Genomic DNA, 57,671 nt, shown 5'->3' with positions numbered 1-57,671 from the left:
TGTTTCCTGTAGGTACTTTGCCCATTTAATGTTCATTGGTGTTGTCCACCTTCTCTCCATTTATTTCTAAATCTGTTATTTTAAAAGTGATATCTGGACCTTTATTTTCCATTAATAAATCTGCTGATTTTAAAGGAGCATCTCCAGAGATAGCTAATGTAAAAAAACTTTTAGGTGGTAGTTCAACCAAATCATCACCCTCAAAATTAGATTTTATAGGTTCTACTTCTCCAATATTTTTGAATGAAGGAGTAAGGGTAAAACTTAATTTTTTGATAGTCGTATTTGTCGTATTTATTAGAAATGTTCCTAAGGTGTAGCGTTCTTCTTCAGGAGAATAATGCAATCCGTATAAGATAATATTTATTTTTTTAGATAAATCTATATTATCTTGTATTTTTAGGAAATTTACTTCAAAAAAGTTGTTATCAATGAAAGTTTGTTTCTCATTTTTTTTCTGATTTTTTGTTAATAGGAGTTTATAATCTCCTATTTGATAGCCGTTGTTTAGATAATCTTCTTGCTCCTTAGTAATTATTTCTTCGCTTGCGCTATTTGAAATAACGTTATTATTAGTATTTTTACAACCAACAAAAAATACACAAGTGATAATTAATATAAGTATATAACCTATTCTTTTTTTTAAAAAATGCATGACACCATTCTTCCCTTCAAATTAAAGATCAGTATCTAAATCTATTAGGTCAACTTTTTTCCCAGAAACACCGATACCAATTAGACCAGGAGTACCTATCTCTATTCCATCTGAAGCTAAATTGGCTTTAATTTTGGCAGATATTATAGAGATGTCAAGTTTACCCACATATCTAGACTGATCATCTTCCCAAAAAGTAACTTGCATACCTATCTCTGCCATATTTCCGCCGAGAGATACTTCAGCGCCATCTTTATTGACTGAGCCTTTAAGTTCGGCATTTCCTATTGACCAGTCAACTTCATCTAAGGTTCCGCTAACAGCACTTGCTTTCATAGACCCACTTGCCCCAAGTCCTGATTTTACTGAATTTTTACTTTCTCCATTCAAATCAACATTTGAATTCAATCCCGGTTTCAATAAAGAGCCTTTCATAGAGCCTTTGACATTAAAGAAATCTAAAGTAGCGTTGTTTACGTACTTAATTATATACTGTCCATTCTCATATAATAATACAGCATCTCTTCCCATTGTCGACGGTGGTCGGTTTATTAGAGGCCATGATTTCATATTTTTAAAGGTATAGTATTCACGCAAAACTTTAATTTGTTCATCTGATAAATTGCGATATAATTCTCTGATTTTTTCTTCTATTTGTTCTGGAGATAATAATTTATTCATTTTGACTTCGTGTTCTAATCGTTTGTGACGTCCTTCATTGACACCAGGAATTTTATCAATGTTCCCAGCCTTACCTATTGCTTTTAAGCTAGAATTAAGACCTGGTGAAGTAAGAGAAGAAGCACTTTGGATTTGGCTTTTATATTGGCTTATTATATTCTTAAGCTGTTTCACTTCGTCGGAGCGAGTAGAGATATTTTCTTTCAATTTTTGATCGTTAGTTTTTGATTTTTCCTCTGCTTCTGTTAAAGCAACTTTTATTTTTCTAATGTTATGATCTAGTTGTTTAGTCAAATCTGCAGATGGAGAACTTGTATAGTTTTCAGACAATGTGTTTGGAAGGGAAAGGTCACAACTACTGATAATTTCATCTATTCGAGTAGCAAGCTTTTCTGCAGACGTATAGTGAGTATCTATATCATTAGAAAGACTAGTTATGTCCGTGTTATACTTTTCAATTGCTTCACTAGTAATCTTTTTTTTCGCCATTCTGTTACCTCCAATTGGCTATATTTGCACCAGAACTGATGACGTTATTAATATAGCTATCCAATTCTTCAAATACTTCTGCATCATTAATAATTTTCTTAGATAATGCTTCAAAAAAGCTTGATACTTCATTCATATAAGCAAGAAAATTCTCTAGATATTCTTTGTAGCTTTCATCGGAATCAGAATCCCATACATCTTTTGTTAAAGAATTTTTTTTATTTTCAATTACTTTGATTCCTTCTTTAAGCTGTGTTACACCCAACATAATATTAACACAAATTTCAGATTCAATTTTACTTTTATCAATTAATAACTCTGCACCTCTTGTATAAGAGGCTTGTGTAGGTTTTGATTTAGTCTGTGCTTGAATCCCATTAGCATAAGCAGGTGTAGGTTGCGAGATAGACGAGTATGAAGGGGTATAAACCTTACTAATTCCATCTCCAGTTCCTTGGCCATATGGACTCCATTTGGGTGTATTGTTGTTTCCAGTATTAACACCTTTTATGTTAATTTCATGTGTTTTATTTTTCAAGTTAATTCCCCCTTTTACAAATCATTAAAAATTTGGAATGCTGCGTTTAAGTCAGAAATGACTAAATCATTATATTTATCGGTAGGGGCAATGACATCTGATTTAATAATATTCATTAATTCCTCAATACTTTTACCAGCTTCTCCTTTATAACCCTTACTTTCAACTCCATCAAGTGCCTTTTCAATGTTAATTAAGCCGTTGTGGATACTTGAAAACCCTGTTTTTAGTCCAATTCTTTGCTCCTCTAATGTTTCTGTTTCTACTTTTAGTTTATACCCCATAGATGTTACACTTCCTTTTTAATTTATATTATTGAATTTAAAGCAATTTGAAATTGAATTTGGGCATCTGATATTTCTCTAATTAGGTTTGTTAAATCAGATTGAAGAGTCTCAATTTTTTTATTCAATTTTTCTTGAGCAGCAGTGGCAACCATTCCCGCGTGGTTCATTTTAGTTAAGCAAGTATCACCATGGGCTGTGATTGAATCTGTCTCAGATCTTACATGCTTCATATATTTTCCTTCCAAATCGTCGTAATTTGAATATTTTGATGAAGCAAAATCTACTACTTTCTTTAATTCTAAATATTGACTATCCATTGTTTGAATATTACTATCCAAAAATATTTTTTGCATTTTTAAGTGTTCGATTTCAGAAACAAGACTATCCCGTTGACTTTTCATTGCTCTTATATTCGGCTCGTACACATTCTTGAGATTTTGACGTTCTACATTTTTTTCAGCTTCTGTTTTTTTTGCCATATTTTTCTCCCTTTAAAATATTGTTGGTAATTTAAGAATAGTCGCGTAATCGTCTTCTACAAAGTAAGCTTCTTGATTCGTTAATGCAGGTGATTTGTAGTTCAAGTTAGCAGCTGTTAATAGACTTTGGTCTGAATATTTCATAAATAGTAAACCATGTTTATTTTGTTTTAATAACTTAGAAAAATCGTCATAGTTCGCACCATAATCATTTGCTGAGCCGAATGTAATGAATTTAATTGAATCATATTCTTCATAAAGTTCAATATTTATCTTGGCTAAGGTATCTCTTGTTTTGGCGCTAAAATCATTAATGTTTGCAATTAGAATATAGTGATTCATTTCAACATCGGTTCTATTTTGTTCTTTTAGAGCGACTTGTTCATTTCTAATACCAGTCAATAGTTGTTCCATGCTTTCTAGCTCTGAAACGTAACTTACTACAGAACCACTTAAATGTTGATACGCCTGTCTACTAGTATCAATTACATGTAAATAATTAACTGGATTGACTTGATTCATACGGTTAATTTGTGTAATAAAGAGTTTCATTAAGCCTTCGGTATCTTGTTGACTAGCTCCTACAACTGCTAGATGTTCTTCTTTAGTTGTCAACCAAGGAACTACTTCAACTGTGTCTAAATCTAATCCTAAAGGTATATATTCGTTTGAAGCAGGATGTTTTCTGTCTAAAATATCTTCAAAATGTTCATATGTTAATTCTTCTGGCACCATAGGAATCGGTTCAGGTCTAGCCCCAGTCCAATGTTCATCCATTTGGCTAACTTCTTCTTGAATTGCTTCAATAATTTGTAACGTATCTTCACCATCAGCTGGTAATGCTGCTTGGAACAACTCAGGTTCTTCCAACTTGATCAACCCACGACCAGGCAAGTCATCAATCGTTAAAGTTGTACGTCCAACAATCGCTCTAGGCTCACTGTCATCGATCATCTTCAAGACAATCTGTGTCTTGATATTACTTGAAAGGATGGCTTTCAATGAGTTTTGTCTACCTGCAGAAAGAAGTAAATGAACCCCGATCCCAGCACCTTCACGGGCAACTTGGGTAATCACTTTCTCAAGGATTTCATTGAATTTCGCATCTTTCAATCCTTCAAAACCATCTAACAAGATAAGGATGATTGGTTCTTCTTTCCCACTAGCACGCTCATACATATCCAAACTCGCCACAGAAAACTCACTCAACAGCTTCTTACGACGTTTCAACTCATCGTTGATCCGTCTCGCAAACTTCTCAATTTTCTCTTCTTCATCAATACTCATCGTATCTGCCACATGTGGTAATTTCTTCAACGGCAGAAGTCCATTTGTCCCAAAATCAAGCAAGTACACATTTAGCCTTTCAGGACTATGCACTCTCGCCAAATCCATCACAACCGTCTGCATAAATGTACTTTTCCCATACCCAGGACTACTAAACACGGTCATATGACCTTCTTGCGTCATATTCAAACGCAACGTATTCTGTGCCTGCATACTCGGCACATACACTACACCCAAAACAGGTTCAAGCGGCTGTTTCTCTGTCAACCATTCTTCTCTAAAGTCCACAGGATGAAGGGTAGAAGAAGCAATCCGTTCTTCCAACGGCGGTAGCCAAGGACGAGGAAGGGGTGTGATATTCTCACGTTCCGCCACTTCATGAATCCCATCAATAATGGCATCGAGTTCAGTCGGAATCTGTTTCACATCATCCGCATTCTCCAAGCCACTTAAATCTTCACTTAGAATCTCATACTGACCAAGGTCGTTAACTAAATAAATCGTATGATCCTCAATCTGTTGGTCATCTTTCTCAGGCTGATAATCCGCACCACTCCAAGCACTTTGGAACAGTTCATAAATCTCATTATTCCCCACTTGCAAGTACGCACGACCAGCTTGAGTAATTTCCGCTGCATCAGGTGTTTTCAACATTTCCATCGAATCGGCTTTATCCGCCACTTTCAACGCTAATTTAAATTTCGAGTTACTCCAGATTTGATCGTTTACTACACCACTTGGTTTTTGCGTCGCAAGAATCAAGTGAATCCCTAACGAACGCCCAATACGAGCAGTGGAAACAAGTTCCTTCATAAACTCAGGCTGTTCTGATTTTAACTCCGCAAACTCATCCGAAATTAAGAAAAGGTGAGGCATTGGTTCAGAAACATCGCCATTTTTATATAATTTTTGATACTGATTGATATGATTCACGTTATTCTCCGAGAAAAGGCGCTGACGGCGTTTTAGCTCGGCATTGATCGAGATTAATGCACGCATGCTTTGAGCGCCATCTAGGTTGGTAATACTCCCTAATAAGTGGGGTAGGATACGGAACAAGTTCGCCATTCCTCCACCTTTGTAGTCAATCAGGAGGAAAGCGACATCGTAAGGATGGAAATTTACCGCTAAACTCAAAATATAACTCTGTACGATCTCAGATTTACCAGAACCCGTCGTCCCAGCGACTAAGCCATGCGGTCCGTGGGCTTTTCATGTAAGTTCAAGTAAACAATATCGTCTTTCCCATGTAAACCAAGCGGCACAGCTAAGGTTTTATTAGCTATATTCTGTCTAATACTAACAAAATAGGGAATAATATTAGGCAGATAAAAGAAAAAAGTAAAAAACTACTAAAAATAGTAATTTTTTACTTTGAAGGCGACTCAATATTCAAATTTTTTCTTTTTGTCTCAACTCTGTAATTTGTTGTTCCATTTTCGTCAAGGTTTGCGTAAAGTCATTATGAAAAATAGAGAAGATTTGTGAACAAGCGTAATAGTTACTTGCGATTTTTTTCTTGTTTACTGGTCGTTGCTTGTCACTAAAAAAATCATTTAGTAAATTCAGGGCATTTTGCCAGGAATTGAGTTGTTCTAAAAGATCATGTAATGAGTAGATATCTTGGTAGCTAATACTTTTAATTGGTTGATTTCTGTCGTTTTTAATAGTTAATGGTTGTATTTTATTCATTATGTTTCTCCTTTAAATTTTTTTGGAGAATTTCTTAAATGTATGATATACTCAACTTGTCTATGGTGGAGTTTTAATTTAAGAAATTCATTTCTTATTTTTAGAGCTCTGCTTTTTGTTTTAATAGTTCATGAATTCAAAATAAATAAACTTGTTTACTTAGGTTCATGTTAGATCGCCTCCTTTAAATAGAGCCTTCTGTATTTTTAGACGTATAGGATATAAAATATTAATTATTCCTATACAAAAGACTGTTTCTATTAACTTTATATTTTCATTATACATATTTCTGTTTACTTTTTCAATGGTTAAAGTAAACATTTGAATACTTTTTTGAAAAATATTGTAAAACCTAGTATAGTAATACATGAAAGAAGGTGCTATTTTGGAGCAGTTAGGAATTAATATTAGGAAATTACGTAAAGTCAGAGGTATGACACAGGAAGAACTGGCAGAAAATGCTAAAACAACTAAGCAAAGTATTTTAAAGATCGAAAAAGGAGAAACAATTCCTCTGAGTACGACTCTTTACGCGATTGCATCTTCATTAGGCACAACTGTTGAGACTCTTTTTAGTGAGAATATTGAGCTTAGTCAGACTTCTGAAAATATAGTTTTGGATGTTTTGAGGAAACAAGCCTCATTTAATGAACTACATAGAAATATTTTGGAAGAAAGTGAAAAGGATGGATTTAATAAAGTAAAGTTAGAGAAAGAGAGGAAACTTCTTCTTTCAGAATTAGATATAGACAATCTAAGTAACAAAAAATTGTATGAACTTATTGTATTAAAACAGAAATCTGAATTAGAAATTGCTAGGGAGAAGTATTTAGAAACTAAATTTGTTTCAGATAGAGCTTAAAAAGAACAGAATTGACTTGAAATAGTGTCAGTTCTGTTCTTTTGTCATTTTCTAGATGTTCCACTTTTATTTTTACTAGTAGGCTAGTTATTCTTTTTCTAAAATCCCCATGTAAATGTCCGAGGAACTCACAAAATAGCTATCACTTTGTCTAGTTCCTCGAGCTTTTTTTAGCGTAACATGCCTACCATTTGCTTTAACATTAGAATTTGTTCTTCTAAATTCTTATTTCTTCACCCTCATAATCTAGCAAAATAGCAATCTAAAAATCTATCTTATCCATTTTACATACAATAAAAAGCGATATTCATGTTGTTACTCACGAATATCGTTTTCAATAACTTTAATACTTAATTTATATTACCTTGATGAGGGAGTTACATATTATTAGTCAAGGTTTTACTATCCGACACTAATCAGATAGTAAAATGCTTTTTTATTTACTGTAGTCATTTTTAATTTCCTCTAGCCCCCTCATCAGGGCATCTTGTATCACATCAACGGTAGTATGATACTTAGAGTCTTTAGACTTAATAACATTTACAAATTCTTTGAGCACACCATCTATCATAATTGTAATACCTTCTACTTTTTCCCCAGTTTGTTCATTTTCAAATTCTTCTGTCATTATTGAAATAGTTTTTTTCATTCTCAAACATTCTCCTCTACTATTAAACACTAAATAAATTATCTTCAGAATGGCTCATCCAATATTTTTTTGAATTTGGAATATCATCTTCAAAATCTTTATATTCAGAATACCAGAATTCAGGAACATAGTCTTCATATGAAGAAGGCTCTGAATAATTTGAATAGAATATTTTTTTATCAAAATCTACATACAAGCTAGGTCTATAATCATATTTCCAACTATCATCTACATTGTTTTTACTGTTTAATAAAAATTTTCTTAGTTCCTCAACAGTTGCTTTATTTTCTTTTATTAAATTAAGAAAGTTTGAAGCATTAGGAGTATCTAGAACTAAATTATTTTTTCGACTTTTATCAATGTAATTAATATCAATACTGTATCCTTTATTTTCAAATGCTGTAACACGTTTTTGATAATCTAAAAACCAAATTTCTTTATCAGAAACGTACCATGAAAAATTTCCTTCTAAAATAACTGCTACAATTATATTTTCTGTATAGTCTGGTATTAAATTCATTATTTCCCACCTTTTATGATTTTGGAACTGATAGCAACTTCTTCAATCCATTCAGCCCAAGGAGGAGGAAACTCAACACTTACTCCTGGAGTAGTTGGATCAGTTAGTTTAGGTACAGTTCCTCCCTGATTTGCCGGGTTGGTTTTAGAACCAGCCTGTGGAATCATGTTTTCTTTTACAAAATCATCAAACCATTTTGGTACCTCAATTTCTATTAAATCTGCACCAGGTCTGTTATTTTCAATAAAGTGTCTCGCATGTTCCCCATCATCAATACTTATATTAAGATCTCTGTCTTTTTTATTGATAAAGATATTTCCATCATTATCTACAACGATTCTATCTTGACTAGATTTATTTCCTTGCCCTCCTTGAACTCGACGGTAAGTAACTGTTTCTTCCGCAACATCAAGTTCGCTGGCTTTCTTAGAAGGAATTTTAACTTTCCCCTTAAAGAAACTATTATAAGCGGTAAGTCCAGCAAAAGCTAGGTTCATTGCACCAAATAATCCAGATAATACCTTTTCTTCACCTGACAACTTTCTTCCAGTTAAAAGACTGTTACCAGTTGCAGCGCCCCAAAATCCTTCTAATGCACCTACACCCGACATACCTAGTGAAATAATCGGTCCAATAACAGGGATACTTGTTACAGCTACAGTCAATGCAAAAGCGGCAGTTCCTTTAGCTAATGCTTCTAAAAAGGAATCATAATCGTAACTAGCAAGATTCATCGCCATCATTTGGTATTCTTCATAGGTGAAATCATCACCAATCTGTTTTTTGAACTCAATATATTCTCTCTTTAACTGTTTTCCTAACGGAGTTGCAGGTTCTAGTAAATCTTTTAGTGTCACAATACCCGATTGACCAGTAGAGAAATTACCTGATTTTGCTAAAGACCCAGTAGCTGCTGTACTATACCCTTTGATATCAACGTTACTCATTGCGCCTAAAAAGTCATCTAATTTCATATTGAAAGGGAGATCGATATCGTTTTGAATAGATATAGGAGCATTTTTTGAATATTTGTGAAGTGTTTCAGTTAAAGTAGGAAAAGAAGCTAATTGATATTTTCCTACAGAATCCGTATCAAAAACAGAATTGATTTCTCCATCATTATCATATCTGCTGATAGTGTCTTCTGCATCTGTGATGATATCAAAACTATCTTTGATTAAAGTTGCGATAGAATCGGCTGCGCCACCACCAGCATTTAACCCAGCAATGGCACTAACATCCTGTTGCCAATCTGCTTGAATACAATTTACTTTACTCATTAATAAATCGTCCCACCTTTCACTTTCGCACTATTTTGGGCATTTTCAGCAACTTTACTTGCGATATAATTATCTGTGTCTTTAAATTCGTTGGTTGTAAACTCTACTAGTGAAGCCATTCGTTCATAATGCTGAACTAAATCACTAATTTTTACAAATGCCATAGGATATATCGCAAATTTGTCTAATGCCATTCCTGATTCATAGAATCCAGTTTGTTGAAGTTCTGTGGCCGCTGTTACGGCTTCATTTAATATAGAACTTGTAGAACGAAGTAACGATACTAAATCAGACATCTCGTCTGCACTAACTTGTGTTTTAGTCAAACCAACCTCTTCCTTTCTCATACTCGATACCTAATGTATCAACTACTCGTTTATTTAATAATTCTTGACTTGTATGATAAATTTTCTTGGTTGCTACATCTATTTCAATCAATCTTTCTTCTTTCATGAAAAACAACCATTCTTTTACGGTACTGATTTTATCGTCAAGCACTTTTATTTCACCGACTGAAAAGAGTTGTGAGTCAACGGCTTCTAAAAGTGTTTCTATTTCTTTATTATTAATTATTTCGTTATGAACAACTGCATTTTTTCCTGATTCGCCTCTTAAAAGTTCATTTGTCAGATAGACTTCTTCTAAAAATTGTTGTCTTGTAAATTGAGTGAAGAGATAGCCGTCTTCTCCTTTGATAATCCCTATCCCTTTAGTATCATAAAATGTCATAAAACAATTATTAACGAAAATGAACTTTTGATTTTTGCTGTATAGTTCTAAAAAACGGATGACATCAGCGCCATGTTTAGTCAAATTATTTTTTGAGTCAACAATTTCTTTCTTTTTGAGTGATTGTTCTGCTTTTTTACTGGATTCAGTAGGGGATAAAGAGCAGTCTTGAATTTCAGGACATCCAACCAAGAGTCTTTTATCTATAGATTGGAGTAAAATAAATAGTTCTTCGGGGGTAAAACTCTCTTTTATTGTCATAGTTATCAAAGTCCTTTAACTGCTTGAACTTCTCCAGAAGCTTCAAATTTTTTGATATTTTTTTTCAAGTCTTTTAATGCTTTTTCATGTTTTTTAAGTCCTTTTTCAATATCTTTATGATATTGAACAACAATGTCTAAATAGGCAGCACAAGAATCTTTTGCTTCACCTGACCAAACCGCACCGCCGTGTAATTTGTTATTTACAAGTTGTGCCTTTTGTAAAGCTTCACCTACTTTTTCTTGAATCAATGTTGCTTTTGTAATTGCATCAGCTAATTTTGCATCATCTATTTTTACGTCGCTCACGTTCTTCATCCTCTTTTCGTTTCTTTTCAGCTCTTACAGCGTCGTTGTGATCTTTCTCTCTCTGTTTTTCAGCTTCGTATTTTTTTGCATACTCTTGGGCTACTTCGCTTGCTTTTTGCTGAGCCTGTGTTAAACTTTCTTGATTTTGTTTCACTTTATTAATATATGATTGTAAGTTTGTAGTGACTGACTTTGCTGAGGTTACGTAATGTTTAGATGGTAAATCACTCGCAGACATTTCAGGTGCTTGGGATTTATAGGTCGTTAATATAGTTGAAGCACTTGTTTCCTTTTTTTGATGATCAGATAAAAGTGTTTGTAACTCTGCTGCTAATTTTTTATAGTTATCTCGTTGTTCTTTATAGAATCCAGTTTGAAAGGCCATAGTAAAACTCCTTATCTTTATTTTAATAGGAACCAAAATAAGCAATTCTGGTTCCTATTTTCTTATTTATATCATCGACAACATTTCATTTTGTAGTAAACGTTATTGGTATAGAAATAAGCTTCATCTACTTCAAGCAAAGGTTCATTCGCTTGATATGGTTTTTCAAATATTGTTTGATCGGCTTTTCTTAATCCTAAAATTGCTTGTTTGGTATTTGTTTTGATATATTTTGGAATGGCTTCGTAACCACTTAAGAAATTCAAGTAAGAGTACATTACTAAGTGAATGCCAACTTTTGGTGCACGTTCATAAATAGCAATAAATTCATCGTCTTTAATCCCAGACTCTTTAACGAAATTCGCCATATTATCAATTAAGACGACCCATGCATCCGTATTGCCACTTTCTTGTCTGCGTTCGATTTCAGCAAGTAACATTTCTGAGAATTGTCCAACTTGTTCCCCAGAAACATAAGTTGAAATACGTTCTTGATATTGATTTAACACACCTTCTGTATCAATGGCTAATAATTTTACATTGTCCATTTGACTAACTGTAGAGATCATTTGTTTTTGCAATAACGTTAGAGCTTCTTCGCGATCGCTGAATGCTGCAAGGTGTTTCATTTTAGCTAAGTCAATGGGTACAGCTTCAACCTCTTCGTAATCAACACCTAATGGTATTAGCTGGTTGTTCATTGCATATTGAACTGATTTTTTCCGCTTGAAACTTTCAAAATCAAGGATATCAGGCACCATCGGAATCGGTTCAGGTCTAGCCCCAGTCCAATGTTCATCCATCTGGCTAACTTCTTCTTGAATTGCTTCAATGATTTGTAACGTATCTTCACCATCAGCTGGTAATGCTGCTTGGAACAGTTCAGGTTCTTCTAACTTGATCAAGCCACGACCTGGTAAGTCATCAATAGTAAGTGTAGTTCTTCCAACAATCGCTCTAGGCTCACTGTCATCGATCATCTTCAAGACAATCTGTGTTTTGATATTACTTGAAAGGATGGCTTTCAATGAGTTTTGTCTACCTGCAGAAAGAAGTAAATGAACCCCGATCCCAGCACCTTCACGGGCAACTTGGGTAATCACTTTCTCAAGGATTTCATTGAACTTCGCATCTTTCAATCCTTCAAATCCATCTAAAAGAATCAGGATAATCGGTTCTTCTTTGCCACTAGCTCGCTCATACATATCCAAGCTAGCCACAGAAAACTCACTAAGAAGCTTCTTACGTCGTTTCAATTCATCATTGATCCGTCTCGCAAACTTCTCAATTTTCTCTTCTTCATCAATACTCATCGTATCCGCCACATGCGGTAATTTTTTAAGAGGTAACAATCCATTCGTCCCAAAATCAAGCAAGTAAACATTCAATCGCTCAGGACTATGCACTCTCGCCAAATCCATCACAACCGTCTGCATAAATGTACTTTTCCCATACCCAGGACTACTAAACACGGTCATATGACCTTCTTGCGTCATATTCAAACGCAACGTATTCTGTGCCTGCATACTCGGCACATCCACCACACCCAAAACAGGTTCAAGCGGCTGTTTCTCCGTTAACCATTCTTCTCTAAAGTCCACAGGATGAAGGGTAGAAGAAGCAATCCGTTCTTCCAACGGCGGTAGCCAAGGACGAGGAAGGGGTGTGATATTCTCACGTTCCGCCACTTCATGAATCCCATCAATAATGGCATCGAGTTCAGTCGGAATCTGTTTCACATCATCCGCATTCTCCAAGCCACTTAAATCTTCACTTAGAATCTCATACTGACCAAGGTCGTTAACTAAATAAATCGTATGATCCTCAATCTGTTGGTCATCTTTCTCAGGCTGATAATCCGCACCACTCCAAGCACTTTGGAACAGTTCATAAATCTCATTATTCCCCACTTGCAAGTACGCACGCCCAGCTTGGGTGATTTCTGCGGCATCAGGTGTTTTCAACATTTCCATCGAATCGGCTTTATCCGCCACTTTCAACGCTAATTTAAATTTCGAGTTACTCCAGATTTGGTCATTCACCACACCACTTGGTTTTTGAGTCGCAAGAATCAAGTGAATCCCTAACGAACGCCCAATACGAGCAGTGGAAACAAGTTCTTTCATAAACTCAGGCTGTTCTGATTTCAATTCCGCAAACTCATCTGAAATTAAGAAGAGGTGAGGCATCGGCTCTTCAACATCGCCACTTTTATATAATTTTTGATACTGATTGATATGATTCACGTTATTCTCCGAGAACAGGCGCTGACGGCGTTTTAGCTCGGCATTGATCGAGATTAAGGCGCGCATACTTTGAGCACCATCTAGGTTGGTAATACTCCCTAATAAGTGAGGTAGGTTACGGAACAAGTTCGCCATACCTCCACCTTTGTAGTCAATCAGGAGGAAAGCCACATCATACGGATGGAAATTCACGGCTAAACTCAAAATATAACTCTGTACGATCTCCGATTTACCAGAACCTGTTGTCCCAGCGACTAAACCATGCGGTCCGTGGGCTTTTTCATGTAAGTTCAAGTAGACAATATCGTCTTTTCCACGTAAACCAAGCGGCACAGCTAAGGTTTTATGTGGGGAATGTTCGGCCCAACGTTGGATCACGTTAAATTCATCAAATTTCTCGATGCCGTACATTTCTAGGAACGTCACCGCTTCAGGAATACTTGATTTCAAGTTTTGTAAATGATTCAATGGCGCCAACAAACGTGGCAATTGTTCTTTACTAAAGTCAGCAGGGAAGTGATCCAATTGGAACGGTGTATTCTTCAATTTTCCTTCTTCCAATAAGAGCACCCCAGTATTACGGTCACGGATATCGATAACGGTTTTGATATTATCCGATAAACTACTCATGACATCTTCCACGAAAATCACGCTACAACCCAATTCACTCGGATCTTCATTGAAGAATTCCATAATGACATGATCCAAAATCAACTTCTCATCGGTGATCATTACCACATAATGAGGGGAGAAGATCGTACTATCTCGACTATTGCGGTTTTCTTCCATAGAATTTTTACGGTTTTTCAAGATTTGATTCAAACTATTCAATACTTGGTCACGGCTCCGTTGGTTATAGACAAAGCCACGCACATTCACATCCTGCATTGTTGCATGAGGCAACCAACGCATCCATTCCCATTGGTCTTTTTCGGCTTCTGGGAAAATTGAGATAAATTGTAAATCATGGTAGCTATGGAAGACAGATAATTGATTGACTAATAAATGAAGCTGTTCTAGCACCAAGTTTCTAGGGCCAATATACCCAACAGGTCCATTGACTAAATTCGCTACGATCGGCATATCCTCAAGCTCTAAGCTCTTCGTATAAAGCTCATAACCACTTTTTTCTAAATCATCGGTTTCTTTCCCACGTTCTTTGTTTGAGTAGGTAATATCACTTGACGATTGCAGAGTTCCTAACCCCAAGCGGTAGAAAAGAAAATCAAAGTGTAGTGCTGTTTTTTCATAAATTCTAGGGCTGTAGGTTTTGGTCATCTCCAATAATTCTGAAACGTTTGGATAGTGATACAATTGCCCTTGTTTTTGTTCTTGATTTAATTGGTGTAATTCTACTGACTTGTCGACTAAATATTTTTTATAGCTCACTTCACGATCGATCAAGCTTTGTTTGTGTTCTTTTTTCGTTTTAAAGTAATTGGTGATCGAGAAAATAATCGTGATCAAGGTCGTTGCGGCACTGGCTAAAACGAATAAACCATTTGGTCTGAAAAAGGCCATTGCCACAGTTACCATCAACATGACGATCGGTGGTAAAATCGTTTTGATCAGTTGATCTTGTTGTTTATTGTTCGGTTCACTTGGTGCGTTGATCGTAATTTTTTCCTCTGGTTCACGGTAAATGATCCGCGGTGAACGGTGGAAATCTGGGTAATCTTCATAGACATCGTAACGAGAGTTGTAGATTTCGCATAGATCAGATTTTATGATCGTACCTTCTGTGGCGTGTATTTCATGAGTAAAAATTTTCAATGTGTGGTGTAAGAAAGACAGTTCGTCTCCTTTACCAAGTAAATAGTCTGTGCCGGTAAATAATTGATTATTGATCATCAACTCACCAGAAAGTACCGTCAACAACCATTGCTCGTCTTGTTTTTTCAAAATAGCGGAAAGTGGTTCTGCTAAATGATCATTCGGCAATTCAAGGGTTGCGCCTTTATCCGTACTCAAAATGATTTCTTTTTTGTCTAATAGATCAAACACATGTAGTTTGGTCATAGGTGTTAAGATAATTGTTGCATGTTGATCATCTGATAATGAAAGGGAGAGGGGAGTGCCAAGTGATAAAACATGTTCCTGCCCTTGGTGTGTCACTACCCACTCGTCTTGTTTTTCGATCGTTAGTTCATCCGCTTCTGTCAGTAAAGGTAAGTGAAGAGATGCTTGATTATCCGATCCGATTCGTTGTGTTTTCTCTTCGTCCAGGGTCAGTTGATAGCGATAGCCTTGAAGATAGATGATGGCTTGTGTCTTTGTCATCTAATTTCCCTCCTGAGCAGTCGATCCTTGTGTTTGTTCCGCTTCTGCTGCAGCATTCACACTTTCGTCACGTTTTTCTTTGTATTTTTTGTAGTCCGCTTCTAATTTACCGATTGTTTCTTCTTTTTCGGTACCAGTCATTTTTGTGTCTTTTCTAACTTGTTCGATTTTTTGTGTGATTCCATATAAAATCAAATCGGAATCTTCTAAATTTTTCGCTACATCTAGCGCTTCATCCAGATTCCCACGACCATTTTCGATCCAGTAGTCTAGATAATTTTCATCAGAACGTAAGGTTACGTTGTTTAAAATAACTTTTTTCTGTTGCTCCTGTAAGGCTTCACCTTGAATAAAGCTAAAGGCTAATTCGTATTTTTGGGTGAAAGGAATACTTGCTGTTTTCACTGGGTCTAAGGTTGTGATCACGGCTTCATAGTCATTTTTCAAGAAGGCTGTATCAGTATTTTGCATCCTATCTAAGAATGGTAAACGGAAAAACAGTAAATAAACGAGTGGAATCACTAAAATTGCGGATAAGACTGTCATCCAAATCGATAATTGTTTCATCACTTGGAATTTCGTTTTGCTGACTTTTTTAATTGTTTTTGCAGCATGTTCCACTGTTTGGTCGTACATTTGAACTAAATATTCTCTGATTTCTTCAAAGCTTTCTTTTTTCAAAATCGTTTGGACAAACTCAGAGCCTTTTTTGATTTCTAGTTGCCCTTCATAGAGTTTGGTAAAGTCATCTTTTTTCTCGAATAAGGCGATGATCAAGCTTTTGTATTGTCTTAATAATAAGTCATTATTGGTGACTTTCGGCGGCATTTTTCCGTCGAGTCCGCGATAAGCTATTTTGGGCTGTAAGTTATAATCAAACAGCAAATTTTCTGGGTGGATAAAGAAGGTAAGTGGTAAATCTAATAGTTGTTCAACTGCGGCCATATTTGCCATGGCACGAAGTTTATCTTCTTTTGTTCCAGCTTTTAATTCTGTAAAGGTAATGCGTTCTTTAGGTAATTCATACGTGAAGGTCACGGCATCTTCTTCCCAGTGGATGCTTGTGTCCATCAATAATGGGTGAGCGACTTTCAATAAAGCTAAATCTTTTTCTTCATTGACTTGAACTTCTGATTTTCTTAAAGCAAGCTGCCAATTTGCCACCGTTTTCTTAAATTCATACGTATGTTTTTCAATTATTATCGCTACAGCTGTTTCTTTCATGTTTTCCATCATTTATTCTCCCAACACTTCGATTATATCTCCGTCAGTAATCGGAAAATCTTTTAATTTTTGTTCTTCGTCTAAAAGAATTCCTTTATTCAAAACTTTGATTTGATATTTTTTAACGTCTTTTTCTTTGCCAAAAATTTGGTTCAATTCTCGAATAAACCGAAATACAGTAATGTTATTAGGAATTCTTAAATCAACCATTTTTTCTCTATTTTTTTGATACAACAATGTTACGTTGATATGTTCTGTATTATCTGCCATGATTCTGTCCTCTTTTTCTGTTGTGATACAAAAGTAATGTGACCACGGTCACCAATGCTAAGCCTAAAATTAATGGAAATAACGCAGGAGGAGAAGAAACTGCATCTACAGTCTCTTCTCTTTTTACTGCTGCTTGGTTATTTTCACTTGCTGCAAATAGTTGAGTAGGATCTAATTCCTTTACTTTTGCTCCTTTTGTTAGGAAGAGCTTAGACATGTCCTCTTGTTTTTGTTTTTCTTCTAGTATTTTTGCATCGGTTGTTTTTTTGATCATTTCAGCTTCGAACAAGCGGTCTTCCGCTACAAAGCTTTTGGTTTTACCATCGTCTATTTGATCTTTGTTTAAACGATCTGTTTGTAATTCTAGGTTATTATCGAGTAAGGTTTCTTCAGCGTGAGTTACGTCAGAAAAGGAAAAGATACTGATGCCTAGTAAGCATAAGACCATTAGCTTTTTCATTTTGTGACCACTTCCTTCGCTTTCCGTCTTGGTTTCCAAATAAAAATGTTGAATAAAATCAAGGCTGCGATCGTTAATAGATACAAAATGATCTGAACAATATTTAAGGCGTTATTTGCTAGAACATCTGCTAAATTATTTTCACCGATCGACAGTGGATTGACTGATCGAATAAGGTCGACCATCGGGTTGTTACCTTTTGTTTTACCGATTGCATTTGTGACAAATACATAACTGATAAATAAGAAGAGGCTCAAGGCAAATCCAGCAATATGGAATTGTTTCAATGCATAGTGATTCAATAATGAGAAAATTAGCATAAACAATACGACCATCATGCCCCAAACGATTTGAGACTCTTTGACAATACTTAATTCACTGATGCTTAACATGCTTAAGATTAATCCAATGCCAATAGCACTTAAGCTAAGTAGCAATGTTTCTAACATGTTGTCTTTAAGCCATAATTTTTCTCGTTTGAATTTATTTTTTACTTTTCTGACAACAGGTTGTGTTGCGAATAGATAAGCGACAAACAAACTTAAGGTGAACATGATTAAGATCCAAGTGAATGGCTCATTGACCTCAGTTGTTTTGATTGTGGCTTCTGCTTTTCCGTTGACAGGGTTAGCGATAAATTGTAGCAGTGTATTATTTGGAACGCCGTCTTTGTGAGCATTGTTTAATACTTTGATAAATGCTGAGACAAAATCATTGTTATTAGCAAGTTCTTTGTTCAAGTTGTTCATGATGACATCTGCGTTAGTAGATAAATCTTCACCGTTTTTTTGTGCAGTTTGTACGTCTTTATCGAATGATGTGAAGACAGATTTAACACTTTCTGCCTCTTTGACGTTCATGCTAGATGCTTCTTTCAGCATTTCTGCTTGTTTTTTGATTGATTGAAGCATGGAGTCGATTGCTGATATTTCTGAATCTGTAGCAGTATTGTCAGAAGCGACTTTTGTTTCTGAAGTTGTAGCTTCAGTCATCGTTTTTTGCCAATCAGCAATTTGTGCTAAGTGGGATTTGACGTTTTCGTTCAGATTCATAGTATTACCTTGAATTTCCTGAAGTTTTTCACCGATTCGTTCCGATTGACGATCAATATCAGATGCTTGTTTGACCAAAGAGTCTAATTTTTCATGTTGATCTTTGTAATGACCAGTAGCAAAAGTACCGTTAAGAACTTGTTTGAACATTTCGGTCATGTTCATGTCTAGTAAGTTATTGAAGACGTCGAATGGGTATTTGTTGAAGTCTTTAAGTTCTGTTTGTACAGTTTCGTAAAGTTCAACTGTTTTACCTAATTGTTCTGAGTATTTTCTTTGCGCGTATTGATATCTTGGCTTTGAAAATTCTGATAAATCAGCAGATTGCTCCCACATAACAGTGTATTTTCCAGCGGTTGCTCGGCTTACATAAGTCTCTACTTGAGGTGTTTCTTGAACTGGAGCCTCTTCTGTTTGTGGTGTTGTTTCCTCTGCAGATGTACTTTCAGTGATTGAGTTTTCTTTTTTCTCAGAATTTACTGTTTCATTTGTTGTTACATCAACAGCTGGTAGTGATTTTGTGACGGGGGCATTTCCGTTCTCATCAGGATGAAGAACTTTTTCCACTGTAATTGGAATTTTAGGTGCGCCTTCAGTTTCATCAAAATCAGTTTCAAACGTGTACGTAAACCTCATATTGGTGCTAGAAATAGCAATAGGTTTTCCGGGAACAACTACAGTTTCAGGATAACCATAAGTAATCGCTTCGATTCCAGCAGGTAAATCTCCAAAAGTGATTGTTCCTTCTTCTCTAAAGTTTTCAGTTGTAATCGTAAAGACCTTAGACTGACCAACAGCGTTATCTCTTGCTGCTACCAAATTGTCATAAGTTCTTCTTAATTCTTTGTGATAGTTGCTATTGCCAATCGTTTCGCTATCAACTTTCCATTCCAATTCTTTAATTGTAGGATTGTCCGGGTACTTTTCATTGGTGTCACGAATTTTTTGATTGATTTTTTCGATACTCTCTAACATACCGTAGTTTCCATATATAGTTGATCGAATATCATCAATTGCAGGGTCATCAGTGTAGGGAAGATGACCGTATAAAAAGACTTCATTAAATTCGTTGATATCTCTTGTATCTTGTTTAAAGGGTAGACTGTCTAAACGATCTTGCATTTTCTGCAAGTAATTATCATTGAATTTGGAAACATCTGAGAGTTGTCCATAGTCATAATCCATTTTTGTAAGAACTTGCTTAAAGGTTACTTTAGACGCTTCATCTGGATTATTGATTCTAAATTGTTTGAAAAACTCTTCGCTATAAGTATCAAAATACTTATCTTCAATTCCCTCTAGGTCAGCAATCTGTTTTTCAACATCTGCTTTAGAAGCAATGAGTTGTTCATTCAGCGCATTCATTTGCTCAATAAAACGGCCATTACCATCATCTGAGGTAATAAAATCATCCTGCAATGATTGGTTCAAAGTTTCTAATGTGCTGTACAATTTACTCGTTTCTGAACTTAATAAACTGCTGTCCATTGATGTTAGAAGTTTTACAAATTCTTCATATGACAATTTTCCATCGGCGCGTTGTTTTAGTAACTGCTCCAATAAAGTAGAAAAGTCTTGATGACTGCTGACAAGTGATTCAGGATTTTTGATAAAATCGATTAGGGTGTTTGTCAGTAAGTCATTTGCTTGTAAGGCACTTTGAGATTGGGAGGTGATGCTTGGTAAATAGTTTTTAAAATTGATTGTTGGCTGATACAGAATCTCTTGAAACTTGCCAACTGAATCAGTTTGATTGGTGTAGACTTTTTCAATATTTTGTTGTGCAGTATATAAATTATCAATGATGCTGACCACGTATAAATCGACCAGTTGTTGATTCAAATCATTGACGATTTTCCGACCAACACTCCTAGATTCATTTTCTAAGGTAGCATTCCCATTTGCATTGATTTTATAATTGACTTGAACTTTTTCTGGTGCTTCACTGTCTAACTCTAAGAGCTTACTTGAAAAGTTGCTTGGGATTGTAACAAGTAAATTATAAGTGCCCGTTTTTAAACCATTTTCGGCAATCCCTCGACTAACTGTAAACCAGTTATACGTCGCGTCTTTTTCAATTTTCTTTACATAATCTGCACCTAGGTTATAGTCTATGTTATTTTTGTTAACCCCGTTATCTTCATTCACTAAAGCAATATTTAACCGCATATCTTTCTCTTCTTTTGCTTTATTGGCAGAGATATCAGTAAAATCTCGATTCATAAATATAAGCATAATAAGTAAAATTACAACCATCCAAACAGATTTCAACATATAATATAGTTTTTTACTGTTCATTTATCATTCTCCTAAACAAAAGAGGAACAGCGAGGAGCAAGTGCCCTCCCTATTCCTCAGATATGTGTTTCTTATAGACCTCTTCCGATTGCTGAAGAGATATTTTGATCTGTTTCTTCTACAATAGTAGCAACTTCGTTCAATTGTTTGTTGATTTGCTCTAATAGCTCCGCGAATTCACTTACTTTTGGTTTTAAAGCAGTGAATTGATCGTTAAAGCTATCAAAACCGCTACCTTCCCAGTTTCCTTGAATCGTATCTTGTTCAGATTGTAATTTTTGTAAAATATCTTGAACTTGTTGCGAACCGTCCGTATATTTTGTTGCAGAAGTTCTTAGTTCTTGTGGGGATAATTTAATTCTATCGCCTGCCATTTTTCATTCCTCCAAATAGTTAGTATTAGAAAGCATTTAATAATGATTTCTATCTATCTAAACGTTACCATAAAAAAGAGTTAATAAATACTTGATGTAAAAAGTTGCATGTTTTAAGTAAAAAAAAGAGAGATAAATAGAAATATAACCTGCCTTTAAGGTATTTTTTTATATATAGGTGATTTTTATAATTATCTCTAAGTATGAAAAAATAAAAAAATCTGTAACAAATACAGATTTTTTTAGAGAAATATTAATTGTTTATTTCGTGGTGTCATGTTGAATTATGATTTAAGGAAAGCTGTATATGCCATTTTTAATTCTTCTTTAAATGTTCTGCTCATGGGCAAAGCAATATGTTTCTCTTGTTGCACATCTTTTTTAACCTGTTTAACGAATACTTCGTTTTTCGTGATCTCAACAATATAATTTAAATTTACCACGTAGCTACCATGTATCCTAGTAAATAAGTCTTTATTTGCTTTATTGATGATTTCAGACATAGTCAAATACGTTTTGTAAACTTTTTCTATTGTATGAATATAAGCAATACGACCGCTTTTTGCGATATAAATAATTTCATTCATTGACAATACAACAAGCTTTCGATTAAACGAAAACTCGAAATAAGAATGGTTAGTAGTAAAGTGATTTTTTGCCCTAGTCATTATCTCCAGTAAACATTCATCAGAAATTGGTTTCAGTAAGTAATCAAAAGCTTGGACTTTAAATACTTCAGACATGCGCTGAGCATCATTAGACACAAAAATAATCAATGCTTCTAAATCAACAGCCCGTATTTTTTGAGCTAGTGCAATACCATCCATTTCTTTTAGTTCAATAGAAATGAAGTATATAGCATAATTTGCTTCGATTTCCTTTAGATGTCGCACTAACTTTTTACCGCTACTATAAAAATCAAATTCATATTTTTGAGAAGAGTGTAGATGTATAGATTTTCAATTTTTCCCATTTCTCTCTGGTTATTATCACACAATGCAATCTTCAATAGCTCATCTCCCTTGAGTTTAAGATTCAAAATGTATTTAGAGTGGTGATCACGTTTAATCAATTTTAATTGTATCATATTTTTTATTATAGAAATTTCCAAAATTTTAATCCAAATCATTCTTTTTAGAGAATTTGTTATAATCTTTTTAAAATAAGAGGGTATTTTAATAAAAAACACGAAAGCTATAGGTATAATTAGCTATCTTTTTTTGATACACTAAAGGTAGCAATGGGGGGAAGAAAAGTGAAAAAAGCGGCACAATACAATTCATACAACCAACCAGTCGGCTATCCAATAACCGACTGGTCTACAAGAGAATATCCGACAAAATCAATACTAGAAGGAACCTATTGCAGATTAGAAAAAGTAGATCCAGAGAAACACCTAGAAGATCTTTATCAAGTTTACGGACCGCAAAGTAAACCTAAAAATTGGACGTATATACCATTAGAAGGATTTGAAAATAAAATAGAGTTCAGTGCGTATCTTACATCGATGAGCCACTCAAAAGATCCATTCCACTATGCAATTATTGATAATGTGAATGGAAAAGCGCTAGGAACAGTAGCTTTGATGAGGATAGACCGAGAACAAGGATCAATCGAAGTTGGTTTCGTTATTTATTCTGATCAACTGAAAAAAACGAGGATTGCTACAGAAGCACAATATCTTTTAGCTTGTTATGCACTAGATGTGTTAGGCTATCGACGTTATGAGTGGAAGTGCGATTCATTAAATGAACCATCTAGAAATGCCGCACTACGTTTAGGTTTTGTTTTTGAGGGTATTTTTCGGAATGCTTTAGTTTATAAAGAACGCAATCGCGATACTGCATGGTTTTCTATTATTGATAGTGAATGGCCGAAAACAAAAGCTCGGCTGAAATCATGGTTGTCGGTCTCGAATTTTACGGTTGATGGAGAGCAAAAAAAACGGTTGAATGAGTTTTAAACTAAAAAAACTAATTTGAAGGGAATTCAATGAAATGAAAAATTCAGAAATCCAATTAACTACTATTACTAAGCCGATGAGTTTTAACGATGTAGCCCCAACTTTTTTGACAGATGAAACAATGAGTGAGAGAAAGCAAAAAGTATTAGACAATATGAAAGCAGAAGATTTCGACGCCTTAGTAATTTATGCCGACAAAGAGCATGGGGGCAACTTTGAATATTTAACAGGTTTTATTCCACGTTTTGAAGAAGGATTGCTTGTTTTAGAGGCCACAGGTGAATGTACCTTGATTCTTGGTAATGAAAATTTAAAAATGGCAAAGGTCGCTCGGATCAAAAACAAATTGATTCATTCGCCATTATTTTCTTTGCCAAACCAGCCGATGGATAATGAAGCAAGATTAGAAGATATATTTGAAAGTATTGGCTTAGCTGAAAAAAGTAAGATAGGTGTTGTTGGATGGAAGATGTTCACGACAGCAGCATCAGACAACGACGCATATTTTGATTTGCCATATTTTATCATTCAAGCACTCTTAACTAGTAAAAACAGCCTAGCGGTGCTAAAAAATGCTGCACATTTATTTATTCGTGGGGATATAGGAGCTCGTACAACTAACAATGCCAATGAGATTGCGCATTACGAATATGGAGCCAACTTATCTTCCAGTGGTATGTTAAATGCGATGGACGCAGTTGAAATCGGCGTAACTGAAGCATCTTTAGGTAATGAACTGACGGCAGAAGGACAAACCAATACCGTGATTACAATTGCTGCAACCGGGCAGCGTTTTGAATATGGAAATGTGTATCCGACGCATAAGCAAGTAAAATTGGGTGATCCGTTGTCGTTAACGACAGCATTTAAAGGTGGATTGTCTAGTCGGACGGGTTTTGTAATAGAAAATCAGAGTCAACTTCCAGAAAATCAGCATGATTACTTGGAGAGAGTCGCGATACCTTATTATCAAGCTGTTACAACTTGGTTGGAAACAATAAAAATTGGTAAGTTAGGGCAGGAGCTCTATCAAACGATTGAAAAAGTTTTTCCTCAAGCAGACTACCATTGGCACTTGAATCCTGGGCATTTAGTATCAGATGAAGAATGGATGTCTTCACCGATTTATGCTGGGTCACAGGAGATATTGAAGAGTGGTATGATTTTACAAATCGATATTATTCCATCTGTGACAGGTTATACTGGAGTTAGTGCCGAAGAATGTGTTGCACTGGCGGATAAAAATTTACAGAAACAACTCAGAGAAAATTATCCAGAGTTATGGCAACGGATAATCACAAGGAAAACCTACATCAAAGAAATATTGAATATTGATTTAAGTGAAGATGTCATTCCATTGTCAAATACAGTAGGGTATTTACGGCCTTTTTACCTCGCAAAAGACCAAGCATTTCGTTGTGTGAAGTAGTTTAACAAAATAAGGAGCTACAACTCATTTTTGAGTTTGGTTCCTTATTTTATTTTTGATGCCTATTGTTACACGTGAAACATTTGTTCCATTCATTATGAAGTGACGTTATTTTTAAATAAAGAAGTGCCTGTATAGCTCTTTTGTTTTTGTCTAAAATTAGGAGAGAAAATTTCATCCTATATAATAGAAAGAAACATTTTTTTACAACTACCATAAATCTCGCTAAAAACATTGCAAGAAATTGCTATTTGCGTTAAAGTAAGAAAAGACAATTGTGAAACATTTTCTGTTTCACGCAAGGAAGGAAACCTATGACACCAGAAGAATTTAAACAACTATTAAGCCAAAAAGAAGTCCAATTATCAGAGCATCAAATGAACCAATTTGCTCGTTATTTTGAATTACTTGTTGAGTGGAATGAAAAAATGAATCTAACGGCGATCACAGAAGAAAAAGACGTTTATTTAAAGCATTTCTACGATTCAATTTCATTAGCTTTTTTTGAAGATTTTTCAACAAATAAATCGATTTGTGATGTAGGGGCCGGAGCGGGATTCCCGAGTATTCCGTTGAAAATAGTTTTCCCAACATTACAAGTAACGATTGTCGATTCATTAAATAAACGAATCACATTCTTAACTGAATTAGTCAATGAATTGAAGTTGGAAGAAGTCTCTTTGTACCATGATCGTGCAGAAACATTTGGACAAAAAGAAGAATTCCGCGGTGCTTTCGATTATGTAACCGCTCGTGCAGTTGCTCGTTTAAATGTGTTAAGTGAACTGTGCCTACCATTAGTCAAAAAGGATGGTTTTTTCTTAGCTTTGAAAGCTGCTAAGAGCGAGGAAGAAATTATTGAAGCGAAACCTGCAATCGCCATCTTAGGTGGTAAATTTCAAAAAGAAGTATCATTTGAACTACCAATCACAGAAGACGAGCGACATATCGTTGTAATCCAAAAGAAAAAAGAGACACCCAAAAAATACCCCAGAAAACCAGGGTTACCAAATAAACAACCAATCAAATAAGATGGAGGGACACAAATGGCACGAATAATTTCTGTAGCGAATCAAAAAGGCGGTGTTGGAAAGACAACAACGACTGTAAATCTAGGTGCTTGTCTTGCTTATTATGGCAAGAAAGTGTTGCTGATCGATATTGATGCTCAAGGAAACGCTACAAGCGGTATCGGTGTACGCAAACCTGACGTTGCTACCGATGTTTATGATGTATTAGTGAATGAAGAACCAATCAAAAATGTGATTCAACAAACTTCTAGAGAAAATCTGGATATCGTGCCAGCAACGATTCAACTTGCTGGAGCTGAAATTGAATTGACGTCAATGATGGCCAGAGAATCTCGCTTAAAAGCAGCTATAGAAGAAATAAATGATATTTATGACTTTGTTTTGATCGATTGTCCACCGTCATTAGGACATTTAACGATAAATGCTTTTACAGCAAGTGATTCGATTTTGATCCCTGTCCAATGTGAATACTATGCGTTAGAAGGGTTAAGTCAGTTATTAAATACGATTCGTCTTGTTCAAAAACATTTTAATCCCGACTTACGTATTGAAGGTGTATTATTGACGATGTATGATGCTCGCACAAATTTAGGCGCTGAAGTCGTGGAAGAAGTTCGCAAATACTTCCGTGAAAAAGTCTACGATACTATTATCCCTCGAAACGTTCGTTTATCTGAAGCACCAAGTCATGGTTTGTCGATTATTGATTATGATCCCCGTTCACGTGGTGCCGAAGTGTACCAAGCACTAGCAAAGGAAGTGTTGGATAATGAGTAAAGGAAAAGGTTTAGGTAGAGGTATTGATGCATTGTTTCAAGATTTTGCTAGTTTGGAAGATGTAGATGTTCAAAAAGAAGAAGTCCTTCAAATTCCTTTAAATGAACTTCGTCCAAATCCATATCAGCCAAGAAAAACATTTGATGAAGCCTCTCTTCAAGAATTGGCGAATTCAATTCAACAATCCGGTGTTTTTCAACCAATTATTGTTAGAAAATCTGCTGTTAAAGGCTACGAGATCATTGCTGGTGAAAGACGTTTTCGCGCTTCAAAATTAGCAGAGAAAGAAGCAATCCCTGCAATTGTCCGAGAATTTGATGAAGAGGCAATGATGCAAGTTGCTGTTTTAGAAAACTTACAGCGAGAAGATTTAAATCCGCTAGAAGAAGCAGAAGCTTACGATATGCTAATGAAAAATTTGAAACTTACACAAGTAGAAGTAGCGGAACGTCTGGGCAAAAGTCGACCATATATTGCGAACTACTTACGCTTGTTAACATTACCGACTCAAGTCAAAGAAATGGTTCAAGGCGAAACCTTATCAATGGGCCAAGCAAGAACGTTACTTGGTTTGAAAGACAAAGACTTGATTTTAACATTGGCAAAACGAGTGGTAGAAGAAAATTTAACGGTTCGCCAATTAGAACAAATCGTCAATGATTTAAATGAAAATCAAGGCAAAAAAACATCTAAAAAAGAAAAGAAAAGTACGAAAGATAAACCATATTATATTCGTGAAAGTGAAGATCGCTTAATGGATAAATTTGGTACGACAGTTGCAATTCAAGAAAAAGAAGGCAAAGGTAAAATTGAGATCGAGTATCTTTCACAATCTGATTTGGCTAGAATTTTGGACATATTAGAGATTCATTTTGACGAATCTTGATGAATTAGGTAAATAAAAAAGCGTAAAGCAAAACTATTTTTAGTTTTGTTTTACGCTTTTTGCTATTTATACATTTATATTCGAAAATAACGTAATTTTTCTTATTTTTATATAGAATAAGAAAAATTTATAATTGTTTAAATTAAACTGTATGAATGTTGTTAAATAGACAATTGGTTAGTTAGCCTATACAACGAGTATACAATAAAGAATTTGGACATGTCAATGAGTAATAAAAAATAACAATATATTTAATTTATGTATATTATAGCGTATTACGAAGACAAAATCATCATTTAACGTTAAAAGATTGATAAATTGCTACATTATTATATGAAAATTTAAGTATAGACTACTCTGCATTCCTGTAACTTATGATAAATAGTAGGGCTTAGTAAATTTACTTATTTTTTAACGCCGTCAAATGAACCGTCAAATATACTCCCTTAATTGAATATAAATAATGGAACTCATATTAGTAATATACGCAACAAAATAAAAAAATCATAAAAAAATAAAAGTGATCTTACATGAACAGATTAGTGATATTTTAAAATTTAATAGTCATAAACCACTTTAATTGTCTATTCTTTTTTTATAATTCCCTGAAAAATGCAAACTTCTATTAAAAGTCTGGTAAGAACATGGTCAAGTGTAATTGTATTTTAAGTGTGGTTGAAAGAAAATAAATGGAAAGAATAGTTACTAGTCTTCTTTTTAGATTTATAAAACCATAGTGATTCGTTTATTTTTATAAAAATAACTTTTTTTCACATATTTAATTAATTTTTCTTTTAATAGACCGTCTAGCAACCGTCAAAGGGAAAATAGAAATCTTTATATACCACATTTCATACTGATTTTTTCTTATTCTATATAAGAATAGGAAAATATCTAATATCTAATATCTAATATTTATAGTTTTATGTAGTACAAGATTTAAAAATTCGGTATCACATGTACCTATCTTCTATGGAATTTCAAAAAAAAATGAAAATGGTTGGAATTTACTATATATAAATTAAAAGGAGGATTTTCTTTATGAGGAAAAAAATTATTATATTGACTGACACACTAAGTGCAAACGGGTTGTTGCAGAATAGTTTGTTAAACATGGATTATGAAATAATGGTTTCAAAAGATATATTGACTCAACCAAAAGATAAGGAGTTCTATTTTCTGCAAAATTTTGATCTTATTATCTATCAGCAATCTATGTATAGTGGATTAAAAGAGTCATTCTTAGATAATTTGGCATTACTGAATAAACCCATTGTTGTTTTAACATTTGAATCAGAACAGGTTAGCAAATCTAAGTATTTGAATAATGCGAATGTAAGTTTCGTTCGTTATCCAATATCCGTCACTGATTTAGCAAGTAAACTGGCTGCTATTTTTGAAGAAACGGCCAACCGTACAGGTAAAAACAGTCAAGAAAGAGCAGTAGATTCTTCTATGAATAATGAAGTCACTGCTCGAATCACACCAGCGACTTCAACATTAGTTAAGGTAAAAAAACAATATTCTTTCCAGTTAAAGGACCGAACATTGATTATCGATAACTGGCTGATTCCATTGACAAAAAAAGAACATCAAGTACTGGAACATTTTATTGAATCAGATCAAAGAGTTTTTTCAAGTCAGGCACTATGTGAAGCGATTTGGACAAATGCTAAACAAAAAAATAAACAGGCCTTGTTGAGCAATCTGATTAATCGCATCAAGCAAAAGATAATGGAAAAAACATCGATTTTTGAACCATTCATTTTAAATAAAAAGGGAATAGGCTATTACTTGAATCAAGAGTTTGTAGCACTAGATGAGCAAAATGATGAAAAAGTAAGAGAACTACTAGTAGGTAGCGTCTAACCTAAATAGATATGTAAAAAGGGGAGCAGGAGAATTGGCAATTTTTAATAAGAAAAGCAAAAAAAAAAGGGAATATGATGATGAGTATGAAGAATACTACGATGAGTATGACGAATACGACGAGGACGAGTATGATGAATACGATGAATATGACGACGAGGACGATGATGACGAATATGAAGAAGAGTCTTATGCACCTCCTAAAAAGAGCCGTCCGGAAACATCAACTAAAAGAGAGCGTTTGGAAACCACTATGAGAAGACAAGAGCAAGAAGCACAACAAGAACAAGCAGCTGTAATTGAACATTTAAACAATGAAAACCAACAGTTCCAAAAAGAAATGCAACGCCAAAAAACAATGGCAGAGCGCTTGAAGGCAGAAGTTGAAAACAAACAGCAAGAAATCGATCAATTAACAATGCGCCTTACAAGTTCATCTAAGTCTAAAGAAAGAATCTTTTCACTTGAAGACCAATTAAGACAGTCAGAGGAACTGAGAACCCAACTAGACGAACAATTGTTAGAAGAACGAAATAGAAGCGTTGAAATCGAAAAACAACTTCGCCAACAAGATCAAATGAAAAATCAAATTGCGGAAGTTTTGATGGAAGCAAAAGAAAAAGCACAACAAATCATTGAACGTGCAACTATTGAAGCAGATCGAACAGTAGAAGCAGCCAGACATGAAACTAAAAAAGCAGTGTCCGAGGCTTCGATTGAGTTGAAAATGATTAATCAAGAAGCTGCGAATTATCATACACGGATTCTTCGTCTGCAAAGTGAGACAAGTGTGCTTATGGAGGATTTGTTAAACAAATCAAGCCGACTAGCTGATCATTCACTAGATTAAGGGAGGGGATTAAGAAGTGGTTTATCAAAATATTATGGTTGACATTTATCAAGCCGCTTCTCCAGCAGTAGGCGAGCGCCTTTTTGATGATGATATGTTGCGTGATATCTATTATATTTGCGAAGAGATTTTTCAAAAGCGAAATAAAAGAATCCCCTACCCTCAAAAAGAAGTAGAAGAATATTTTGAAGAATTTCATACCATAATTTCTTTTTTTAAACATGTAGAGATTACCTTAGATTTTGTAGATCTTGATTGGTCTGGATTGTTAGACGAGCTGATTCATACCTTTCCTCAAATAGCTTGGATCGGTGGTTCTAAAGAAAAAGAAGATAATCGCGTCGTTTACTATATTGATTTTGTCCCTATTGCCTATCGAGACACTGGATTTCCCTTCATGGTCAATTTGCTGCAATCGCTGGATCAGCAGTTAATAGGTGATAGTGACGATGTATTGGAGTCTTTTGTCAATGAGATTGAAAGGCTTGTAACTAGGTTCATCAGACCGCTGAAAGACTCTAATCCGTCTAATACTATCTCCGAAAAAGAAGCAGAAATTGTAGAATATAGTGATGAAGATACTAGTACAAACTATTTAGTAAAAATGGAAGAAGCTGTTAGTAGAGAACGATACGCCAAAGAAAGAATGCGACTTGCCAACAAAAAATTGGAAGTTGTCATCGATCAAATGGAACGTCAAAATCTAGCTAGAGCCATGAAGACACTAAGTCAGTCAAATAGTGATGAGAATGAAGATTGGGATCATATATTAAAAGTTGACTTGAGAGAATATTCTCAGCTTCTACAAAAAGCTAAATTTCTAGAGCAGTCTTGGATGATGAATAAAGAATTAGTTACAAAGTCAGAAAAGATGACGATTTCGGATAATCAATTGACCTATGAAAGAGAACAGGTAAGGAGCTTCAAAGATTCCGTTTCTACCAACGAAATTTACTTGATTTTAGATGAGTGTAAGCTAATTGAGTCAAGAGTAAAAATCAAGAAAAAATCTTGGTTTCGTCAGCCACATGTTCGAATTATGAAGATGGATTATGACAGTATACTAAATAAAGCAGCTTATTTTGATCTTATCCAGGGAGAAAACTACTTACTTGAACAATTTGTGCTAAACGAGGAGTCAATCGCGGATGATTAAAATTTATTCCTCTTTTGTTTTCTAGAGAAATAACACAATTTGTTTGAAGAAATAAAAAGGATTGGGAATGGTTGGCTTTTCCCATCCGCACTACATAATGCATTTAATTATCGAATTAGGTAAAAATAAGATAAACAAGAATATCACCAAAATAGCAGAATCATCAATGATAAAAGAAAAAAGCGTATCAGCATTAAGAAGATCAATTGCAACAAATAAGTGGAAAGAATGTTTTGTCTTTACTATTCATTTGGTTTTCATATCTGTTATGTTTTATTCTTTTTTCAAATCTGTACATATAATTTTTACTATGTAGGGAGTTTAAAATTCAATGATTAATAAACGAAAAACACTTCACCTGATTGTTGTAATGATAGGAGTTTTTCTTTTATTGCTAATAGCTATGACTACTAAATCCCAAACTGGATTAGCTGTTTCAGTAAAACCAATTTTACCCAAAAATCAACATAACTCAGAAGCAACATACTATGATCTTAGAATGGTCCCAGGTCAAAAGCAGGACTTAAAGTTGGAATTGACTAATACTTCTGATAAAGAACAAAAAGTTGTTTTACAAATCAATGATGCTACAACAAATGATGCAGGAGATATAGACTACTCTGATCGATCAAAAATAGTTCCAAGAGATAAAAGTTTAAGTCTTTCATTCAAGGATGTTGCGAGTGGAGAGGCAGAATTAACAATTCCTGCCAAAAAAAAAGTTACAACCAAGGTCCATATACAAATGCCTGAGGAACAATTTGATGGCATGATATTAGGCGGCATTAAAGTTGTGTCATCGGAAAATGGCATTGAGGCGCAGGAGTCAAATAATAATCAAAAACAATCTAAAAAAACATATATCGTAGCAGTTAAACTAACTGAAACAGATACCCCTGTTGTAGCAAAATTAAACTTAGTAGAAGTCAATTATTTAAAAGAATCAAATCAAAATAGTATAAAAGCAACTATTCAAAATGATCAAGCAATCAACTTGGAAGATATAGACTTCACAGCTGAAGTGTACAAAAAAAATTCAGATAAAGTGTTTACTAAAACGAAAGTAACCGGCTATCGAATGGCTCCTAATTCAACTTTTACATTTATAATTAACGATGAAAAACAAGAATTCCAGACTGGAAAATATCAAATTAATCTAACAGCCAAATCGAAAGCGACGAATCAAGAATGGAAATGGGATAAAGAGCTGGAAATCACAAAATCTGAAGACAAAAAAGTAGATTATTCTGCGGCTGGATCAGAAAAAGAGAAGATAATGCTTTATACCATCATTTGTGTGATTACATTTGTTTTATTATTGTTATTCTTATTATTGTTACTGATTTTAAGAAAACGCAAAGAGAACCTCTACGAAGAAGCTTTATCGTATAAAAGGAAAAAGCGAGAGCAGAATAATAAAAACATACAACGAAAGAAAAAAGTAAAAAGAAAGAAACATGATGATACTAGGAAAAAACGTCCTACAGATTCCAAAAGATTAAAAAGATAAGGTTTCAAAGTATAAATAGGATGGTCATTATCTCAGCCTGAATAAGTTCAGGTGTAGAGGTTTTAGGAGTTGGAGGATATGAACGTAGCTGAAAGAAATACCCAAAAGCAGGGGAAGAAAATAATAAAAAAATACATTCTTCATCGAAAAGTTAATCCAAGACTTTTGGGAGTGGAGCTTTTTAACAAGCATCTCGTTACGCCGCATGAAGCATACTTGTCATGCAAATTGATTTTTAAAAAAGATGTTCACTCATTGATGGAACTTGAGCAAATCGCAAAAAAAATATATGAAACCTGGGTGAAAAAAAACGATGAATTGCCTATAAAAAAAATCAATGTTTTCACATCCACTGCATATATTGTATTAACGTTTACTATAGGGTTTTACGAAGAAGAACAAATAAAACATCTGCGTGAGTTAAAAGAATGTGCAAAAGAACTCATTGAAACGTATGATAATTTGATCAAGAAAGAAAAAGAAGCAGAGTACAAGAGAAAAGAAAAAGAACTCTATGGCGTTTTAGAAAAATTTAGTCAGCTAACCCAAAAAATGGAAGGCTTAGAAAATAGACTTGCCAAAAGCGAATCAATTGTTTTAGATTCTGGTGAATTGCTAAAAAATGAACTCACTAAAGTAAGTCAAACAATCAAAGAGCAAATGAGTCAAGCTGAATATAGCATGAAAGATAGTCAAAGGTATTCTGAACCAAAAAAACAAGTAGTGAAGAAAACAAAACCAAAGCTTGAAAGTACAGTTCACATAACAAAAAAGACCGAAATAGAAGAAAAAGCTCGAGTACGTAAATTTGTTTTTGATCGGTCCAAACAATATCAGGTAACTTTAAAAATGAAAAATTGGACATCAGAGATGTCGTCCAAAGAAAAGATACTTAAAGAAAACCAAGAGTCAACTAAAAAAGAAGATGTAAAAGCGTATGCCTCCAAAATTGAGATGGAAATTTTAACGTATTTTACAGAGAATAAAGAATTGAATAAAAAACGAATGGTGCCAAAAAAACAATTTTTGACTTTAAAAGCGAAAGTAGAGTTTATTGATTATTTATGGATGTTGTTGGAATTAGAAGGAAAAGAAGAAATTATCATTGCTGGTAAACTAAGTTGCAGAGAGCTTATCGAAGAGTTAGGTTTGTTTATGGAACGTGTAGAAAAAATTGCAACAGGACCGACAATTTTTAATTACTGGGTATATTGTTCACAAGAAATGTTGGTAAAATTAGAAGGATATGCAGTATTAAAAGATTTTTTAAGTAGTTCTTTAAAGCTAAGCAACAATACTTTAGTAAATGAATAATCATGATATTTAATAGGTGTATTTGGAAGAAAAAGGGGTGGTGTACAAGAAACTAGAGCAGTTTCAAATGTATAAGGCCTCTTTCTTTTTCTTAAGACGTTATATAAATAAAGTTTGTATAACAAATAAAATTGACATGTTACTTCCAAAATTTTACTTTTTTAGGAAAATTTTTGAAACTAAGTAAAAAACAATATAATGCATAATTAGTTAAGAAAACTAAACGTCTTGCGGATTTTTGTTTAGCTTGGTTGGAAGTAAATGAGAATGGGAATTAAATGCACCAATTGTAAACATGTGATTATCTATTGGGTAAAAATAACATAGAAATAATTAAAAGGTTGTAGTGATTTCATTTTCTTAAATTAAATTTTAGAAAGGATTTTAATTATGGCAAGAAGAGGGGAAAATATTTATAAAAGAAAAGATGGTCGTTGGGAAGGCCGGTACATAAAAGGTAGACAACAAAATGGAAAGATTCATTATGGCTATATATATGGCTATAAGTACTCAGAAGTAAAGCATCAACTTATCTTGATGAAGTATGAAAAACAGACAAATAGCAGTAAAAATTTACTACCGTATGAAGGGAATTTACTAGACTGGACCACTTACTGGCTTGAGACGTTTGTTCGACCGAAAGTGAAAAGCAGTACTTATGCTAGTTATAAAAATAAAATGGATGTTCATGTATTATCAAGAATTGGCTCAATAAAGTTACAAAAATTAAAGCAATCTGATATTGATTCCTTGCTTCAAGAGATGGATCTGACATTGAAAGCTAGTTCAATCAGATCAATATTTTCTGTATTAAAAAATTGTTTAGGCAAGGCAATATCTTTAAACCTACTGGTAGAAAACCCATGTATGGGACTGGAGCTTCCGAAAGCAAGAAGAAAAACAGTGAAAGCTTTATCCATCAAAGATCAAGCCAAGTTAGTCAAAGAAATTAATAGAAATCAGAAATTTTTCTCTATTATACTCGCATTACAGACAGGACTTCGAATTGGAGAAATTTGTGGGCTGAAATGGGAAGATATTGATTTTGAAAACAACACATTAGGCGTTAACAGAACGGTACTTAGAATTCAGTCGGAAGACAAAGCAGGAAGAAAAACAGAGATTGTGGAAATAACCCCTAAAAGTGAGAATTCTCAACGGAAAATTCCAATTGCTAAATCACTAAAGAAAAACTTACTGGAACTTCAAAAAGTATCAACTAGTGATTACGTTATTTCAAACAAGCATAAGGCATTAGAGCCTCGTACGATAGCGTATCGCTTTCAAATCATTCGAAAGAAAATTGGCTTAGAAAATTTTTCTTTCCATTCTTTAAGGCACACTTTTGCGACTCGCTGTTTAGAGGCTGGTGGAAATATTGCAACAATAAGCTCATTGTTGGGACACTCATCAACAAAAATGACATTGGATTGTTATACGAATTCATTTTTTACAGAAGAACGTCAACTGGTAGAAAAACTTGAGTTTATTTAATGTAAAACAGAGGTTGATCCTAGCTAGGAGAAATAAGACCTACGTTATATTCCAATCATGGAGTAGGTCTTTAGAGAGAATCAATAATCTTAATAGCAAGAAGAATAAATCTCATTCAATAACTGATCAAGATCTGAATAGTCTTTTTTTTCATTGTAATTAGTCAAAAAGAAAAAATTTTTTCCTCTTTTTTTAAGATAGGGACAATCTATATTACTAATAACCAGATCATAGAATTGGCTCGGGTCTAGTGGTTCTGCTTGAGCAAAAGTGGTCAAGCCAATATAGTTGATCCACTGGTCTGTAAATCTTTTTTTGTCTAGTAAATCACCTTCAATAAAGATGCCAACAGAAATTTTCATTTTGACACACTCTTCATAAAAAAGTAAGGCATGAGTGTATTTTGTAATAAGAACGCTATCATGAGTGTTGTCTACAAAAACTACGGGATATTTTCCTTTTAAGTAAGCAATAAATTGGCGAATCATTTCAGAATGGCTCTTTTTTTCATGTATTGTATAATTTAGTTCTCCAAAATAATCAATATGTCCTTTAAAGATAAGGTGTCGGTAGTTAATAAAACTTAGGTAATAACGAAGGGTTGATTTGTGAGAATTGCTTAAGTGGGTATTTGGATAGCAGGTTTTCATAAAATCAAAAAATTCTTTATTCAGAGTCCGTATAAAAAAATCACTGGACTGTTCAATTAAATTAAGTTCATCTAAACAATGTGACGTAGCAGGAATGATTTCTTCACCTAGCATGAAGAGAAGTAATAAGATAGTTTCGTTGGGAAGCATTTTAAACGAGTAGTAAACTAAAAATGATTCAAGTGCTTCGTTGATTTTTTTAAATAAGTGAGACTTTTTAAGTGCATGTATAAATCTTTTTTGACTGTAAATATCTGATTTATTACTGAAAAAAGGTTCCTGCTGACTATAATCTTGTATATTTTTTTGTGCATGTCTTCTTTTTAAGAGACTTAAATAAATAATAAGTTTTTTTCGGGCCAGGACGGACATTGGGCTATCTAGTATCTGTTGAATAGTATTAAACGTTTCGTAAATTCTAGGATCAATAGTTGAAATTTTGAATCGGTATGCCGAATCTACACCAACGTAAAGGGAAACACAAAAAAATCGAATTTGTAATTCGGGACCAATTAGAGAACCATTTTGAATAGTTAAATCAAATTCATTTAATAATACGTTTAATTCGTTGATTTTTCTAAAGTAGGTGGAATAGCTAATGCCGATTTTTTCAGTTAAACGATTGATATCGATCGTTCCAAACAGCAGTAATTCTTCTAAAATTGTATATTTAGGTGCAAGGACGATCAATTCATTGTACAAAGTATGAAGAGAGTAGTCTGGTTTCGTTTTAAAAATGATTGTTTGCTTGTCTAATTCGATGGAAAAACGACCATTTGATTTTTGGGCTGAGGTCATCAACTCTTCGAGTAGCTTTGATAAGAAGTAATTCCCTATATCTAAATGTTGTAAGAGTTCTTTTTTTGTTGCAGTACCACCAACATTGCTCAGGTATATTAATAGTTCAATTTGATAAATTTCCAATTTTTCTAGTAAATCAAATTTTCTCATGATAAGGCTCCTTTAAATATCAGTGTAGAAATAATGTTTAACTATGACTTAGTGAGTCATGTTAGCATAAATAGTTTTGAGTTAGAGGTTACTACTCCCAGTTTGGATACTGTTCCTGATTAAAATTTGAGTATGAGTAGTAAGATTTTCAATATTATCCAACATAAACCGGGTAAATACAATTTTATTTAATTCTTTTTATTTTCGTCGTATTTTCATTTTATTTCGATAAATGTCACCAATTATTTTTATATCTTCTTATTCAATTTATAAAAAAAGCGAGTCAATAAAATAGTTTTGCTTGATTGCCCAAAAAATGGTATTGTATCTTTGTATGTTTCTGTCTAGTTTTCTGACAGTTGACGATTATTTTAGAAGGGATATGTCTGTTATGTATGATCTTGGTGATATTGTAGAAATGAAAAAGCCCCATGCTTGTCAGGCAAATCGTTGGGAAATCATCCGAATGGGTGCTGATATTAAAATAAAATGTACGAACTGCGGTCATATCGTTATGATGACGCGCCGTGATTTTGAAAAAAAGATGAAGAAAATTTTGGAAAAAAAACTGATAAAGGATAGTGAATAATCAATGGCATTAACAGCTGGAATCGTAGGTTTACCTAACGTAGGGAAATCTACCCTTTTTAACGCAATTACAAAAGCAGGAGCAGAGGCGGCAAATTATCCGTTTGCAACAATTGATCCTAATGTGGGGATGGTTGAAGTACCAGATGAGCGCTTGCTACGTTTAACAGAGTTAGTGAAACCTAAAAAAACAGTACCAACTACTTTTGAATTTACAGATATCGCTGGGATCGTTAAAGGCGCAAGTAAAGGTGAAGGATTGGGTAACCAATTTTTAAGTCACATTCGTCAAGTGGATGCCATTTGTCATGTGGTACGTTGTTTTGATGATGATAATATTACCCATGTTGAAGGACGTGTAGATCCGTTAGCAGATATTGATACAATCAACTTAGAATTGGTATTAGCTGACTTAGACTCTATTACAAAACGTTATGCACGCGTTGCTAAAATAGCTAAAACGAAAGATAAAGATGCGGTAGCGGAGTTAGCAGTATTAGATAAGCTGAAACCAGTTCTAGAAGAAGGCTTGTCTGCTCGAACAGTTGAATTTACTGAAGATGAGCAAAAAATCGTTAAAAGTCTATTTTTGTTAACAGCCAAACCTATTTTATATGTTGCAAATGTGTCAGAAGATGAAGTAGCAGATTCTGATAACAATCCATATGTACAGCAAGTTCGCACTTTTGCTGCAAATGAACAAGCAGAAGTAATTGTTGTTTGTGCACGTGCAGAAGAAGAAATCGCTGAATTAGATGATGAAGATAAAGCTGAATTTTTAGAAGCTTTAGGTATTGACGAATCTGGTTTAGATCAATTGATTCGTGCAGCGTATGATCTGTTGGGATTAGCGACATACTTTACCGCTGGCGAACAAGAAGTTCGGGCATGGACGTTCCGTAAGGGGATTAAAGCACCTCAAGCTGCCGGAATCATCCACACTGACTTTGAACGTGGATTTATTCGTGCAGAGACGGTTTCATTTGATGATTTGAACACTTACGGCAATATGCAAGCAGCGAAAGAAGCAGGCAAAGTTCGTTTAGAAGGAAAAGAATATATTGTTCAAGATGGCGATGTTATGCTTTTCCGTTTCAATGTATAGTAAAAAGTTGCTAAAAACTGTTTTTCTCCCTAAAAAATGTGTTAGAATACTTTTTAGGTAAAGATTGACCCGTTGGCCACGGGCGAGGAGGACGCAAAAAATGGAATCAGAAACACTTCGAGACATTGTTTCAGAAAATCGTGAACTTGAACAAAAATTGACAAAGAGAAATGAACAATATATCTTTGACTTAAAAAAATCATTAGTTGCTGCTAACCTTTCAGAAGAAGCACAGACACTTGCTTTACATGATATTCTACCTCATTTAGTGGAAGGTCAAAAAAGTGGGAAAACAGCGCGTCAGCTTTTCGGAACAGTGGCTGAGCGTACGGAGTCTATCTTAAATAAACCAGAAGAACTGCCTGAATCTACTCCAGCTTTAATGTGGCTGGATAATACGTTATTACTATTTGGCGTAATGACAATCATGTTCTCAGTTATGATGATGTGGTCGAAAGGAAAGTCACAACCATTGGGTCTATTGACACTGGTGCTAGCCTCGATGGCTGGAGGATATGTATTTTATTTAATGTATAAATATGTCTATCAATATGATCGTCCAGGAGTCGACAAATCAAAGCGTCCTGGTTGGTTCAAAACTGGTTTGATCTTAGTTGGAGCGATGCTTCTATGGCTCGTTGTCTTTGCGGGTTCTGCAATGTTGCCACCAATTATCAATCCTGTGTTAGACCCTGTAATTGTGATCATTATTGGAGGTATCGCTTTAGGTACTCGTTACTTATTAAAGAAAAAATACAATATGCGCAGCAGTTTAGCGCGTTAAAGAATAATAGTAGAGTCTTAAACAGAGCTGATGAGCGTTTTGTTTAAGACTCTTTTTGACTCTTTAACCAAGTAACTAGTTCTGTTAACTCAAAATCATTAAATGGTGATAAAGAAATTAGGCCAGCGGTGCAAACTAAAAGGGATCGTATTTGAAAGAAAAGCTTTAGCACGATACCATAGAGATTAAGAATGAAATTTGTAACGAATGTTCATTAGGAAGAGGTGGATGAATGAAAACATGGATGAACCGACATAGTCAGTTTTTGATTATTCTAAATTTTTTTATATTAAGTGTATTGTCTTTATATATTGTTTATCTTCAAAATGGTCATATTATGATTGGGGATGATTATCATTTTCATCAAAATCGGATCGAAGGCTTAGCATTATCTTTGGAGCAAGGGATGTTGTTACCAAAAGTGAGCTATTTTTTTATTGGCGGATATGGATACGCATCGAGTTTGTTTTATCCAGATTTTTATCTGTATTTTCCAGCTATACTACGTGTTTTTGGCTTTTCTCTTGCCAGTAGTTTTGTTGTTTTTTCGGTGTGTATAAACTTTTCCACATTTGTTTTAACCTATATATCTGGAAGGTATATGAGTTTGACGAAAATGAAAAGTTACTTGTTTTCGTTATTATATACGTTATCAATTTACCGTCTACAAGATTTTTTTAATCGTCAAGCTATTGGAGAGCTTTTGGCGATGGGCTTTTTTCCATTAGTTCTAGCCAGTTTGTATCTATTGAAAAATGGAAAAGAGAAGAAATGGCTATTATTGACAGTTGCTATGACAGGAATTGGTTTAGCTCATTTTATTTCATTGGAAATCGTCAGTATTTTTATAGGGCTGTACATTCTTTTCAATCTGAAGCGTTTTTTAAAGAAAGAGGTCATAGTTGCGATAGTAAAGGCCGCTGGAGTTACAATCTTACTGTTAGCGTTCTATCTAGTACCCGTTTTTGAGCAGATGAAGCATGTCACGTTCCAAGTGACAGCCAATCCGCTGACGTTGATTTCAGAGAGAAGTTACTCTTTGAGTGAACTAATAACTAACAGCTTTAAAAATAGCGTATTTCATAAATCCTCAGCAAATATTGGTGTTGTTCTGTTGTTTGGTTTGGCTATCTACACACTAATGCTTTTTAAGCGAAATTTACCTAATCGAGAGTTGGTTATTCTTGCGTTATTTTTTATGTTTATGACGACAGACCTTTTTCCTTGGAGCTTTTTTGACCATACACCGTTGAATACGATCCAGTTTCCCTGGCGTTTCTTATCAATTGTGACGTTGCTGTTAGCCTTTCTTATCGCAAATGACTATCTAGGATTATTTAAAAAATTTCCAAGTAGTCAGATAATCGTAGTGATGGTCATTTTCCTTGGAGTTGTATTGTATGAAAAAGAGAGTATTGATACTGAGGGGAAGCGTATCCTATCCTATGATGCATATGATCAAACTAATAGTTATTATATTGGCGCTGGACATGAGTATTTACCAAAAGAAGTTGATTATTCTACTATTAAAAAGAATAAAGAACGAAAAATTGTGTACGATGATGCTAAAATAGACATATCAAATGTTAAAATGGATTTTGATTCCGTTGCGTTCGACTATCACTCAATTGACAAGAAAAAAACGACAGTAACAATTCCATTTATCTACTATTATGGTTATCAAGCTAAAATAGTAAGTGAAGGTAGTGAAAAAATAATTCCAGCATCGCTAAACAAACAAAACGGATTAGTTGCTATTCCGTTATCTAAAAATGGCAGTGTCTCTATTTCTTATCATACAACTTTGGCACAAAAAATTTCATTAAGTATCTCTGTTTTGACTCTATCGACCTGTGTAACATGGAAGGTAGCGACTATGTATTCTATTAAGTTAAAAAGAAAGAAATAAGTAGAGTTATTCTTTTGATTCGGTTGCAAATACATGAGAAAACACTCATGTTATGGAAAACGAAAAGAAAATATCTGTAATCAGGAAAATGCGGTTGACTTCCTTTTTATTATCTGTTATTTTCTTATATAAAATTAAATAGAGGAGTGGTCTAGAAAATGTCTAACTGGGAAACGAAATTCGCGAAAAAAGGTCTTACATTTGATGATGTTTTATTGATTCCAGCAGAAAGTCACGTGCTACCTAATGAAGTAGATATGAGTATCCAACTAGCAAAAAATATTAAGTTGAATATTCCTCTGATCAGTGCAAGTATGGATACTGTAACGGATAGTAAAATGGCTATTTCAATGGCTCGTCAAGGTGGTTTAGGCGTTATTCATAAAAATATGAGTATTGCGCAACAAGCAGATGAGGTTCGTAAAGTGAAACGTTCGGAGAGTGGCGTAATCATCGACCCATTTTTCTTAACGCCAACGAATTTAGTAGCAGATGCTGAAAATCTGATGAGCAAATACCGTATCAGTGGAGTACCGATTGTGGAGACGATGGACAATCGTAATCTAGTAGGAATCATTACGAACCGTGATATGCGATTTGTAACAGATTATCAAATGAAGATTGAAGAAGTAATGACGAAAGATAACTTAGTTACAGCCCCAGTTGGTACTTCTCTAAAAGACGCTGAAAAGATTTTACAAAAACATAAAATCGAAAAATTACCGATTGTTGATGAAAATAACCGTTTAAGTGGTTTGATCACGATCAAAGATATTGAAAAAGTAATTGAATTTCCAAATGCGGCGAAAGACGAGCATGGTCGTCTACTAGTTGCGGCAGCAGTTGGTGTTACAAGTGATACTTTTGAACGTGCTGAAGCTTTGTTGGATGCAGGAGTCGATGCAATTATTATCGATACAGCTCATGGTCATAGCGCAGGTGTGATTCGTAAGATCAAAGAAATTCGAGATACATTCCCAGATGCAACATTGATTGCTGGAAATATCGCAACAGCTGAAGGCGCTAAAGCACTTTATGATGTAGGTGTGGATGTTGTGAAGGTGGGAATCGGGCCAGGTTCGATTTGTACAACACGTGTTGTCGCAGGTGTAGGTGTTCCCCAATTAACTGCTATCTATGATGCAGCATCCGTTGCTCGTAAATATGGGAAAGCTATCATTGCAGATGGGGGAATCAAGTATTCAGGTGATATCGTAAAAGCTTTAGCTGCTGGCGGACATGCTGTTATGTTGGGTAGCATGTTAGCGGGAACAGATGAATCACCAGGTGAATTTGAAATTTATCAAGGTCGTCGCTTTAAAACATATCGTGGAATGGGTTCACTAGGCGCAATGGAAAAAGGTTCAAGTGATCGTTATTTCCAAGGTGGTGTCAACGAAGCGAATAAATTAGTGCCAGAAGGTATCGAAGGGCGTGTTGCCTATAAAGGTAGCGTATCAGATATTGTTTTCCAACTGATTGGTGGGCTAAAATCCGGTATGGGTTATGTTGGGGCGGCAGATTTAAAACAATTGCGTGAAGAAGCACAATTTATTCAAATGAGTGGGAATGGACTGAAAGAATCACATCCTCATGATGTACAAATTACTAAAGAAGCACCTAATTACTCTGTAGAACAATAAATCAAGAATAAAGAAAAAATTCCGATGTCGTATACAGCATCGGAATTTTTTTCTTTATTGAACAAGACGTTCGTCATTAGAACCATAATACATGTGGAGTGGTTTGGCTTTTTTTCCTAACAATTCTTTAGAAGGTAAAATCTCATAGCCCTCTGCATGTAAGTGGTCAATAACAGTAGATACAGCATCTACTGTTTCGGGATGAATGTCATGCATTAAAACGATTGTGTCATTATAGGCTGTCTCATCGATACGTTTAATGATTGCTTGTGCATTGTGGCTTTGCCAATCTTGTGAATCGACAGACCATTGAATAATCGGCTTACCAATGATTGCTGCCACATCTTTATTCACAGCACCATATGGCGGTCTAAAATCAGTTGGTAGCTTGCCAATAGCATGATAGATGGCTTTGTCAGTGTTTTGGACTTCCTCTTTCACCGTTTGTGCATCAATTCCGGTCAATTGTGGATGTGAGTAGGAATGGCTAGCCACTTCATGTCCTTCATCAGCCACTCGTTTAACAAGGGATTCATGTTTTACAACATTTTGACCCAGCATAAAGAATGTTGCTTTGACACCTTTTTCTTTTAGAATATCTAGAAGTCTAGGGGTAGTGTCAGGATTTGGACCATCATCAAACGTGAGTGAAATGTATTTTTTATCTGACTCTAAAGGTTTGGGTAACGCGTCTTTGATGGAATCAGCATCAATAAATTCTGGGTTTACGTAACCAGCAATTTCATTGTAAGGCAATGTGATTTCTGTTTTGCCAGTTGGATTTTCTGGTAGACCTAAGCTGATTTTATCAGAATAATAGGTAAAAGCAGTTCCATCTAAAGAAATACTGGGCATATTGAGTATACCATCAATAACCGCATTGCCATCTGGACTTTCAGAAAGCAATTTTTGTTGCACAACCTGCTGAATGGCTAAGGTATTTGCCTCACTCATAAAAATATCCTGCAAGCATAGTGGTTGTTTTGTTTTTTGATTGACGAAGGCTGTATTTTTACCATGTTCAGTTTTTTCAGACCAGTCTTCTTTCTCTCGATCCCAAGTATAGGTGTCAACAATAGGTTGGTAGCTGAATACTTGTTCGTTGATTTTTTCTCTTTTAACATAACCGACGAGCTTAGTTTCAGTCTTTTTTGAGCTGTTCTTTTGGGCAATGTCTATCAACGTTGTTAATTCGGTTTTAATTGCTGGTAATTGAGGGATAGAGTCAGCGGCGACAGGTTCATAAATAAGAGTCTGGATGTTGCCCTCTGTCTTCTCCTGCTCGGTTGTTTCAAAATCTTCATGATGTTGATTTTTTCGAATTTTTTCTAATAACGAGGTTTCTTTTTGCTCATATTGCTCCTCATCATCTTCGGGTAGGCTTGTTTCTTTCTGCGTATGTTGCATAGCATAGATCGCATATACACCACCACATATTAAAATGAATGAAATCGTAAAGGTAGTTATAAAAATTATTTTTTTTGAAAAAGGGTACTTCTTTTTTTCGTGCCGACTGTTTCGAGTTCCTCGTGGGTGTTTGTTTCTATGCATAACGTTTGATCCCTCTAATTTATAAATTTAAGTGTTTATAGTAGTACAAATGTATCATGCCTATTTTGGACTTTCAACAATGGCTTTGTTATCTGAGTGAATCTTTTGATTTTTTTAATGTATCTAGTTCATCAAAAAGTTTAGTTGATTTGTTTTAAATTACCCATATATGGAATCAAAACTTCTGGAATTGTCACTGTTCCGTCTTCATTTTGATAATTTTCTAAGATCGCTGCTACAGTTCGACCTACAGCTAAACCAGATCCATTTAAGGTATGTGCATATTGAACTTTATCATTTTCATCACGGTAACGAATCATTGCACGGCGAGCTTGGAAATCTTCACAGTTTGAACAAGAACTGATTTCTCGATAAGCGTTTTGTGCAGGGATCCAGACTTCTAAGTCGTACGTTTTTGCAGCGGAGAAGCCCATATCACCTGTTGCTAATGACATAACGCGATAAGGTAGGTTTAATTTTTGCAAAATATCTTCTGCGTTTGCAGTCATTTTTTCTAATTCCTCATAAGAATGTTCTGCATCACTGAATTTTACCATTTCTACTTTGTTAAACTGATGTAGGCGGATCAAGCCTCGAGTATCGCGACCTGCACTTCCAGCTTCAGAACGGAAAGAAGGACTAAGCGCTGTAAAATAGATTGGTAAATCCTTTCCATCTAAAATCTCATCATTGTAATAGTTAGTTAAAGGAACCTCAGCGGTTGGAATCAAGGTCATATCTGTACCCTCTAGTTGAAAAACGTCTTCTTTGAACTTTGGGTATTGACCAGTACCAAACATAGAGTTGCTGTTTACGATATAAGGTGTCATCATTTCAGTATATCCATGGTCATAAACATGCATGTCCAGCATAAAATTGTATAATGCACGCTCTAGTCTCGCGCCTAATCCTTTATAGTAGACAAAACGGCTTCCTGCAACTTTTGCCCCTCGTTCAAAATCAAGAATATTCAAATTTTCTGCTACATCCCAGTGTGGTTTGGGTTCAAAAGCAAAATTTCTAGGCTCACTCCAACGGCGTACTTCAACATTATCATCTTCACTTGCGCCTACTGGTACTGAATCATGTGGAAGATTCGGTAATGTTGTAGAAATCTCATAAAGCTTAGTATCGATCGCTTCAATTTCAGTGTCCATGGCTTTGATATTACCGCCGACTTCTTTCATTTCAGCAATTTTAGCTGTCGCATCTTCTTTATTTCGTTTTAATTGTGCGATTTCTGCTGAAACATCATTTCGATATTTTTTTAGCTCTTCTGATTTTACTAATAAATTGCGGCGGCTTTCATCTAAGCGTAAGAATTCTACTAAGATCTCTTCTTTTACCCCACGGTTTTTTAGTTTTGCTTGAACAGCATCAAAATTTTGACGAATCATTTTTACATCTAACATAGTTACTCCTCCTTCAATTTAAAAGCATAATGGTTTTGTGCATCCATACTGCTAGATAACATTGTGGTAAAATAAAAAGCCACTCCATCCCTAGAAAAAAATTCTTGGGACGAAATGACTTGAATTTCGCGGTACCACCCAAGTTCAGCTATAATGCTGCCCTTGTAATGCAGATAACGGTTGCTGCCGGTCTAACTTATTTCGTCAAACGCATATAATAGAGATGGAATTCTTTATAGTCGAATATTTGCTTTCACCACCGCAAACTCTCTTTGATTCAGAACCATAAATACTTTTTCTCTTTGCTTGTCATTAGGATACAAAACTTTTGTTTGGATGTCAACCTTAGTAAATCAATTTCGCTTTAGCGGTAAGTGAATAATGAAAGATGTCCAATGATTATCGGAAGTGGCATAGATGTAGCCGCCATGTAATGCTATAATACTTTGGGCGATAGCTAAGCCAAGACCTGTTCCGCCTGTTTCTTGGGATCGTGATTCCTCAACACGATAGAAACGGTCGAATAATTGATCCAAAGAGTTTTTAGGAATCGCCGGACCGTCATTTCTAACGGCAATCACGACTTCTGTCCCAACTTTCTCTACATCAATGACAATATTTTTACCACCTTTACCGTATTTAAGCGCATTTGATAATAGATTATTGAAGACACGAACCAGTTTTTCGGTATCACCATCCATTTTTATTGATTCTGGATTAGCATTGACCTCAATCGTCATGTCGTTTTTATCTGCTTCCAGCTCAAAATCAGCAGCTAGTTGTTCAATCAATTGTGCCATATCAAAATGTATCGTATTGATAGGGACGGAAGGCTGACGAACTTTCGTATATTCAAAAAGATCATCAACAAGCAGCTTCATTTGTTTCGCTTTCACGTAAGCTGTATGAGTATACTTAAGTAAATCTTCTTCGTTTTTAAACTGTCGATCTTCAATTAAACCCAAATATCCTATAATAGAAGTTAAAGGAGTTCGGATATCGTGACTGACGTTTGTGATCAGTTCATCTTTTGATTTTTCTATTTTTCGTTCATCTTCAATTGCTGCAACGGTACTATCAACTAATCCGTTGATACTGGTAACAACTTTTGCTAAATCACCACTTAGCTCAAAAGGAATACGATGGTCGTAATTACCATCAGCGATATAGTGCAGTTCGCTGATAATATGACGTAATTGCATTTGGCGATAACGACGAATCAAACGCCAATACAACACAGCTATATCCACTATAAAGAATATCGGGATAACAAATTTACTTAAACTCCAAAATAAATCTGTATTTAGTTCTGCTGCAAAAGCACCCTTAGTTGCCCAGATGATTCCTTGTAGAGTTTGGTTGCCGCTAAGAATAACCGTAATCGAGACATTTAATAGAAGCAACAAGATAATAGTGACGATTCCTTCAGCAAGTAATTCGCTTATTTCCTTTGATGTTAGGGTAATTCTTTTTTGTTTTTCGATTTTCTTTTGTCTAACGAGCATCTATTTTATATCCAACTCCCCAAACTGTTTGAATGACTTTTTCTCCACCAGTTGCTTCTTCGATCTTATCTCTCAAGTGACTTACATGAACCATAACGGTTTTTGCAGAAACAATACTTTCTTGCTGCCACACACGTTCAAAAATTTCATCTGCACTAAAAACACGATTAGGATGACTGGCTAAGAGATACAAGATCCCAAATTCCAGTGCCGTTAATTGAATTTCTTTTCCTTCGACTGTTTTTACTTCGTGGGAATCTTTGTTAATAATCAATGATCCTATTTCAAGTACATCAGGCTCATCTGCTTTAAGCTGCATTTGACTACGTCTTAAAATAGATTTAACCCGAGCCATAACTTCCAATGGGTTGAATGGTTTCGTAACGTAGTCATCAGCTCCAGCAACCAACCCTTTAATTTTATCCATATCTGTTGTTTTAGCAGTTAGCATAATAATAGGAATTTGAGATTCCTTTCTTAATTCTTTCACCACTTGCATACCGTCCATAATCGGCATCATGATATCTAAGATAAGTAAATCAATATCTGAAATAGTTCGAATCTTAGATAAAGCTTCTTTTCCGTCATAAGCTTTCACCACTTCATACCCTTCGTTGTGAATATAAATGCTCAGTAGTTCTACAATCTCTTTATCATCATCAGCAACTAAAATCTTCATCTCATTCATTTCCTCCATATATATAGTAGAATCCTTCTTCTTCATTCTAACAAAAAAAGCAAAAAAAGGACAAAATCAAAGAGAAGTTACGGGAAATTTAGAATATGTTACTAAAAATTAAGAAATAGCATAAAATTCATCGGTTTTTCGTTAAAAAACGAACAATAAAGAACAAAAGTAATAAAACAATCGGGAACCAAAAAAACTTTAAAAAAAGCGCAAATTTTAGTTGACCTAAGCCTATAATCTTGGTATATTATATCTTGTCGCAAGGCACTGATGAAACACGCCGAACGATGAGCATAATATAACAACTTAAAGTTTAAAAAAACTTTGAGAATCAGGAAAAAAAGTTGTTGACAAACAATAAGTAACCTGATAAACTAATGAAGTTGTCGCGAGAACTAAAGACAACGAACAAGAAATAGAATAACATTTCAAGTCTTAAAAAAACTTGAAAAATCAGGAAGAAAGTTGTTGACAAATAACAAACAACCTGGTAAACTAATGAAGTTGTCACGAAACATCCGATAACATCAAGCAGAAAAAACTTTGAAACTTTTTTAAAAAAGTGTTGACATCGAATCGAAGATTTGGTATGATATAAAAGTTGCTGCGAGGTAATACAGTAGACCTTTGAAAACTGAACAAAGTAAGACGAACCAAATGTGTAGGTTGTTTTTACAACGGTAAAAGCAAACAACAATTTTAACAAAGCGAAGCAATATGCTAGCAAACAAATGAGCTTAACAATCTTCGGATTGTGTTCAACTTTTATTATGAGAGTTTGATCCTGGCTCAGGACGAACGCTGGCGGCGTGCCTAATACATGCAAGTCGAACGCTTCTTTTCTACCGAGTGCTTGCACTCATTTGAAAAGAGGAGTGGCGGACGGGTGAGTAACACGTGGGTAACCTACCCATCAGAGGGGGATAACACTTGGAAACAGGTGCTAATACCGCATAATAATCGACACCGCATGGTGTTGATTTGAAAGACGCTTTCGGGTGTCACTGATGGATGGACCCGCGGTGCATTAGCTAGTTGGTGAGGTAACGGCTCACCAAGGCCATGATGCATAGCCGACCTGAGAGGGTGATCGGCCACACTGGGACTGAGACACGGCCCAGACTCCTACGGGAGGCAGCAGTAGGGAATCTTCGGCAATGGACGAAAGTCTGACCGAGCAACGCCGCGTGAGTGAAGAAGGTTTTCGGATCGTAAAACTCTGTTGTTAGAGAAGAACAAGTAGGAGAGTAACTGCTCTTACCTTGACGGTATCTAACCAGAAAGCCACGGCTAACTACGTGCCAGCAGCCGCGGTAATACGTAGGTGGCAAGCGTTGTCCGGATTTATTGGGCGTAAAGCGAGCGCAGGCGGTTTCTTAAGTCTGATGTGAAAGCCCCCGGCTCAACCGGGGAGGGTCATTGGAAACTGGGAGACTTGAGTGCAGAAGAGGAGAGTGGAATTCCATGTGTAGCGGTGAAATGCGTAGATATATGGAGGAACACCAGTGGCGAAGGCGACTCTCTGGTCTGTAACTGACGCTGAGGCTCGAAAGCGTGGGGAGCAAACAGGATTAGATACCCTGGTAGTCCACGCCGTAAACGATGAGTGCTAAGTGTTGGAGGGTTTCCGCCCTTCAGTGCTGCAGCTAACGCATTAAGCACTCCGCCTGGGGAGTACGACCGCAAGGTTGAAACTCAAAGGAATTGACGGGGGCCCGCACAAGCGGTGGAGCATGTGGTTTAATTCGAAGCAACGCGAAGAACCTTACCAGGTCTTGACATCCTTTGACCACTCTAGAGATAGAGCTTTCCCTTCGGGGACAAAGTGACAGGTGGTGCATGGTTGTCGTCAGCTCGTGTCGTGAGATGTTGGGTTAAGTCCCGCAACGAGCGCAACCCTTATTGTTAGTTGCCATCATTCAGTTGGGCACTCTAGCGAGACTGCCGGTGACAAACCGGAGGAAGGTGGGGATGACGTCAAATCATCATGCCCCTTATGACCTGGGCTACACACGTGCTACAATGGGAAGTACAACGAGTCGCTAGGCCGCGAGGTCATGCAAATCTCTTAAAGCTTCTCTCAGTTCGGATTGTAGGCTGCAACTCGCCTACATGAAGCCGGAATCGCTAGTAATCGCGGATCAGCACGCCGCGGTGAATACGTTCCCGGGCCTTGTACACACCGCCCGTCACACCACGAAAGTTTGTAACACCCGAAGTCGGTGAGGTAACCCTTGTGGAGCCAGCCGCCTAAGGTGGGATAGATGATTGGGGTGAAGTCGTAACAAGGTAGCCGTATCGGAAGGTGCGGCTGGATCACCTCCTTTCTAAGGAATATTACGGAAACTTACACATTCGTCGATACTTTGTTCAGTTTTGAGAGGTTTACTCTTATAAATAGAAGTTAATCATTGGATTTTCTTCCTTATTATATGATTCTCTCAAACGAATTGTTCATTGAAAACTGGATATTGAAGTAAAAAAGTAATCAAAACAAACCGAGAACACCGCGTTGAATGAGTTTTTTAAGTAAAATAGTTCGAAGCTTATTTTATTGGTGACGCCTCTATCGCTAGAGAAACGAACCAAACAATTGACCGCAAGGTCATCAGGTTAAGTGAATAAGGGCGCACGGTGGATGCCTTGGCATTAGGAGCCGATGAAGGACGGGACTAACACCGATATGCTTTGGGGAGCTGTAAGTGAGCTATGATCCAGAGATTTCCGAATGGGGAAACCCAGCATCTTTTATAGGATGTTACTTTCCAGTGAATACATAGCTGGTTAGAGGTAGACGCAGAGAACTGAAACATCTAAGTACCTGCAGGAAGAGAAAGAAAATTCGATTCCCTGAGTAGCGGCGAGCGAAACGGGAAGAGCCCAAACCAACAAGCTTGCTTGTTGGGGTTGTAGGACTCCGATGTGGTAGTCTGTCAAGATAGTCGAAGAACCTGGAAAGGTTCGCCAAAGTGGGTAATAGCCCCGTAGACGAAATGTTGGCAACACCTAGGAGTATCCTGAGTACGGCGGAACACGAGAAATTCCGTCGGAATCCGCGGGGACCATCCCGCAAGGCTAAATACTCCCTAATGACCGATAGTGAACCAGTACCGTGAGGGAAAGGTGAAAAGCACCCCGGAAGGGGAGTGAAATAGATCCTGAAACCGTGTGCCTACAACAAGTCAAAGCCCGTTAATGGGTGATGGCGTGCCTTTTGTAGAATGAACCGGCGAGTTACGATTGCATGCGAGGTTAAGGTGAAGAGCCGGAGCCGTAGCGAAAGCGAGTCTGAATAGGGCGAATGAGTATGTAGTCGTAGACCCGAAACCATGTGATCTACCCATGGCCAGGTTGAAGGTGTGGTAAAACGCACTGGAGGACCGAACCCACGTACGTTGAAAAGTGCGGGGATGAGCTGTGGGTAGCGGAGAAATTCCAAACGAACTTGGAGATAGCTGGTTCTCTCCGAAATAGCTTTAGGGCTAGCCTCGGAATTAAGAATGATGGAGGTAGAGCACTGTTTGGACTAGGGGCCCATCTCGGGTTACCGAATTCAGATAAACTCCGAATGCCATTCATTTATATCCGGGAGTCAGACTGCGAGTGATAAGATCCGTAGTCGAAAGGGAAACAGCCCAGACCACCAGCTAAGGTCCCAAAATATATGTTAAGTGGAAAAGGATGTGGGGTTGCACAGACAACTAGGATGTTGGCTCAGAAGCAGCCACCATTTAAAGAGTGCGTAATAGCTCACTAGTCGAGTGACCCTGCGCCGAAAATGTACCGGGGCTAAACATATTACCGAAGCTGTGGATTACACCTCTGGTGTAATGGTAGGAGAGCGTTCTAAGGGCGTTGAAGGTCGATCGTGAGGACGGCTGGAGCGCTTAGAAGTGAGAATGCCGGTATGAGTAGCGAAAGACGGGTGAGAATCCCGTCCACCGTATGACTAAGGTTTCCTGGGGAAGGCTCGTCCGCCCAGGGTTAGTCGGGACCTAAGCCGAGGCCGATAGGCGTAGGCGATGGACAACAGGTTGATATTCCTGTACCAGTTGTTTTTGTTTGAGCAATGGAGGGACGCAGGAGGCTAAGGAATGCATGCGACTGGAAGTGCATGTCCAAGCAGTAAGTCTTGAGTAGAGTCAAATGCTTTACTCTATACGGACAAGCTGTGATGGGGAGGGAAATAATAGTACCGAAGTTCCTGATGTCACACTGTCAAGAAAAGCTTCTAGTGAGAAAACAACTGCCCGTACCGTAAACCGACACAGGTAGTCGAGGAGAGTATCCTAAGGTGAGCGAGCGAACTCTCGTTAAGGAACTCGGCAAAATGACCCCGTAACTTCGGGAGAAGGGGTGCTGACTTCGGTCAGCCGCAGTGAATAGGCCCAAGCGACTGTTTATCAAAAACACAGGTCTCTGCAAAATCGAAAGATGAAGTATAGGGGCTGACGCCTGCCCGGTGCTGGAAGGTTAAGAGGATGGGTTAGCTTCGGCGAAGCTCAGAATTGAAGCCCCAGTAAACGGCGGCCGTAACTATAACGGTCCTAAGGTAGCGAAATTCCTTGTCGGGTAAGTTCCGACCCGCACGAAAGGCGTAACGATTTGGGCACTGTCTCAACGAGAGACTCGGTGAAATTTTAGTACCTGTGAAGATGCAGGTTACCCGCGACAGGACGGAAAGACCCCATGGAGCTTTACTGTAGCTTGATATTGAGTGTTTGTACCACATGTACAGGATAGGTAGGAGCCGATGAACCCGGAACGCTAGTTTCGGTGGAGGCGCTGGTGGGATACTACCCTTGTGTTATGAACCCTCTAACCCGCACCACTTATCGTGGTGGGAGACAGTGTCAGGTGGGCAGTTTGACTGGGGCGGTCGCCTCCTAAAGAGTAACGGAGGCGCCCAAAGGTTCCCTCAGAATGGTTGGAAATCATTCGCAGAGTGTAAAGGCAGAAGGGAGCTTGACTGCGAGACTTACAAGTCGAGCAGGGACGAAAGTCGGGCTTAGTGATCCGGTGGTTCCGCATGGAAGGGCCATCGCTCAACGGATAAAAGCTACCCTGGGGATAACAGGCTTATCTCCCCCAAGAGTCCACATCGACGGGGAGGTTTGGCACCTCGATGTCGGCTCGTCGCATCCTGGGGCTGTAGTCGGTCCCAAGGGTTGGGCTGTTCGCCCATTAAAGCGGCACGCGAGCTGGGTTCAGAACGTCGTGAGACAGTTCGGTCCCTATCCGTCGCGGGCGTTGGAAATTTGAGAGGAGCTGTCCTTAGTACGAGAGGACCGGGATGGACTTACCGCTGGTGTACCAGTTGTTCTGCCAAGGGCATTGCTGGGTAGCTATGTAGGGAAGGGATAAACGCTGAAAGCATCTAAGTGTGAAGCCCACCTCAAGATGAGATTTCCCATTTCTTTAAGAAAGTAAGACCCCTGAGAGATGATCAGGTAGATAGGTTGGAAGTGGAAGTGCAGTGATGTACGGAGCGGACCAATACTAATCGGTCGAGGACTTAACCAAAGAAACGAAATAAAAAAGAGTTTCGGAATGTTTGATTACTACTTCAATCCAGTTTTGAGTGAATAATCACTCAACTAAATAGCAACAACACCCAGTGTGGTGGCGATAGCGAGAAGGATACACCTGTTCCCATGCCGAACACAGAAGTTAAGCTTCTTAGCGCCGATTGTAGTGAAGGGTTTCCCTTTGTGAGAGTAGGACGTCGCCACGCTAAAGTGTTGTCTTGGAGGTTTAGCTCAGCTGGGAGAGCACCTGCCTTACAAGCAGGGGGTCGGCGGTTCGATCCCGTCAACCTCCATTTTTTGAGCCGTTAGCTCAGTTGGTAGAGCATCTGACTTTTAATCAGAGGGTCGCAGGTTCGAGCCCTGCACGGCTCATAGAAATATTTTGCGGGTGTGGCGGAATTGGCAGACGCACTAGATTTAGGATCTAGCGCCTTACGGCGTGGGGGTTCAAGTCCCTTCACCCGCATTTTTAGTCTCGTTTTATAACTAGGCGATTATAACGCCGGCTTAGCTCAGTTGGTAGAGCATCTGATTTGTAATCAGAGGGTCGAGGGTTCAAATCCTTTAGCCGGCATCCAGACTGCGGAAATAGCTCAGTGGTAGAGCACCACCTTGCCAAGGTGGGGGTCGCGGGTTCGAACCCCGTTTTCCGCTTAGCCTTTTCAAAACGCCGGGGTGGCGGAACTGGCAGACGCACAGGACTTAAAATCCTGCGGTGAGTGATCACCGTACCGGTTCGATTCCGGTCCTCGGCATTGCTTTGAAGCACTATGAATGGCAATTCTAAAATTGACAGAATAGATGTGACAAGTACGAAGCAGATGAACACATCTGACTTTGATCCTTGCTTTAGCACCCATAGCTCAACTGGATAGAGTGCTTGACTACGAATCAAGAGGTTAGGGGTTCGACTCCCTTTGGGTGCATAGTTGAAATGTTTGACTACGGATTAGAAGGTTCAGAGAATTAGTCCCTTTTAAGCGTCTAGTCTTTTTTTATTATTATAGCTACGGGAAGTAGCTCAGCTTGGTAGAGCACTTGGTTTGGGACCAAGGGGTCGCAGGTTCGAATCCTGTCTTCCCGATTTAGAGAACAGAGTGATTACTCTGTTCTTTTTGTTTGGTTAAATAATTAGCTATCTAAATTTATTTATCTTTTCTTATCAAATTAGGCATTCTCCTTTATTAAACAGTTGAAGTTATGTATAATTAAGGTCAGTATTAGTCAAGGGAAAAGGATGAGTGTGATGAGTAATCAAAATACTTCGGATTTAATAGAAGCATATTTAAAAAAAATTCTTGAAGAAAGTAGTAAGATTGAGATTCGTAGAGCTGAAATGGCTCATTTATTCAATTGTGTTCCCTCCCAGATTAATTATGTTATCAACACACGTTTTACAATCCAACGTGGCTATTCTGTAGAAAGTAAACGTGGGGGCGGTGGATATATTAGAATTGCCAAAGTTCAAATTTCTGATAGTGATCAATTACTAAAACAAATTGCCCAATTCACAGGTAGTGAACTTTCAGAAAAAGATGCGCTGACGTTTGTACAAAAGTTGTATGAAGAAGATGTAATCAGCAAAAGAGAAGGAAATCTGATGTTATCTGTTTTAGGAAAATCAGTTTTAGGTAAAGCAGGACCAAATGAAGAATATTTACGTGCTCAATTGATGCAGTCGTTTTTAGAACGTTTGAGCTACGAGGAGGAATGATAGAATGGATGAATTATTTACAGAAAGTGCCAAGGCGGTACTAGCTATTGCACAAGAAGAAGCAAAATATTTTAGGCATCAATCTGTGGGTTCAGAACACTTATTATTAGCATTAGTGTTAGAACAAAATGGAATTGCAGGGAAGTCATTACGCCAGTTAAACGCAGATAAAAACGATATTCGTGAAGAAATTGAACACTTAACTGGATATGGAACTGTTAAGGCTTATCCTAAAGGTACGTATTTACCTTATTCTCCTCGAGCAAAACAAATATTTGCTTATGCAGGTGATGAAGCGAAGCGTTTAGGTGCACCAAATATTGGGACAGAACATATTTTGCTAGGGTTATTAAGAGATGAAGATATCTTGGCTTCACGTATTTTATTGAATTTAGGGTTAAGTTTATCTAAAATGCGTCAATTGCTAATGAAAAAAATAGGTGTTACAGATCCACAAATGAGTGGGAATGTAGGACGCCGTCGTAATAGTCAAGCTCAAAAAGCTGCACCAAAAGGAACGCCAACTTTAGATTCCTTGGCGCGTGATTTAACTAAGTTGGCACGTGAAAAAGATTTAGATCCAGTGGTTGGACGTTCACAAGAGGTTAGACGTTTGATCCAAATTCTAAGTCGCCGTACAAAGAACAATCCTGTTTTAGTTGGTGAGCCTGGTGTGGGTAAGACTGCAATTGCTGAAGGGCTGGCTCAAAAAATTGTGAATGGTGAAGTTCCTGAAGATATGCTGGAAAAACGCTTGATGATGTTGGATATGGGCGCTTTAGTTGCTGGTACCAAATATCGTGGTGAATTTGAAGATCGTTTAAAAAAAGTAATCGATGAAATTTATCAAGACGGAGAAGTAATTTTGTTTATCGATGAATTGCATACCTTGATAGGTGCCGGTGGTGCAGAAGGTGCAATCGATGCATCAAATATTTTAAAACCAGCACTTGCAAGAGGAGAATTGCAAACGATTGGTGCAACAACATTGGATGAATACCAAAAATATATTGAAAAAGATTCAGCGTTGGAGCGTCGTTTTGCTCGTGTACAAGTGGATGAACCGACTGCAGAAGAAGCTGAAGAAATTTTAAAAGGGTTACGTTCTCGTTATGAAGAACACCATGGTGTGGAAATCACAGATGATGCATTACATGCAGCAGTTCAATTATCTGTGCGTTACATTAACTCTCGCCAGTTGCCAGATAAAGCAATTGATCTAATGGATGAGTCTTCAGCTAAAGTTCGTCTAGATTTAGCGGATGAACCTTCTGAAATCAATAATTTACGCGTGGAGATTGCTGGTTTAGTTCAAGAAAAAGAAGAAGCCATTCAGTCACAGTCGTTTGAAAGTGCAGCAAGACTACGCCAAAAAGAGAAAAAACTAGCCCGCAAATTGGAAAATATTCTATTATTAGAACAAAAAGAAGCTTCTGGATATGCCAATCAGGTAACAGAACAAGATGTTGCGAATGTTGTTTCACAATGGACGGGTGTTCCACTACAGCAGTTAGAAAAGAAAGAAAGTGATCGATTACTTGAATTAGAAAGTATTCTCCATCATCGAGTAGTTGGTCAAGATGAGGCTGTTAAAGCCGTATCACGTGCCATCCGTAGAGCCCGCAGCGGCTTGAAAGACCCTGATAGACCAATTGGTTCATTTATGTTTTTAGGCCCAACAGGTGTGGGTAAAACCGAGCTTGCCAAAGCGTTAGCTGAAACAATGTTTGGTAGTGAAGATGCTCTTGTTCGAGTAGATATGTCTGAATTTATGGAAAAATACAGCACTAGTCGTTTAATTGGTTCTCCTCCAGGGTATGTAGGGTACGAAGAAGGCGGTCAGTTAACCGAAAAAATCCGTCAAAAACCCTATTCTGTTATTTTATTGGATGAAGTAGAAAAAGCACATCCAGATGTCTTTAATATTCTATTACAAGTATTAGACGATGGTCATTTAACGGATTCTAAAGGACGTAAAGTTGACTTTAGAAATACGATTTTGATCATGACATCAAATATCGGAGCAACGGCGATTCGTGAAGAAAAAAATGTCGGTTT

General features: G+C 36.4%; 45 protein-coding genes, 8 tRNA genes, 3 rRNA genes, 1 pseudogene and 1 other annotated feature (2 of these 58 running past the window's edge). Of the genes and pseudogenes, 30 read left to right on the top strand and 27 right to left on the bottom strand.

Features of this window, described 5'->3' with window-relative positions:
- The 8 genes and pseudogenes from IGJ34_RS15515 to IGJ34_RS15480 all read right to left on the bottom strand — a co-directional run.
- A protein-coding gene (locus IGJ34_RS15515) for a hypothetical protein (RefSeq protein ID WP_430597823.1) crosses the window boundary here: on the bottom strand, nucleotides 1-36 show its 5' portion. It extends 438 nt beyond the left edge of the window; only the first 36 of its 474 coding nucleotides appear in the window; its start codon is at nucleotides 34-36; its stop codon lies off the left edge, out of view.
- Nucleotides 26-655 carry a hypothetical protein gene (locus tag IGJ34_RS15510; RefSeq protein WP_430597822.1) on the bottom strand — a complete coding sequence of 210 codons (630 nt, stop codon included), beginning with the start codon at nucleotides 653-655 and terminating at the stop codon, nucleotides 26-28. Before IGJ34_RS15510 ends, IGJ34_RS15515 begins: the two co-directional genes overlap by 11 nt.
- Nucleotides 656-676: 21 nt before the next feature.
- The gene (locus IGJ34_RS15505; protein ID WP_430597821.1) at nucleotides 677-1,825 is read right to left on the bottom strand and encodes a hypothetical protein; all 1,149 of its coding nucleotides are present in this window, start codon (nucleotides 1,823-1,825) and stop codon (nucleotides 677-679) included.
- A gap of 4 nt (nucleotides 1,826-1,829) precedes the next feature.
- Nucleotides 1,830-2,363: a hypothetical protein gene (locus tag IGJ34_RS15500; protein WP_430597820.1), complete on the bottom strand. Its 534-nt coding sequence runs from the start codon at nucleotides 2,361-2,363 to the stop codon at nucleotides 1,830-1,832.
- Between the two features lie 14 nt (nucleotides 2,364-2,377).
- Entirely contained in the window at nucleotides 2,378-2,647 is a 270-nt protein-coding gene (locus tag IGJ34_RS15495; protein WP_430597819.1) for a hypothetical protein, read from the bottom strand.
- A gap of 23 nt (nucleotides 2,648-2,670) precedes the next feature.
- The gene (locus tag IGJ34_RS15490) at nucleotides 2,671-3,129 is read right to left on the bottom strand and encodes a hypothetical protein (RefSeq protein ID WP_069653538.1); all 459 of its coding nucleotides are present in this window, start codon (nucleotides 3,127-3,129) and stop codon (nucleotides 2,671-2,673) included.
- A 12-nt stretch (nucleotides 3,130-3,141) separates the two neighbouring features.
- A pseudogene (essC, locus tag IGJ34_RS15485) lies at nucleotides 3,142-5,693 on the bottom strand (type VII secretion protein EssC); the annotation flags it as partial.
- Between the two features lie 115 nt (nucleotides 5,694-5,808).
- The gene (locus IGJ34_RS15480) at nucleotides 5,809-6,108 is read right to left on the bottom strand and encodes a hypothetical protein (RefSeq protein ID WP_430597818.1); all 300 of its coding nucleotides are present in this window, start codon (nucleotides 6,106-6,108) and stop codon (nucleotides 5,809-5,811) included.
- Nucleotides 6,109-6,475: 367 nt separating this feature from the next.
- Between IGJ34_RS15480 and IGJ34_RS15475 the strand changes: the two genes are divergently transcribed.
- On the top strand, nucleotides 6,476-6,970 hold the full coding sequence (locus IGJ34_RS15475; protein WP_430597817.1) for a helix-turn-helix domain-containing protein: 495 nt from the start codon (nucleotides 6,476-6,478) through the stop codon (nucleotides 6,968-6,970).
- 436 nt (nucleotides 6,971-7,406) lie between these two features.
- Here the strand turns inward: IGJ34_RS15475 and IGJ34_RS15470 are convergent, their stop codons facing one another.
- From IGJ34_RS15470 to IGJ34_RS15405, 14 genes are all read right to left on the bottom strand, one after another.
- A complete protein-coding gene (locus IGJ34_RS15470; RefSeq protein WP_430597816.1) occupies nucleotides 7,407-7,619 on the bottom strand; it encodes a hypothetical protein in 213 nt (70 codons plus the stop codon).
- A gap of 22 nt (nucleotides 7,620-7,641) precedes the next feature.
- Nucleotides 7,642-8,139, bottom strand: coding sequence for a hypothetical protein (locus IGJ34_RS15465; protein ID WP_430597815.1), 498 nt, complete (start codon nucleotides 8,137-8,139; stop codon nucleotides 7,642-7,644).
- Nucleotides 8,139-9,419, bottom strand: coding sequence for a hypothetical protein (locus IGJ34_RS15460; RefSeq protein ID WP_430597814.1), 1,281 nt, complete (start codon nucleotides 9,417-9,419; stop codon nucleotides 8,139-8,141). The genes IGJ34_RS15465 and IGJ34_RS15460 overlap by 1 nt, the downstream gene beginning before the upstream one ends.
- Nucleotides 9,419-9,745: a hypothetical protein gene (locus IGJ34_RS15455; RefSeq protein ID WP_430597813.1), complete on the bottom strand. Its 327-nt coding sequence runs from the start codon at nucleotides 9,743-9,745 to the stop codon at nucleotides 9,419-9,421. Before IGJ34_RS15455 ends, IGJ34_RS15460 begins: the two co-directional genes overlap by 1 nt.
- Nucleotides 9,738-10,409: a DUF5081 family protein gene (locus IGJ34_RS15450; RefSeq protein WP_430597812.1), complete on the bottom strand. Its 672-nt coding sequence runs from the start codon at nucleotides 10,407-10,409 to the stop codon at nucleotides 9,738-9,740. Before IGJ34_RS15450 ends, IGJ34_RS15455 begins: the two co-directional genes overlap by 8 nt.
- Before the next feature lie 5 nt (nucleotides 10,410-10,414).
- Nucleotides 10,415-10,717, bottom strand: a complete 303-nt coding sequence (locus tag IGJ34_RS15445) for a WXG100 family type VII secretion target (protein ID WP_430597811.1) — start codon at nucleotides 10,715-10,717, stop codon at nucleotides 10,415-10,417.
- Nucleotides 10,695-11,102: a hypothetical protein gene (locus tag IGJ34_RS15440; RefSeq protein WP_430597810.1), complete on the bottom strand. Its 408-nt coding sequence runs from the start codon at nucleotides 11,100-11,102 to the stop codon at nucleotides 10,695-10,697. The genes IGJ34_RS15445 and IGJ34_RS15440 overlap by 23 nt, the downstream gene beginning before the upstream one ends.
- Before the next feature lie 71 nt (nucleotides 11,103-11,173).
- The gene (gene essC / locus IGJ34_RS15435; RefSeq protein ID WP_430597809.1) at nucleotides 11,174-15,628 is read right to left on the bottom strand and encodes a type VII secretion protein EssC; all 4,455 of its coding nucleotides are present in this window, start codon (nucleotides 15,626-15,628) and stop codon (nucleotides 11,174-11,176) included.
- Nucleotides 15,629-16,861, bottom strand: a complete 1,233-nt coding sequence (gene essB / locus IGJ34_RS15430; protein WP_167351498.1) for a type VII secretion protein EssB — start codon at nucleotides 16,859-16,861, stop codon at nucleotides 15,629-15,631.
- A 3-nt stretch (nucleotides 16,862-16,864) separates the two neighbouring features.
- Nucleotides 16,865-17,122 carry an EsaB/YukD family protein gene (locus IGJ34_RS15425; protein WP_069653540.1) on the bottom strand — a complete coding sequence of 86 codons (258 nt, stop codon included), beginning with the start codon at nucleotides 17,120-17,122 and terminating at the stop codon, nucleotides 16,865-16,867.
- On the bottom strand, nucleotides 17,112-17,582 hold the full coding sequence (locus tag IGJ34_RS15420; protein WP_430597808.1) for a hypothetical protein: 471 nt from the start codon (nucleotides 17,580-17,582) through the stop codon (nucleotides 17,112-17,114). The genes IGJ34_RS15425 and IGJ34_RS15420 overlap by 11 nt, the downstream gene beginning before the upstream one ends.
- The gene (gene esaA / locus IGJ34_RS15415; protein WP_430597807.1) at nucleotides 17,579-20,932 is read right to left on the bottom strand and encodes a type VII secretion protein EsaA; all 3,354 of its coding nucleotides are present in this window, start codon (nucleotides 20,930-20,932) and stop codon (nucleotides 17,579-17,581) included. Before esaA ends, IGJ34_RS15420 begins: the two co-directional genes overlap by 4 nt.
- Nucleotides 20,933-21,003: 71 nt before the next feature.
- Nucleotides 21,004-21,306, bottom strand: a complete 303-nt coding sequence (locus IGJ34_RS15410; protein WP_069653543.1) for a WXG100 family type VII secretion target — start codon at nucleotides 21,304-21,306, stop codon at nucleotides 21,004-21,006.
- 284 nt (nucleotides 21,307-21,590) lie between these two features.
- Nucleotides 21,591-22,259 carry a LytR/AlgR family response regulator transcription factor gene (locus IGJ34_RS15405; RefSeq protein WP_430598540.1) on the bottom strand — a complete coding sequence of 223 codons (669 nt, stop codon included), beginning with the start codon at nucleotides 22,257-22,259 and terminating at the stop codon, nucleotides 21,591-21,593.
- Between the two features lie 302 nt (nucleotides 22,260-22,561).
- Between IGJ34_RS15405 and IGJ34_RS15400 the strand changes: the two genes are divergently transcribed.
- The 11 genes from IGJ34_RS15400 to IGJ34_RS15350 all read left to right on the top strand — a co-directional run bounded on the left by IGJ34_RS15400 (nucleotide 22,562) and on the right by IGJ34_RS15350 (nucleotide 35,585).
- Complete coding sequence (locus tag IGJ34_RS15400; RefSeq protein ID WP_430597806.1) at nucleotides 22,562-23,269, top strand: GNAT family N-acetyltransferase; 708 nt, start codon at nucleotides 22,562-22,564, stop codon at nucleotides 23,267-23,269.
- Nucleotides 23,270-23,303: 34 nt separating this feature from the next.
- Complete coding sequence (locus IGJ34_RS15395; protein WP_430597805.1) at nucleotides 23,304-24,698, top strand: M24 family metallopeptidase; 1,395 nt, start codon at nucleotides 23,304-23,306, stop codon at nucleotides 24,696-24,698.
- A 314-nt stretch (nucleotides 24,699-25,012) separates the two neighbouring features.
- Complete coding sequence (gene rsmG, locus IGJ34_RS15390) at nucleotides 25,013-25,729, top strand: 16S rRNA (guanine(527)-N(7))-methyltransferase RsmG (RefSeq protein WP_069653546.1); 717 nt, start codon at nucleotides 25,013-25,015, stop codon at nucleotides 25,727-25,729.
- Nucleotides 25,730-25,744: 15 nt separating this feature from the next.
- Nucleotides 25,745-26,506 (top strand): ParA family protein, encoded by a 762-nt coding sequence (locus tag IGJ34_RS15385; protein ID WP_010766686.1) that lies wholly within the window; start codon nucleotides 25,745-25,747, stop codon nucleotides 26,504-26,506.
- On the top strand, nucleotides 26,499-27,392 hold the full coding sequence (locus IGJ34_RS15380) for a ParB/RepB/Spo0J family partition protein (protein ID WP_111248235.1): 894 nt from the start codon (nucleotides 26,499-26,501) through the stop codon (nucleotides 27,390-27,392). The genes IGJ34_RS15385 and IGJ34_RS15380 overlap by 8 nt, the downstream gene beginning before the upstream one ends.
- Before the next feature lie 1,041 nt (nucleotides 27,393-28,433).
- Nucleotides 28,434-29,261 (top strand): helix-turn-helix domain-containing protein, encoded by an 828-nt coding sequence (locus tag IGJ34_RS15375; protein ID WP_069653548.1) that lies wholly within the window; start codon nucleotides 28,434-28,436, stop codon nucleotides 29,259-29,261.
- A gap of 34 nt (nucleotides 29,262-29,295) precedes the next feature.
- A complete protein-coding gene (locus IGJ34_RS15370) occupies nucleotides 29,296-30,111 on the top strand; it encodes a hypothetical protein (protein WP_069653549.1) in 816 nt (271 codons plus the stop codon).
- A 16-nt stretch (nucleotides 30,112-30,127) separates the two neighbouring features.
- Entirely contained in the window at nucleotides 30,128-31,267 is a 1,140-nt protein-coding gene (locus tag IGJ34_RS15365; RefSeq protein ID WP_069653550.1) for a hypothetical protein, read from the top strand.
- 331 nt (nucleotides 31,268-31,598) lie between these two features.
- Nucleotides 31,599-32,777, top strand: coding sequence for a DUF916 and DUF3324 domain-containing protein (locus IGJ34_RS15360; protein WP_430597804.1), 1,179 nt, complete (start codon nucleotides 31,599-31,601; stop codon nucleotides 32,775-32,777).
- Nucleotides 32,778-32,855: 78 nt separating this feature from the next.
- Nucleotides 32,856-34,091, top strand: a complete 1,236-nt coding sequence (locus IGJ34_RS15355; RefSeq protein WP_206849706.1) for a hypothetical protein — start codon at nucleotides 32,856-32,858, stop codon at nucleotides 34,089-34,091.
- A gap of 390 nt (nucleotides 34,092-34,481) precedes the next feature.
- On the top strand, nucleotides 34,482-35,585 hold the full coding sequence (locus tag IGJ34_RS15350; RefSeq protein WP_069653554.1) for a tyrosine-type recombinase/integrase: 1,104 nt from the start codon (nucleotides 34,482-34,484) through the stop codon (nucleotides 35,583-35,585).
- Nucleotides 35,586-35,674: 89 nt separating this feature from the next.
- Here IGJ34_RS15350 and IGJ34_RS15345 read toward each other — a convergent pair whose 3' ends face one another.
- A complete protein-coding gene (locus IGJ34_RS15345; protein ID WP_430597803.1) occupies nucleotides 35,675-37,186 on the bottom strand; it encodes a helix-turn-helix domain-containing protein in 1,512 nt (503 codons plus the stop codon).
- A 391-nt stretch (nucleotides 37,187-37,577) separates the two neighbouring features.
- Between IGJ34_RS15345 and IGJ34_RS15340 the strand changes: the two genes are divergently transcribed.
- The 5 genes from IGJ34_RS15340 (at nucleotide 37,578) to guaB (ending at nucleotide 43,215) form a co-directional block, all read left to right on the top strand.
- The gene (locus IGJ34_RS15340) at nucleotides 37,578-37,775 is read left to right on the top strand and encodes a DUF951 domain-containing protein (protein ID WP_025870734.1); all 198 of its coding nucleotides are present in this window, start codon (nucleotides 37,578-37,580) and stop codon (nucleotides 37,773-37,775) included.
- A gap of 3 nt (nucleotides 37,776-37,778) precedes the next feature.
- Entirely contained in the window at nucleotides 37,779-38,879 is a 1,101-nt protein-coding gene (gene ychF / locus IGJ34_RS15335; protein ID WP_069653556.1) for a redox-regulated ATPase YchF, read from the top strand.
- 100 nt (nucleotides 38,880-38,979) lie between these two features.
- Entirely contained in the window at nucleotides 38,980-39,663 is a 684-nt protein-coding gene (locus tag IGJ34_RS15330; protein ID WP_069653557.1) for a DUF1129 domain-containing protein, read from the top strand.
- 232 nt (nucleotides 39,664-39,895) lie between these two features.
- Nucleotides 39,896-41,572: a 6-pyruvoyl-tetrahydropterin synthase-related protein gene (locus IGJ34_RS15325; protein WP_430597802.1), complete on the top strand. Its 1,677-nt coding sequence runs from the start codon at nucleotides 39,896-39,898 to the stop codon at nucleotides 41,570-41,572.
- Between the two features lie 158 nt (nucleotides 41,573-41,730).
- Nucleotides 41,731-43,215, top strand: a complete 1,485-nt coding sequence (guaB, locus tag IGJ34_RS15320) for an IMP dehydrogenase (RefSeq protein WP_069653559.1) — start codon at nucleotides 41,731-41,733, stop codon at nucleotides 43,213-43,215.
- A gap of 54 nt (nucleotides 43,216-43,269) precedes the next feature.
- Here the strand turns inward: guaB and IGJ34_RS15315 are convergent, their stop codons facing one another.
- The 4 genes from IGJ34_RS15315 to IGJ34_RS15300 form a co-directional block, all read right to left on the bottom strand.
- On the bottom strand, nucleotides 43,270-44,766 hold the full coding sequence (locus tag IGJ34_RS15315; protein WP_430597801.1) for a polysaccharide deacetylase family protein: 1,497 nt from the start codon (nucleotides 44,764-44,766) through the stop codon (nucleotides 43,270-43,272).
- 140 nt (nucleotides 44,767-44,906) lie between these two features.
- A complete protein-coding gene (gene serS / locus IGJ34_RS15310) occupies nucleotides 44,907-46,178 on the bottom strand; it encodes a serine--tRNA ligase (protein ID WP_430597800.1) in 1,272 nt (423 codons plus the stop codon).
- A 102-nt stretch (nucleotides 46,179-46,280) separates the two neighbouring features.
- Nucleotides 46,281-46,493: a binding site (T-box leader), on the bottom strand.
- A gap of 38 nt (nucleotides 46,494-46,531) precedes the next feature.
- On the bottom strand, nucleotides 46,532-47,683 hold the full coding sequence (locus tag IGJ34_RS15305; RefSeq protein WP_069653562.1) for a sensor histidine kinase: 1,152 nt from the start codon (nucleotides 47,681-47,683) through the stop codon (nucleotides 46,532-46,534).
- Entirely contained in the window at nucleotides 47,673-48,371 is a 699-nt protein-coding gene (locus tag IGJ34_RS15300) for a response regulator transcription factor (protein ID WP_069653566.1), read from the bottom strand. Before IGJ34_RS15300 ends, IGJ34_RS15305 begins: the two co-directional genes overlap by 11 nt.
- A 766-nt stretch (nucleotides 48,372-49,137) precedes the next feature.
- Between IGJ34_RS15300 and IGJ34_RS15295 the strand changes: the two genes are divergently transcribed.
- The 13 genes from IGJ34_RS15295 to IGJ34_RS15235 all read left to right on the top strand — a co-directional run.
- Nucleotides 49,138-50,698 (top strand): 16S ribosomal RNA (locus IGJ34_RS15295).
- Nucleotides 50,699-50,982: 284 nt separating this feature from the next.
- Nucleotides 50,983-53,894 (top strand): 23S ribosomal RNA (locus IGJ34_RS15290).
- Nucleotides 53,895-53,989: 95 nt separating this feature from the next.
- Nucleotides 53,990-54,105, top strand: a 5S ribosomal RNA gene (gene rrf / locus IGJ34_RS15285).
- The 16S, 23S and 5S rRNA genes sit together here with 8 tRNA genes alongside, the layout of an rRNA operon.
- Before the next feature lie 14 nt (nucleotides 54,106-54,119).
- Nucleotides 54,120-54,192: transfer RNA gene (locus tag IGJ34_RS15280), tRNA-Val, on the top strand.
- A 6-nt stretch (nucleotides 54,193-54,198) separates the two neighbouring features.
- Nucleotides 54,199-54,271: transfer RNA gene (locus IGJ34_RS15275), tRNA-Lys, on the top strand.
- Between the two features lie 12 nt (nucleotides 54,272-54,283).
- Nucleotides 54,284-54,365 (top strand) — tRNA-Leu (locus IGJ34_RS15270).
- Between the two features lie 35 nt (nucleotides 54,366-54,400).
- Nucleotides 54,401-54,473, top strand: a tRNA-Thr gene (locus tag IGJ34_RS15265).
- Nucleotides 54,474-54,481: 8 nt separating this feature from the next.
- Nucleotides 54,482-54,553 (top strand) — tRNA-Gly (locus IGJ34_RS15260).
- A gap of 15 nt (nucleotides 54,554-54,568) precedes the next feature.
- Nucleotides 54,569-54,654: transfer RNA gene (locus IGJ34_RS15255), tRNA-Leu, on the top strand.
- 97 nt (nucleotides 54,655-54,751) lie between these two features.
- Nucleotides 54,752-54,825, top strand: a tRNA-Arg gene (locus tag IGJ34_RS15250).
- 84 nt (nucleotides 54,826-54,909) lie between these two features.
- Nucleotides 54,910-54,983, top strand: a tRNA-Pro gene (locus IGJ34_RS15245).
- Between the two features lie 162 nt (nucleotides 54,984-55,145).
- On the top strand, nucleotides 55,146-55,613 hold the full coding sequence (locus IGJ34_RS15240; RefSeq protein ID WP_111248135.1) for a CtsR family transcriptional regulator: 468 nt from the start codon (nucleotides 55,146-55,148) through the stop codon (nucleotides 55,611-55,613).
- Nucleotides 55,614-55,617: 4 nt separating this feature from the next.
- On the top strand, nucleotides 55,618-57,671 hold the 5' portion of the coding sequence (locus IGJ34_RS15235) for an ATP-dependent Clp protease ATP-binding subunit (protein WP_069653482.1). The gene runs 436 nt beyond the window's last position; 2,054 of the gene's 2,490 nt are visible here — the first part of the coding sequence; its start codon is at nucleotides 55,618-55,620; its stop codon lies beyond the right edge, outside the window.

This window comes from Enterococcus sp. AZ177, from assembly GCF_050544585.1.
Classification (GTDB): Bacteria; Bacillota; Bacilli; order Lactobacillales; family Enterococcaceae; genus Enterococcus_L; species Enterococcus_L plantarum.
This window is presented reverse-complemented; position numbering and strand designations above follow the sequence as displayed.

Excerpts from the sequence above, each read along its gene's own strand:
- rsmG (WP_069653546.1), top strand. The coding sequence starts at position 25,013 with ATGACACCAGAAGAATTTAAACAACTATTAAGCCAAAAAGAAGTCCAA.
- IGJ34_RS15300 (WP_069653566.1), bottom strand. The coding sequence starts at position 48,371 with ATGAATGAGATGAAGATTTTAGTTGCTGATGATGATAAAGAGATTGTA.
- ychF (WP_069653556.1), top strand. The coding sequence starts at position 37,779 with ATGGCATTAACAGCTGGAATCGTAGGTTTACCTAACGTAGGGAAATCT.
- IGJ34_RS15510 (WP_430597822.1), bottom strand. The coding sequence starts at position 655 with ATGCATTTTTTAAAAAAAAGAATAGGTTATATACTTATATTAATTATC.
- essB (WP_167351498.1), bottom strand. The coding sequence starts at position 16,861 with ATGGAAAACATGAAAGAAACAGCTGTAGCGATAATAATTGAAAAACAT.
- essC (WP_430597809.1), bottom strand. The coding sequence starts at position 15,628 with ATGACAAAGACACAAGCCATCATCTATCTTCAAGGCTATCGCTATCAA.
- IGJ34_RS15315 (WP_430597801.1), bottom strand. The coding sequence starts at position 44,766 with ATGCATAGAAACAAACACCCACGAGGAACTCGAAACAGTCGGCACGAA.
- IGJ34_RS15340 (WP_025870734.1), top strand. The coding sequence starts at position 37,578 with ATGTATGATCTTGGTGATATTGTAGAAATGAAAAAGCCCCATGCTTGT.
- guaB (WP_069653559.1), top strand. The coding sequence starts at position 41,731 with ATGTCTAACTGGGAAACGAAATTCGCGAAAAAAGGTCTTACATTTGAT.
- IGJ34_RS15425 (WP_069653540.1), bottom strand. The coding sequence starts at position 17,122 with ATGGCAGATAATACAGAACATATCAACGTAACATTGTTGTATCAAAAA.
- IGJ34_RS15395 (WP_430597805.1), top strand. The coding sequence starts at position 23,304 with ATGAAAAATTCAGAAATCCAATTAACTACTATTACTAAGCCGATGAGT.
- IGJ34_RS15480 (WP_430597818.1), bottom strand. The coding sequence starts at position 6,108 with ATGAATAAAATACAACCATTAACTATTAAAAACGACAGAAATCAACCA.
- IGJ34_RS15240 (WP_111248135.1), top strand. The coding sequence starts at position 55,146 with ATGAGTAATCAAAATACTTCGGATTTAATAGAAGCATATTTAAAAAAA.
- IGJ34_RS15470 (WP_430597816.1), bottom strand. The coding sequence starts at position 7,619 with ATGAAAAAAACTATTTCAATAATGACAGAAGAATTTGAAAATGAACAA.
- IGJ34_RS15465 (WP_430597815.1), bottom strand. The coding sequence starts at position 8,139 with ATGAATTTAATACCAGACTATACAGAAAATATAATTGTAGCAGTTATT.
- IGJ34_RS15325 (WP_430597802.1), top strand. The coding sequence starts at position 39,896 with ATGAAAACATGGATGAACCGACATAGTCAGTTTTTGATTATTCTAAAT.
- IGJ34_RS15440 (WP_430597810.1), bottom strand. The coding sequence starts at position 11,102 with ATGGCCTTTCAAACTGGATTCTATAAAGAACAACGAGATAACTATAAA.
- esaA (WP_430597807.1), bottom strand. The coding sequence starts at position 20,932 with ATGAACAGTAAAAAACTATATTATATGTTGAAATCTGTTTGGATGGTT.
- IGJ34_RS15355 (WP_206849706.1), top strand. The coding sequence starts at position 32,856 with ATGAACGTAGCTGAAAGAAATACCCAAAAGCAGGGGAAGAAAATAATA.
- IGJ34_RS15360 (WP_430597804.1), top strand. The coding sequence starts at position 31,599 with ATGATTAATAAACGAAAAACACTTCACCTGATTGTTGTAATGATAGGA.
- IGJ34_RS15410 (WP_069653543.1), bottom strand. The coding sequence starts at position 21,306 with ATGGCAGGCGATAGAATTAAATTATCCCCACAAGAACTAAGAACTTCT.
- IGJ34_RS15345 (WP_430597803.1), bottom strand. The coding sequence starts at position 37,186 with ATGAGAAAATTTGATTTACTAGAAAAATTGGAAATTTATCAAATTGAA.
- IGJ34_RS15450 (WP_430597812.1), bottom strand. The coding sequence starts at position 10,409 with ATGACAATAAAAGAGAGTTTTACCCCCGAAGAACTATTTATTTTACTC.
- IGJ34_RS15460 (WP_430597814.1), bottom strand. The coding sequence starts at position 9,419 with ATGAGTAAAGTAAATTGTATTCAAGCAGATTGGCAACAGGATGTTAGT.
- IGJ34_RS15490 (WP_069653538.1), bottom strand. The coding sequence starts at position 3,129 with ATGGCAAAAAAAACAGAAGCTGAAAAAAATGTAGAACGTCAAAATCTC.
- IGJ34_RS15495 (WP_430597819.1), bottom strand. The coding sequence starts at position 2,647 with ATGGGGTATAAACTAAAAGTAGAAACAGAAACATTAGAGGAGCAAAGA.
- serS (WP_430597800.1), bottom strand. The coding sequence starts at position 46,178 with ATGTTAGATGTAAAAATGATTCGTCAAAATTTTGATGCTGTTCAAGCA.
- IGJ34_RS15475 (WP_430597817.1), top strand. The coding sequence starts at position 6,476 with ATGAAAGAAGGTGCTATTTTGGAGCAGTTAGGAATTAATATTAGGAAA.
- IGJ34_RS15380 (WP_111248235.1), top strand. The coding sequence starts at position 26,499 with ATGAGTAAAGGAAAAGGTTTAGGTAGAGGTATTGATGCATTGTTTCAA.
- IGJ34_RS15350 (WP_069653554.1), top strand. The coding sequence starts at position 34,482 with ATGGCAAGAAGAGGGGAAAATATTTATAAAAGAAAAGATGGTCGTTGG.
- IGJ34_RS15420 (WP_430597808.1), bottom strand. The coding sequence starts at position 17,582 with ATGAAAAAGCTAATGGTCTTATGCTTACTAGGCATCAGTATCTTTTCC.
- IGJ34_RS15385 (WP_010766686.1), top strand. The coding sequence starts at position 25,745 with ATGGCACGAATAATTTCTGTAGCGAATCAAAAAGGCGGTGTTGGAAAG.
- IGJ34_RS15505 (WP_430597821.1), bottom strand. The coding sequence starts at position 1,825 with ATGGCGAAAAAAAAGATTACTAGTGAAGCAATTGAAAAGTATAACACG.
- IGJ34_RS15330 (WP_069653557.1), top strand. The coding sequence starts at position 38,980 with ATGGAATCAGAAACACTTCGAGACATTGTTTCAGAAAATCGTGAACTT.
- IGJ34_RS15375 (WP_069653548.1), top strand. The coding sequence starts at position 28,434 with ATGAGGAAAAAAATTATTATATTGACTGACACACTAAGTGCAAACGGG.
- IGJ34_RS15305 (WP_069653562.1), bottom strand. The coding sequence starts at position 47,683 with ATGCTCGTTAGACAAAAGAAAATCGAAAAACAAAAAAGAATTACCCTA.